Annotated in this window: 55 protein-coding genes and 1 riboswitch (1 of these 56 running past the window's edge); of the genes, 48 read left to right on the top strand and 7 right to left on the bottom strand. The window is 74.6% G+C overall.

Annotation, left to right across the window (positions count from 1 at the left end):
• The 29 genes from hrpB to ASF50_RS09425 form a co-directional block, all read left to right on the top strand.
• A protein-coding gene (gene hrpB / locus ASF50_RS09565) for an ATP-dependent helicase HrpB (RefSeq protein WP_414855737.1) crosses the window boundary here: on the top strand, nt 1-2,572 show its 3' portion. Its footprint begins 260 nt before the window's first position; 2,572 of the gene's 2,832 nt are visible here — the last part of the coding sequence; the start codon falls outside the window, past its left edge; it ends in the stop codon at nt 2,570-2,572.
• 131 nt (nt 2,573-2,703) lie between these two features.
• A complete protein-coding gene (gene carA / locus ASF50_RS09560; protein WP_056904350.1) occupies nt 2,704-3,888 on the top strand; it encodes a glutamine-hydrolyzing carbamoyl-phosphate synthase small subunit in 1,185 nt (394 codons plus the stop codon).
• A gap of 1 nt (nt 3,889) precedes the next feature.
• Nucleotides 3,890-7,231: a carbamoyl-phosphate synthase large subunit gene (carB, locus tag ASF50_RS09555; protein WP_056862790.1), complete on the top strand. Its 3,342-nt coding sequence runs from the start codon at nt 3,890-3,892 to the stop codon at nt 7,229-7,231.
• Between the two features lie 7 nt (nt 7,232-7,238).
• On the top strand, nt 7,239-8,312 hold the full coding sequence (locus tag ASF50_RS09550; protein WP_156718228.1) for a quinone-dependent dihydroorotate dehydrogenase: 1,074 nt from the start codon (nt 7,239-7,241) through the stop codon (nt 8,310-8,312).
• A complete protein-coding gene (locus ASF50_RS09545) occupies nt 8,309-9,241 on the top strand; it encodes a dihydroorotate dehydrogenase electron transfer subunit (protein ID WP_156718227.1) in 933 nt (310 codons plus the stop codon). The genes ASF50_RS09550 and ASF50_RS09545 overlap by 4 nt, the downstream gene beginning before the upstream one ends.
• Nucleotides 9,238-10,140 carry a tRNA-dihydrouridine synthase gene (locus ASF50_RS09540; protein WP_156718226.1) on the top strand — a complete coding sequence of 301 codons (903 nt, stop codon included), beginning with the start codon at nt 9,238-9,240 and terminating at the stop codon, nt 10,138-10,140. The genes ASF50_RS09545 and ASF50_RS09540 overlap by 4 nt, the downstream gene beginning before the upstream one ends.
• Nucleotides 10,137-11,009: an orotidine-5'-phosphate decarboxylase gene (gene pyrF, locus ASF50_RS09535; RefSeq protein WP_056904347.1), complete on the top strand. Its 873-nt coding sequence runs from the start codon at nt 10,137-10,139 to the stop codon at nt 11,007-11,009. The genes ASF50_RS09540 and pyrF overlap by 4 nt, the downstream gene beginning before the upstream one ends.
• Nucleotides 11,010-11,055: 46 nt before the next feature.
• Nucleotides 11,056-11,553, top strand: coding sequence for a hypothetical protein (locus ASF50_RS09530; RefSeq protein ID WP_056862794.1), 498 nt, complete (start codon nt 11,056-11,058; stop codon nt 11,551-11,553).
• Between the two features lie 132 nt (nt 11,554-11,685).
• A complete protein-coding gene (gene mihF, locus ASF50_RS09525) occupies nt 11,686-12,012 on the top strand; it encodes an integration host factor, actinobacterial type (RefSeq protein WP_056862998.1) in 327 nt (108 codons plus the stop codon).
• A gap of 80 nt (nt 12,013-12,092) precedes the next feature.
• On the top strand, nt 12,093-12,662 hold the full coding sequence (gmk, locus tag ASF50_RS09520) for a guanylate kinase (protein WP_056862999.1): 570 nt from the start codon (nt 12,093-12,095) through the stop codon (nt 12,660-12,662).
• Between the two features lie 28 nt (nt 12,663-12,690).
• Nucleotides 12,691-13,026, top strand: coding sequence for a DNA-directed RNA polymerase subunit omega (gene rpoZ, locus ASF50_RS09515; protein WP_056862795.1), 336 nt, complete (start codon nt 12,691-12,693; stop codon nt 13,024-13,026).
• 7 nt (nt 13,027-13,033) lie between these two features.
• A complete protein-coding gene (gene coaBC, locus ASF50_RS09510) occupies nt 13,034-14,350 on the top strand; it encodes a bifunctional phosphopantothenoylcysteine decarboxylase/phosphopantothenate--cysteine ligase CoaBC (protein WP_056904346.1) in 1,317 nt (438 codons plus the stop codon).
• 123 nt (nt 14,351-14,473) lie between these two features.
• A complete protein-coding gene (metK, locus tag ASF50_RS09505; RefSeq protein ID WP_056904345.1) occupies nt 14,474-15,670 on the top strand; it encodes a methionine adenosyltransferase in 1,197 nt (398 codons plus the stop codon).
• A 190-nt stretch (nt 15,671-15,860) separates the two neighbouring features.
• Nucleotides 15,861-17,960 carry a primosomal protein N' gene (locus ASF50_RS09500; RefSeq protein ID WP_056904344.1) on the top strand — a complete coding sequence of 700 codons (2,100 nt, stop codon included), beginning with the start codon at nt 15,861-15,863 and terminating at the stop codon, nt 17,958-17,960.
• Nucleotides 17,961-18,121: 161 nt separating this feature from the next.
• On the top strand, nt 18,122-18,667 hold the full coding sequence (gene def / locus ASF50_RS09495; RefSeq protein WP_056862799.1) for a peptide deformylase: 546 nt from the start codon (nt 18,122-18,124) through the stop codon (nt 18,665-18,667).
• Between the two features lie 172 nt (nt 18,668-18,839).
• Nucleotides 18,840-19,814, top strand: coding sequence for a methionyl-tRNA formyltransferase (fmt, locus tag ASF50_RS09490; RefSeq protein WP_056862801.1), 975 nt, complete (start codon nt 18,840-18,842; stop codon nt 19,812-19,814).
• An 80-nt stretch (nt 19,815-19,894) separates the two neighbouring features.
• Nucleotides 19,895-21,244 carry an RsmB/NOP family class I SAM-dependent RNA methyltransferase gene (locus ASF50_RS09485; RefSeq protein WP_200920173.1) on the top strand — a complete coding sequence of 450 codons (1,350 nt, stop codon included), beginning with the start codon at nt 19,895-19,897 and terminating at the stop codon, nt 21,242-21,244.
• A gap of 73 nt (nt 21,245-21,317) precedes the next feature.
• Nucleotides 21,318-22,286, top strand: coding sequence for a non-homologous end-joining DNA ligase (gene ligD, locus ASF50_RS09480; RefSeq protein ID WP_056904342.1), 969 nt, complete (start codon nt 21,318-21,320; stop codon nt 22,284-22,286).
• Nucleotides 22,287-22,452: 166 nt separating this feature from the next.
• Entirely contained in the window at nt 22,453-24,120 is a 1,668-nt protein-coding gene (locus tag ASF50_RS09475) for a RecQ family ATP-dependent DNA helicase (protein WP_056904341.1), read from the top strand.
• 72 nt (nt 24,121-24,192) lie between these two features.
• Nucleotides 24,193-24,888, top strand: coding sequence for a ribulose-phosphate 3-epimerase (gene rpe / locus ASF50_RS09470; RefSeq protein WP_056862805.1), 696 nt, complete (start codon nt 24,193-24,195; stop codon nt 24,886-24,888).
• 3 nt (nt 24,889-24,891) lie between these two features.
• Nucleotides 24,892-25,386 carry a maleylpyruvate isomerase N-terminal domain-containing protein gene (locus ASF50_RS09465; RefSeq protein ID WP_056904340.1) on the top strand — a complete coding sequence of 165 codons (495 nt, stop codon included), beginning with the start codon at nt 24,892-24,894 and terminating at the stop codon, nt 25,384-25,386.
• 225 nt (nt 25,387-25,611) lie between these two features.
• Nucleotides 25,612-25,741: riboswitch (FMN riboswitch) on the top strand.
• Between the two features lie 173 nt (nt 25,742-25,914).
• On the top strand, nt 25,915-26,997 hold the full coding sequence (gene ribD / locus ASF50_RS09460) for a bifunctional diaminohydroxyphosphoribosylaminopyrimidine deaminase/5-amino-6-(5-phosphoribosylamino)uracil reductase RibD (protein WP_056904925.1): 1,083 nt from the start codon (nt 25,915-25,917) through the stop codon (nt 26,995-26,997).
• Nucleotides 26,997-27,638, top strand: a complete 642-nt coding sequence (locus ASF50_RS09455; RefSeq protein ID WP_056862807.1) for a riboflavin synthase — start codon at nt 26,997-26,999, stop codon at nt 27,636-27,638. Before ribD ends, ASF50_RS09455 begins: the two co-directional genes overlap by 1 nt.
• Nucleotides 27,638-28,321 (top strand): nicotinamide mononucleotide transporter family protein, encoded by a 684-nt coding sequence (locus ASF50_RS09450; protein ID WP_056904339.1) that lies wholly within the window; start codon nt 27,638-27,640, stop codon nt 28,319-28,321. Before ASF50_RS09455 ends, ASF50_RS09450 begins: the two co-directional genes overlap by 1 nt.
• The gene (locus ASF50_RS09445; protein ID WP_228943066.1) at nt 28,318-29,697 is read left to right on the top strand and encodes a bifunctional 3,4-dihydroxy-2-butanone-4-phosphate synthase/GTP cyclohydrolase II; all 1,380 of its coding nucleotides are present in this window, start codon (nt 28,318-28,320) and stop codon (nt 29,695-29,697) included. Before ASF50_RS09450 ends, ASF50_RS09445 begins: the two co-directional genes overlap by 4 nt.
• Nucleotides 29,694-30,182: a 6,7-dimethyl-8-ribityllumazine synthase gene (gene ribH / locus ASF50_RS09440; RefSeq protein ID WP_056904338.1), complete on the top strand. Its 489-nt coding sequence runs from the start codon at nt 29,694-29,696 to the stop codon at nt 30,180-30,182. The genes ASF50_RS09445 and ribH overlap by 4 nt, the downstream gene beginning before the upstream one ends.
• Nucleotides 30,183-30,291: 109 nt before the next feature.
• The gene (locus ASF50_RS09435) at nt 30,292-30,555 is read left to right on the top strand and encodes a phosphoribosyl-ATP diphosphatase (protein ID WP_056862810.1); all 264 of its coding nucleotides are present in this window, start codon (nt 30,292-30,294) and stop codon (nt 30,553-30,555) included.
• A 23-nt stretch (nt 30,556-30,578) separates the two neighbouring features.
• Nucleotides 30,579-31,445 (top strand): ATP phosphoribosyltransferase, encoded by an 867-nt coding sequence (hisG, locus tag ASF50_RS09430; protein ID WP_193666496.1) that lies wholly within the window; start codon nt 30,579-30,581, stop codon nt 31,443-31,445.
• Nucleotides 31,429-31,902 carry a PH domain-containing protein gene (locus ASF50_RS09425; protein ID WP_056904337.1) on the top strand — a complete coding sequence of 158 codons (474 nt, stop codon included), beginning with the start codon at nt 31,429-31,431 and terminating at the stop codon, nt 31,900-31,902. Before hisG ends, ASF50_RS09425 begins: the two co-directional genes overlap by 17 nt.
• A 102-nt stretch (nt 31,903-32,004) precedes the next feature.
• Here the strand turns inward: ASF50_RS09425 and ASF50_RS09420 are convergent, their stop codons facing one another.
• The 7 genes from ASF50_RS09420 to ASF50_RS09390 all read right to left on the bottom strand — a co-directional run bounded on the left by ASF50_RS09420 (nt 32,005) and on the right by ASF50_RS09390 (nt 38,021).
• On the bottom strand, nt 32,005-32,931 hold the full coding sequence (locus ASF50_RS09420; protein WP_056904924.1) for an aldose 1-epimerase family protein: 927 nt from the start codon (nt 32,929-32,931) through the stop codon (nt 32,005-32,007).
• A 10-nt stretch (nt 32,932-32,941) separates the two neighbouring features.
• Entirely contained in the window at nt 32,942-33,514 is a 573-nt protein-coding gene (locus ASF50_RS09415) for a uridine kinase (RefSeq protein ID WP_235557626.1), read from the bottom strand.
• A 20-nt stretch (nt 33,515-33,534) separates the two neighbouring features.
• Complete coding sequence (locus tag ASF50_RS09410) at nt 33,535-34,041, bottom strand: hypothetical protein (RefSeq protein WP_056904336.1); 507 nt, start codon at nt 34,039-34,041, stop codon at nt 33,535-33,537.
• A 92-nt stretch (nt 34,042-34,133) separates the two neighbouring features.
• Nucleotides 34,134-35,312 carry an LLM class flavin-dependent oxidoreductase gene (locus tag ASF50_RS09405; RefSeq protein ID WP_056904335.1) on the bottom strand — a complete coding sequence of 393 codons (1,179 nt, stop codon included), beginning with the start codon at nt 35,310-35,312 and terminating at the stop codon, nt 34,134-34,136.
• Nucleotides 35,312-36,379 carry an ABC transporter substrate-binding protein gene (locus ASF50_RS09400; RefSeq protein ID WP_082503076.1) on the bottom strand — a complete coding sequence of 356 codons (1,068 nt, stop codon included), beginning with the start codon at nt 36,377-36,379 and terminating at the stop codon, nt 35,312-35,314. Before ASF50_RS09400 ends, ASF50_RS09405 begins: the two co-directional genes overlap by 1 nt.
• Entirely contained in the window at nt 36,376-37,212 is an 837-nt protein-coding gene (locus ASF50_RS09395) for an ABC transporter ATP-binding protein (RefSeq protein WP_082503075.1), read from the bottom strand. Before ASF50_RS09395 ends, ASF50_RS09400 begins: the two co-directional genes overlap by 4 nt.
• Nucleotides 37,200-38,021 (bottom strand): ABC transporter permease, encoded by an 822-nt coding sequence (locus ASF50_RS09390; RefSeq protein ID WP_056862814.1) that lies wholly within the window; start codon nt 38,019-38,021, stop codon nt 37,200-37,202. Before ASF50_RS09390 ends, ASF50_RS09395 begins: the two co-directional genes overlap by 13 nt.
• 141 nt (nt 38,022-38,162) lie before the next feature.
• Here ASF50_RS09390 and ASF50_RS09385 point away from each other — a divergent pair, with 141 nt between their 5' ends.
• From ASF50_RS09385 to ASF50_RS09295, 19 genes are all read left to right on the top strand, one after another.
• Nucleotides 38,163-38,696 carry an SseB family protein gene (locus tag ASF50_RS09385; protein ID WP_235557625.1) on the top strand — a complete coding sequence of 178 codons (534 nt, stop codon included), beginning with the start codon at nt 38,163-38,165 and terminating at the stop codon, nt 38,694-38,696.
• Nucleotides 38,697-39,066: 370 nt separating this feature from the next.
• Nucleotides 39,067-39,795: a translation initiation factor IF-3 gene (infC, locus tag ASF50_RS09380; protein WP_082499984.1), complete on the top strand. Its 729-nt coding sequence runs from the start codon at nt 39,067-39,069 to the stop codon at nt 39,793-39,795.
• 54 nt (nt 39,796-39,849) lie between these two features.
• Entirely contained in the window at nt 39,850-40,044 is a 195-nt protein-coding gene (gene rpmI / locus ASF50_RS09375; RefSeq protein WP_056862815.1) for a 50S ribosomal protein L35, read from the top strand.
• A gap of 96 nt (nt 40,045-40,140) precedes the next feature.
• Nucleotides 40,141-40,533: a 50S ribosomal protein L20 gene (gene rplT / locus ASF50_RS09370; RefSeq protein ID WP_056862816.1), complete on the top strand. Its 393-nt coding sequence runs from the start codon at nt 40,141-40,143 to the stop codon at nt 40,531-40,533.
• Nucleotides 40,530-41,333: a TrmH family RNA methyltransferase gene (locus ASF50_RS09365; RefSeq protein ID WP_056904920.1), complete on the top strand. Its 804-nt coding sequence runs from the start codon at nt 40,530-40,532 to the stop codon at nt 41,331-41,333. The genes rplT and ASF50_RS09365 overlap by 4 nt, the downstream gene beginning before the upstream one ends.
• 53 nt (nt 41,334-41,386) lie before the next feature.
• Nucleotides 41,387-42,433: an ATP-binding protein gene (locus ASF50_RS09360; protein ID WP_056862817.1), complete on the top strand. Its 1,047-nt coding sequence runs from the start codon at nt 41,387-41,389 to the stop codon at nt 42,431-42,433.
• Nucleotides 42,434-42,592: 159 nt separating this feature from the next.
• Nucleotides 42,593-43,723 (top strand): phenylalanine--tRNA ligase subunit alpha, encoded by a 1,131-nt coding sequence (pheS, locus tag ASF50_RS09355; protein ID WP_056904334.1) that lies wholly within the window; start codon nt 42,593-42,595, stop codon nt 43,721-43,723.
• Nucleotides 43,723-46,218, top strand: coding sequence for a phenylalanine--tRNA ligase subunit beta (gene pheT, locus ASF50_RS09350; RefSeq protein ID WP_056904333.1), 2,496 nt, complete (start codon nt 43,723-43,725; stop codon nt 46,216-46,218). Before pheS ends, pheT begins: the two co-directional genes overlap by 1 nt.
• Nucleotides 46,219-46,802: 584 nt before the next feature.
• Nucleotides 46,803-47,840, top strand: coding sequence for an N-acetyl-gamma-glutamyl-phosphate reductase (gene argC, locus ASF50_RS09345; protein ID WP_156697730.1), 1,038 nt, complete (start codon nt 46,803-46,805; stop codon nt 47,838-47,840).
• A complete protein-coding gene (locus ASF50_RS09340; protein ID WP_056904332.1) occupies nt 47,837-48,448 on the top strand; it encodes an ACT domain-containing protein in 612 nt (203 codons plus the stop codon). The genes argC and ASF50_RS09340 overlap by 4 nt, the downstream gene beginning before the upstream one ends.
• A complete protein-coding gene (gene argJ / locus ASF50_RS09335; RefSeq protein WP_056904331.1) occupies nt 48,445-49,596 on the top strand; it encodes a bifunctional glutamate N-acetyltransferase/amino-acid acetyltransferase ArgJ in 1,152 nt (383 codons plus the stop codon). The genes ASF50_RS09340 and argJ overlap by 4 nt, the downstream gene beginning before the upstream one ends.
• Nucleotides 49,593-50,534 (top strand): acetylglutamate kinase, encoded by a 942-nt coding sequence (gene argB / locus ASF50_RS09330; RefSeq protein ID WP_056862822.1) that lies wholly within the window; start codon nt 49,593-49,595, stop codon nt 50,532-50,534. The genes argJ and argB overlap by 4 nt, the downstream gene beginning before the upstream one ends.
• The gene (locus ASF50_RS09325) at nt 50,531-51,706 is read left to right on the top strand and encodes an acetylornithine transaminase (RefSeq protein ID WP_056904330.1); all 1,176 of its coding nucleotides are present in this window, start codon (nt 50,531-50,533) and stop codon (nt 51,704-51,706) included. Before argB ends, ASF50_RS09325 begins: the two co-directional genes overlap by 4 nt.
• 44 nt (nt 51,707-51,750) lie before the next feature.
• Nucleotides 51,751-52,701: an ornithine carbamoyltransferase gene (gene argF, locus ASF50_RS09320; RefSeq protein WP_056904919.1), complete on the top strand. Its 951-nt coding sequence runs from the start codon at nt 51,751-51,753 to the stop codon at nt 52,699-52,701.
• A gap of 5 nt (nt 52,702-52,706) precedes the next feature.
• Entirely contained in the window at nt 52,707-53,234 is a 528-nt protein-coding gene (locus ASF50_RS09315) for an arginine repressor (RefSeq protein ID WP_056862824.1), read from the top strand.
• 100 nt (nt 53,235-53,334) lie between these two features.
• Nucleotides 53,335-54,768: an argininosuccinate synthase gene (gene argG / locus ASF50_RS09310; protein WP_056862825.1), complete on the top strand. Its 1,434-nt coding sequence runs from the start codon at nt 53,335-53,337 to the stop codon at nt 54,766-54,768.
• Nucleotides 54,768-55,238 (top strand): NUDIX hydrolase, encoded by a 471-nt coding sequence (locus ASF50_RS09305; protein ID WP_056862826.1) that lies wholly within the window; start codon nt 54,768-54,770, stop codon nt 55,236-55,238. Before argG ends, ASF50_RS09305 begins: the two co-directional genes overlap by 1 nt.
• Entirely contained in the window at nt 55,235-56,662 is a 1,428-nt protein-coding gene (gene argH / locus ASF50_RS09300; protein WP_056904329.1) for an argininosuccinate lyase, read from the top strand. The genes ASF50_RS09305 and argH overlap by 4 nt, the downstream gene beginning before the upstream one ends.
• Before the next feature lie 10 nt (nt 56,663-56,672).
• Nucleotides 56,673-57,278: a DNA-3-methyladenine glycosylase gene (locus ASF50_RS09295; protein ID WP_056904918.1), complete on the top strand. Its 606-nt coding sequence runs from the start codon at nt 56,673-56,675 to the stop codon at nt 57,276-57,278.
• Nucleotides 57,279-57,671 lie beyond the last annotated feature (393 nt).

Below are 57,671 nucleotides of genomic sequence, written 5' to 3'. Positions count from 1 at the left end.
CGTGGGGGAGACGGTCGGCTACACGGTGCGGGGCGAGCGACGCGCCGGACCCTCCACGCGGGTCGAGGTGGTCACCACCGGGGTGCTGCTGCGGCGGCTCCAGCGCGACCCCGACCTGCCCGGGGTCGGTGCGGTGGTGCTCGACGAGGTGCACGAGCGCCACCTCGACGGTGACCTGACGCTCGCCCTGCTCGTCGACGTCCGGCAGAACCTGCGCGAGGACCTGCTGCTCGTGGCGATGTCCGCGACCGTCGAGGCGACCCGCACGGCCGCGCTCCTCGGCCCCGAGGCCCACCACCCCGAGGCCCACCACCCCGAGGCCGACCACCGCGAGGCCGACCACCGCGAGGTCCACCACCGCGAGGTCCACCACCGCGAGGCCCACCACCCCGAGGCCCGCCACCCCACGGACGAGTCCGACGGCACGGGCGCTGTGCCGTCGCACCAGGGTCCCGGCGACGACAGCGACGACAGCGACGACAGCGACGACAGCGACAGCAGCGAGAGCAGCGCCGACGACGGCGGCGACGCCAGCGACGAGGGCGCCCCGCGCGGCGCAGGTGCGGGGTCGCCCGGCGCCGTCAGCACCGCCGTGCCGGTGGTGGACGTGCCCGGCGCGCTCCACCCGGTGCAGCGCCGCTGGTGCCCGCCACCGCCCGCCGTGCGCCGCGCCGACGACCGCGGGGTGACCCCGGCCTTCCTCGACCACGTGGCCGCGACGACCCGCCTCGCGCTCGCCGAGCACCCGGGCGACGTGCTGGTCTTCGTGCCGGGCGTCGCGGAGGTCGACGGCGTCGTGCGCCGGCTCGCGGCCGCGGCTGCCGCGGCCGGGGTCGACGTCCGTCCGCTGCACGGTCGCCTGCCGGCCGTCGAGCAGGACCGGGCGCTGAGCCCGGGGGAGCGCCGCCGCGTCGTGGTGTCGACCGCGGTCGCGGAGTCGTCGCTCACGGTGCCGGGGGTGCGCGTGGTGGTCGACGCCGGGCTGTCGCGCGAGCCGCGCACCGACCACGCGCGCGGTCTGGCCGGCCTGGTCACGGTGCGGGTGAGCCGCGCCGGCGCCGAGCAGCGGGCCGGACGCGCCGGCCGCGAGGCCGCCGGGGCGGTGCTGCGCTGCTGGTCGGAGGCCGAGAACGCCCACCTCGAGGCCCACCCGCAGCCGGAGATCCTCACCGCCGACCTCACGGCCCTCGCCCTGGAGCTCGCCGTGTGGGGCGTCCCCGACGGCGCCGGCCTCGCCCTCCTCGATCCGCCCCCGCCCGGTCCGCTCGCGCTGGCCCGCGCCACCCTCGCCGGCCTCGGCGCCGTCGACGACGCCGGAGCCGTCACCGCTCGTGGGCGCGCGATCGCCGGGGTGCCCGCCGACCCCCGGCTCGCGCGGGCCCTGCTCGACGGCGCCGCGGTGGTGGGGGCCCGCCGGGCCGCCGAGGTGGTGGCCCTCCTGGCCGACGACGTCCGGGCCCCCGGCGGCGACCTGGTCGCAGCGCTGCGTGCCGTACGCCGGGGCGGCCCGGCCTCGGCCGCGTGGCGCACCACAGCCGAGCGGCTGCGGGCCTCCCTGCCCGCCGACCACGGTGGCGGCGCCGCGGCCCCGTCGCTGACCGACGACCTCGCCGTGGGCGCGGTCGTCGCCCTGGCCCAGCCCGACCGGATCGCCCGCAAGCGGGCCGGCTCGGAGGCCTACGTCATGGTCGGCGGCACCGGGGCGGTGCTGGGCCGGGGCGAGTCGGCCCTGCGCGGGCTGGAGTGGCTCGCGGTGGCGGGCGTCGACCGCCGCCCGGGCCAGCGCGACGCCACCGTCCGCTCCGCGGCCCCGCTCGACGAGGACCTGGCGCTCGAGGCGGCCGCGCCGGTGTGGCGCGAGGAGGACGACGTGCGTTGGGAGCAGGGTCGGGTGCGGGCCCGCCGGGTGACCCGGCTCGGGGCCGTCGAGCTGGCCAGCAGCACCCTGGCCCGGCCGCCCGCCGAGCTCGTCGCGGCCGCGGTGCGCGACGGGCTGCGCCGCGACGGTCTCGCGGCCCTGCCCTGGTCGGAGGCAGCGCACGCCCTGCGCCGACGACTGGCCTTCCTGCGCACCGCGGTGGGGGAGCCGTGGCCCGACGTCTCCGACGCCGCGCTGCTGGAGTCCGCGGAGTCCTGGCTGGGCCCGGAGCTGGCCCGCGTGCGCACGGCACGCGACCTGGCCCGCGTCGACGTCCTGGGCGCGCTGCGCCGGCTGCTGCCGTGGCCGCAGGCCGGGCGTCTCGACGAGATGGCGCCCGAGCGGCTCACGGTGCCCAGCGGGTCGGCGGTGCGCCTGGACTACGAGGGGGACCAGCCGGTGCTCGCCGTGCGCGTGCAGGAGGCCTTCGGGTGGGCCGAGACCCCACGGGTGGCCGACGGGCGGGTGCCCGTGCTGGTGCACCTGCTCTCCCCGGCCCGTCGCCCGGTCGCGGTCACCGCCGACCTCGCGTCCTTCTGGGCCACCGGCTATCCCGCCGTGCGCGCCGAGCTGCGCGGGCGCTACCCGAAGCACGCCTGGCCCGACGACCCCTGGAGCGCGCCCGCCACCCGCGGCACGGGTCGGCGCCGCTGACCCGGCCCGGAGCCGGGGGACGCGCCACGGCCCGGACACCGGCCCGGGTCACGGGCCGTCCGCTGCTAGGCTCGGCGCCGCTCGAACATCCTTTAACGATCCGTCCCGTGAGGCGGAGAAGGAGGTACGGCGTGCCCACGCATGCCCCCGCGGTGCTCGTCCTCGAGGACGGCCGCACGTTCCACGGCGAGGCCTTCGGAGCCGAGGGCGAGACCTTCGGCGAGGCCGTCTTCAACACCGGCATGACCGGCTACCAGGAGACGCTCACCGACCCGTCCTACCACCGCCAGGTCGTCGTGATGACCGCCCCTCACGTGGGCAACACCGGCGTCAACGACGAGGACCCCGAGTCCCGCCGCATCTGGGTCGCGGGCTACGTCGTGCGCGACCCCGCCCGCGTGCCGAGCAGCTGGCGCAGCCGCCGCACCCTCGACGAGGAGCTGGCCGCCCAGGGCGTCGTCGGCATCTCCGGCGTCGACACCCGCGCCCTGACCCGCCACCTGCGTGAGCGGGGGGCGATGCGCGTGGGCATCTCCACCACCGAGAGCGACCCCGCCGCCCTCCTCGAGCGCGTGCGCGCCTCGGGCGAGATGGCCGGCAGCGAGCTGGCCGGCGAGGTCTCGACGACCGAGGCCTACGTCGTGCCCGCGGTCGGCGAGCGCCGGCTGAGGGTCGCCGCCCTCGACCTCGGCATCAAGACGATGACCCCCCACCGCATGGCCGAGCGCGGCATCGAGGTGCACGTGCTGCCGGCGACCTCGACCCTCGAGGACGTGCTCGCGGTGAGCCCCGACGGGCTCTTCTACTCCAACGGCCCCGGCGACCCGGCGGCCACCACCCGCCAGGTCGAGCTGCTGCAGGCCGCGCTCGACGCGGGCGTGCCGTACTTCGGGATCTGCTTCGGCAACCAGCTCTTCGGGCGGGCCCTGGGCCTGGGCACCTTCAAGCTGGTCTACGGCCACCGCGGCATCAACCAGCCCGTGATGGACCGCACCACCGGCAAGGTCGAGGTCACCGCCCACAACCACGGCTTCGCCGTGGCCTGGCCCGAGGGCGTGGGCCACGACGAGGCGTTCGCGACCCGCTGGGGCCCGGCCTCGGTGAGCCACGTGTGCCTCAACGACGACGTCGTCGAGGGCCTCGAGCTGCGCTCGCCCGACGGCGACCTGCTCGGCTTCTCGGTGCAGTACCACCCCGAGGCCGCGGCCGGCCCGCACGACGCGGCTTACCTCTTCGACCGCTTCGTCGACCTCATGCAGTCCCGGGGCCGGCCCGCCGCCGGGTCCGCCACCGCCGCGAGCACGGGAGGCAACTGACATGCCCAAGCGCGAGGACATCACGAGCGTCCTGGTCATCGGCTCCGGGCCGATCATCATCGGCCAGGCCTGCGAGTTCGACTACTCCGGCACCCAGGCCTGCCGGGTGCTCAAGGACGAGGGCATCCGCGTCGTCCTCGTCAACTCCAACCCGGCGACGATCATGACCGACCCGGAGTTCGCCGACGCCACCTACGTCGAGCCGATCACCCCGGAGTTCGTCGAGAAGGTCATCGCCAAGGAGCGTCCCGACGCCCTGCTGGCGACCCTCGGGGGCCAGACCGCGCTCAACGCCGCGATGGCGCTCGACGCTGCCGGGGTGCTGGAGAAGTACGACGTCGAGCTCATCGGCGCCTCCATCGAGGCCATCGACCGCGGCGAGAACCGCCAGGTGTTCAAGAGGATCGTCGAGGACCTCGGCGGCGAGGTGGCGGGCTCGATGATCTGCCACACGATGGACGACTGCTTCGCCGCGGTCGAGCGCTTCGGCTACCCCATCGTCGTGCGGCCCTCCTTCACCATGGGCGGCACCGGCTCGGGCATCGCCTTCGACGAGTCCGACCTGCGTCGCATCGCCGGCTCCGGCCTCGCCGCCAGCCCGACCACCGAGGTGCTCCTCGAGGAGTCGATCCTCGGCTGGAAGGAGTACGAGCTCGAGGTCATGCGCGACACCGCCGACAACGTGGTCATCATCTGCTCCATCGAGAACCTCGACCCGATGGGCGTGCACACCGGTGACTCCATCACGGTCGCGCCGGCGATGACGCTCACCGACCGCGAGTACCAGCACATGCGCGACATGGCCATCGGCATCATCCGCGAGGTCGGCGTCGACACCGGCGGCTGCAACATCCAGTACGCCGTCAACCCGCGCGACGGACGGCTCGTCGTCATCGAGATGAACCCCCGCGTCTCGCGCTCCAGCGCCCTGGCCTCCAAGGCCACCGGCTACCCGATCGCCAAGATCGCCGCGAAGGTGGCCATCGGCTACACCCTCGACGAGATCCCCAACGACATCACTACCCGCCCCGACGGCACCAGCACCCCGGCCTCCTTCGAGCCCACCCTCGACTACGTCGTCACCAAGGTGCCGCGCTTCGCCTTCGAGAAGTTCCCCGGCGCCGACCCGGCCCTGACCACCCACATGAAGTCGGTGGGCGAGGCGATGGCGATCGGACGCAGCTTCACCGAGTCGCTGCAGAAGGCGCTGCGCTCCCTGGAGTCCACCGACGCCGTCTTCGACTGGCACCAGGAGCACGTCGAGCTCGACAAGGCCGCGCTGCTCGAGGTCATCGCGACACCCCACGACGGTCGTCTGCGCAAGGTCATGGACGCCATCCGCGCCGGCGCGACGCCCGAGGAGATCTTCGAGGCCACCGGCATCGACCCGTGGTTCGTCGACCAGCTCGCCCTCATCAACGAGGTCGCCGTCGAGGTCACCGCGGCCGAGGAGCTCACCCCGGCCCTGCTGCGCCGGGCCAAGCGGCACGGCTTCTCCGACGCCCAGATCGGCAAGATCCGCGGCATGAGCGCCGACGTCGTGCGCGGCGTGCGTCACGCGCTCGGCATCCGCCCGGTCTACAAGACCGTCGACACCTGCGCCGCGGAGTTCGCGGCGGCCACGCCGTACCACTACTCCTCCTACGACGAGGAGACCGAGGTGCTGCCGCGCGAGCGCGAGGCCGTGGTCATCCTCGGCTCCGGGCCCAACCGCATCGGCCAGGGCATCGAGTTCGACTACTCCTGCGTGCACGCCTCGCTGGCGCTCTCCGAGGCCGGCTACGACACCGTCATGGTCAACTGCAACCCCGAGACGGTCTCCACCGACTACGACACCTCCGACCGGCTCTACTTCGAGCCGCTCACGCTCGAGGACGTGCTCGAGGTCGTCCACGCCGAGATGGCCGCGGGTCCCGTCGCCGGCGTCATCTGCCAGCTCGGCGGCCAGACCCCGCTCGGCCTGGCCCAGGGCCTGGCCGCCGCGGGCGTGCCGATCGTCGGCACCTCGCCCGACGCCATCGACCTGGCCGAGGAGCGCGGCGCCTTCGGGCGGGTGCTCGCCGAGGCCGGTCTGGTGGCCCCCAAGCACGGCACCGCCACCTCCTTCCCCGAGGCCCAGCGCATCGCCGCCGAGATCGGCTACCCCGTCCTCGTGCGGCCCTCCTACGTGCTCGGCGGGCGCGGCATGGAGATCGTCTACGGCGACGAGTCGCTCCAGGCCTACCTGGAGAAGTACGTCGCCGCCGGCCTCATCAGCCGCGCCGCGCCCGTGCTGGTCGACCGCTTCCTCGACGACGCCGTCGAGATCGACGTCGACGCGCTCTACGACGGCACCGAGCTCTACCTCGGCGGCGTCATGGAGCACATCGAGGAGGCCGGCATCCACTCCGGCGACTCCTCCTGCGCGCTGCCCCCGATCACCCTCGGCGAGCACGAGGTGGCCCGCATCCGCGAGGCCACCGAGGCCATCGCCGCGGGCGTGGGCGTGCGCGGCCTGCTCAACATCCAGTTCGCGCTGGGCTCCGACATCCTCTACGTCCTCGAGGCCAACCCGCGCGCCTCGCGCACCGTGCCCTTCGTGTCGAAGGCGACCTCGACCCCGCTGGCCAAGGCCGCCGCGCGCATCATGCTCGGCGAGAGCGTGGCCTCGCTGCGCGCCGCCGGCGTGCTGCGCTCCGAGGGCGACGGCGGCAGCCTGCCGCCCGACCAGCCCATCGCGGTCAAGGAGGCGGTCATGCCCTTCAACCGCTTCCGCACCGCCGACGGCTCCCAGGTCGACACCGTGCTCGGCCCGGAGATGAAGTCCACCGGCGAGGTGATGGGCCTCGACCGCGACTTCGGCACGGCCTTCTCCAAGTCGCAGGCCGCGGCCTTCGGCCCGCTGCCCACCGAGGGCAAGGTCTTCGTCTCGATGGCCAACCGCGACAAGCGCTCCATGATCTTCCCGGTCAAGGTGCTCGCCGACCTCGGCTTCGAGATCCTCGCCACCCAGGGCACCGCCGAGGTGCTGCGCCGCAACGGCGTGGCCTGCACCGTCGTGCGCAAGCACTTCGAGGGCCCGGGCCCGCAGGGGGAGAAGACCACCGTCCAGCTCATCCACGACGGTGAGATCCAGCTCATCGTCAACACCCCCTACGGCGCCGGCGGGGGCGGTCAGGCCCGCCTCGACGGCTACGAGATCCGCACCGCCGCCGTCATGGCCAACGTCCCGTGCATCACCACGGTCCAGGGCCTCGGCGCGGCCGTGCAGGGCATCGAGGCGATGCGCCGCGGCGACATCGGGGTGCGCAGCCTGCAGGAGTGGGCCCAGGTCACCCAGCACGAGTCGCAGCGGGGCCGGTGAGGCCCCCGTGGTGAAGCCCTACGCGCTGCTCTTTGACCACGTCGCGACGCGCATCGACCCCGAGCGGGCCCACCACCTCGGCTTCGCCGGCATCCGTGCCGGGGCGCCGCTGCTCTCCCGGCTCCCGTCGCCCGGTGCCCCGGTGCGGGCGATGGGCCTGGAGTTCCCCAACGCCCTCGGCCTCGCGGCCGGCTTCGACAAGAACGCCGTGGGCGTCGACGCCCTCGCGGGCCTCGGCTTCGGCCACGTCGAGGTCGGCACCGTCACCGGGCTGGCCCAGCCCGGCAACCCGGCGCCGCGGCTGTTCCGGCTCACCGCCGACCGCGCCGTGCTCAACCGCATGGGCTTCAACAACGAGGGCGCGCAGGCCGTGGCGGAGCGCCTGGCCCGGCGCGCCGTACGCCGGCCGCGGGGGAGCGGACCGGTCCTCGGCGTCAACATCGGCAAGTCCAAGGTCGTGCCCGACGACGACCAGCGCGCGGTGGAGGCCGACTACGAGCGCAGCGCCTCGCTGCTGGCGCCCCACGCCGACTACCTCGTGGTCAACGTGAGCTCGCCCAACACCCCCGGGCTGCGCTCGCTGCAGGCCGTGGAGCGGCTCGAGCCGCTGCTGGCCCACGTACGCCGCGTCGCCGACCGTGCCACGCCCGGGCGCCGGGTGCCGCTGCTGGTCAAGATCGCCCCCGACCTCGCCGACGACGACGTGCTGGCCGTGGCCGACCTGGCGGTGGCCGGTCGGCGCGACGAGGTGCTCGACGGGGTGATCGCCACCAACACCACGATCTCCCGCGAGGGCCTGCGCACCCCCGCCGCGGAGGTCGCCGCGCTCGGCGCCGGCGGCGTCTCCGGCGCTCCGCTCGCCGCGCGCGCCGAGGCGGTGCTGCGGTTGCTGCGCGGTCGGGTCGGGGACGACCTGACGCTGGTCGGGGTCGGCGGCATCGACGGCCCGGAGGCCGCCGCGGCCCGCCTGGCCGCCGGGGCCGACCTCGTGCAGGCCTACACCGCGTTCGTCTACGAGGGTCCGGCGTGGCCCCGTCGGGTGGCCGGCGCTCTCGCCGGCTCCGGGGACGCCCCCGCGTGAGCCCCGCTGCCCCCGTCCCGCCGGCGACGCAGCCCGGTCGCCAGAGCCCGCCGCAGGGACCGGTGCACACCACGGCCGAGGTGCTCGCGACCAAGCGGGTCGGCGCCTACCAGCACCTCACGCTGCTCGCGCCCGGCGTCGCCGAGCGCTTCCGACCCGGCACCTTCCTCGCCGCCTCCGTCGGCACCCTCGGCGACCACCTGCTGGGCCGCCGTGCGCTGTGGATCCACCAGGTGCGCCCGGTGGGCGGGCACGGGCTGGCGCTCCAGGTCGTCGTGGAGCCGGTGAGGCGCGGCACCGGCTGGCTGGCGGGGCTGCAGCCCGGCGCGCGCCTCCCGGTGACCGGCCCGCTGGGCCGGCCCTTCGCCCTGCCCAAGGAGCCGGTGGCCACCGTGCTGGTCGGCGAGGGCTACGCCGCGGCACCGCTCTTCCCGCTCGCCGAGCGCCTGCGCGAGCGGGGCTGCGCGGTCAGCCTCGTGGTCGGCGCGGCCGACGAGCCGCGGCTGCTCTCCGCGCTGGAGGCGCGACGCTCGGCGCGCTCGGTGGTCGTGGTCACGGGCGACGGCTCGGTGGGCGTGCGCGGGCGCGTCGGCGACGTCGTGCCCGAGACGCTGCGCCGGGCGGGTGCCGAGGTCGTCTACGCCGCGGGCCCGGCGGCCACGCTGCACGCCGTGGCGCTGGCCGCGGAGGAGCACGGCGCCTGGAGCCAGGTCGCCCTCGAGCAGCCGCTGACCTGCGCCACCGGCCTGTGCCACGGCTGCCCCGTGCCGGTGGTCGGCGAGGACGGCGTCGCCCGCACCGCCCGCGCCTGCGTCGACGGACCCGTGCTGCGCGGCGACCGCGTGCGCTGGGACGACCTCGACCTCGACCTCGACCGGCGCCACGGTCCCGACCGCCACCTGCCCGGACCCGCCGGCGGTGCGTGGTGAGCACCTCGCTGGGCGGCATCACCCTCGCCGGCCCCGTCATGGTCGCCGCGGGCTGCGGCGGCACCGGGCGCGAGCTGGCGGGCTACTCCGGGCCGGCCGGGCTCTCGGCCTACGGCGCCTTCGTCACCCGCACCCTCACCCGCGACCCCCGCCCCGGCGGGCCCGCGCCGCGGCTGCTGGAGTCGCCGGCCGGACTGCTGCACGCCACCGGCCTGCCCAACCCCGGCCTCGACCTCTTCCTGGCCACCGAACTGCCCTGGCTGGTGCAGCAGGGGGCGCGCGTCGTGGTGTCGGTGGCCGGCCGCTCCCTGGGGGAGTACGCCGAGATGGCGCGCCGCCTGGCCAGCGCACCCGGCGTCGCCGCCATCGAGGTCAACCTCTCGGCGCCCGACGCCGTCGTGGCCGGGGTGCTCGACGCGCGCGAGCCCTTCCACGCCGGCGGGGCGATCGCCGCGGTGCTGCGCGAGCTGCCCCGTGGGCTGCCGGTGATGGCCAAGCTGCGCCCCGACCTGCAGCGCGTGGTCGAGACCGCCCGCGTGGCCCGCGACTCCGGCGCCGCGGCGGTCGTGGTCGGCAACGCGCTGCCCGCGGCCATGCCCGACGGCCGGCCCGCGGGCCTCAGCGGGCCCGCGATCGGCCCTTTCGCCCTGCGCTGCGTCACCGAGGTCCGCGCGGCCCTGCCCGGTCTGCAGATCGTCGGCGCCGGAGGCATCGCCACCGCGGCCGACGCCCGCGCCCACCTGCGCGCCGGCGCCACGGCGGTGCAGGTCGGCTCGGCCCTGCTGCACGACCCCACCGCGGCCGCGCGCATCGTCCGGGAGCTGGCCGACGACCCGGCCGTCGCTCCGACCTCCGGCCCGACCTCCGACCCGACCGCCGCACCGGGAGACCGCCCGTGACCGACCGCCCGACCGACCGCCCGACCGACCGCCCGACCCCCGCGCCGTTCGGCGCCCGCCTGCAGGCCGCGACGGCGGCCCGCGGCCGGCTCTGCGTCGGCATCGACCCCCACGCGGCGCTGCTGCGCGCGTGGGGGCTCGACGACGACGTGGCCGGCCTGGAGCGCTTCGCACTGTCGGCGACCGAGGCGCTGGCGCCGTACTGCTCGGTGCTCAAGCCGCAGTCGGCGTTCTTCGAGCGCTTCGGGTCGCGTGGCGTCGCGGTGCTGGAGCGCGTGGTCGCCACCGCCCGCGAGGCGGGTGCCCTGGTGCTGATGGACGCCAAGCGAGGCGACATCGGCTCCACCTCGCAGGCCTACGCCGAGGCCTACCTCGACCCGTCCTCGCCGCTGGCCAGCGACGCCGTGACGGTGAGCCCCTACCTCGGCTTCGGCTCGCTGACCCCCTTCGTGGAGACCGCCCGTGCCCACGGCGCCGGGCTCCTGGTGCTCGCGCTGACCTCCAACCCCGAGGGCCCCGAGGTGCAGCACGCCACGGCGCCCGACGGCCGCAGCGTGGCCGGCGTCGTGCTCGACCACCTCCGTGCGCTCAACGCCGGCGTCGACGACGACGGACTGGGCTCCTTCGGCGCCGTCGTCGGCGCCACCGTCGACCCGACCACCGAGGACCTCGACGTGCGTGGCCCCCTGCTCGCCCCAGGCTTCGGCGCCCAGGGCGGCACGGTCGCCGACCTGCGTCGGGTCTTCGGCCCCGCGGCGCGCCTGGTGCTGCCCAGCTCCTCGCGCGAGGTCCTCGCCGCCGGCCCGGACTCCGTGGCGCTGCGCGACGCCGTCGCGCGCACCCACGACGCGCTCGCCGCGCTCGGCTGAGCGCGTGGCCGCGCCGTCGGTGGGGCTCCGGGCTAGGTTCGGCGCCGTGAGCCACTCCACCGTCGCGCGCCCCGTCGTACGCCGCCGTCGCCCGGCACGGCTCCCGCGGCGCGCACCGCGCGCCCCGCTCGTGCTGGCGCTGGCCGGGGCGCTCCTGGCGGCGGGCTGCGCCGAGCCGGACTACTGCGAGACGGTGGGGGAGAGCCAGGAGGCGATCACCGAGGCCGTCGCCGACGGCGGGCCCGGCGCCCTCATCGGCGTCCTGCCCGAGCTCGAGGCGCTCCAGGCCAGTGCCCCCGACGACGTGGCCGACGAGTGGCAGCAGGTGGTGGGCAGGCTCGAGGCGCTGCGCGACGCGCTGGAGACCGCCGACGTCGCCCCCGAGGACTACGACCCCGACGAGCCCCCCGACGGACTCTCCGACGACGACCGCGCCCGGATCACCGCGGCCGCCGACGACCTGGCCTCACCGGCCACCGTGCAGGCCCTGGCCAGCGTGGAGCAGCAGGTGCGCGACGTGTGCCAGACCCCGCTCTACCTGTGAGCGGGTCGACGGGAGCCCGTGGGCACAGCGTGCGGCCCGGGGTCAGCCGCCCCTCGTTGCCGCCGTCTGAGAGTTCTGACTAGATTGACCCTGGCCCCCTCCACCGTCGCGTCGATCAAGGACCTCTCACCCGTGGCTCTCCCTCCCCTCACGCCCGAGCAACGTCAGGCCGCTCTCGACAAGGCCGCCGCGTCGCGCCGTGAGCGGGCCGAGGTGAAGAACCGGCTGAAGAACTCCGGGGCCTCCATCGTCGACGTGCTGCGCGAGGGCAGCACCAACGAGGTGATCGGCAAGATGCGGGTCGTCGACCTGCTCCAGTCGCTGCCGGGGCTGGGCAAGGTGCGCGCCCGCCAGGTCATGGAGCGGCTCGGCATCGCCGAGAGCCGCCGGGTGCGCGGGCTGGGCATCAAGCAGGTCGCCGCGCTCGAGCGCGAGTTCGGCCCCCGAGACGCCACGTGAGCGCCGCCACGCCCCCCGATCCCTCCACCTCCAACCCCGCCGGCACCCCCTCCGGCACCCCCGCCGGCCCGCCCACGCGGCTGCTCGTGCTCGCCGGCCCCACCGCCGTCGGCAAGGGCACCGTGGCCGCCGCGGTGCGCGAGATGCACCCTGACGTGTGGATCTCAGTCTCGGCCACCACCCGGGCGCCCCGCCCGGGCGAGGTCGACGGGGTCCACTACCGCTTCGTCTCCGACGAGGCCTTCGACCGCATGGTCGCCGAGGACGAGCTGCTGGAGTGGGCCGTGGTCCACAAGCGGGCCCGCTACGGCACCCCGCGCGGACCGGTCGAGGAGGCGCTGGCCGCCGGTCGGCCGGCCATGCTCGAGATCGACCTCCAGGGCGCGCGCCAGGTGCGCCGCACCATGCCGCAGGCCCTCTTCGTCTTCCTCAAGCCCCCCTCGTGGGAGGAGCTGGTGCGCCGGCTCGTCGGTCGGGGCACCGAGACCGCCGAGGAGCGGGAGCGGCGCCTGGAGACCGCGCAGGAGGAGCTGGCCGCCGAGCCCGAGTTCGACGTCACCGTGGTCAACCATGAAGTTCACGCTGCGGCCGACGACTTGGTAACCTTGATGATGCTCCAGCAGGAGCCGTCACGGCCCGACCGGCCCTGACCCGTTCCAACCCCAGCGAGGCTTCCGCGTGTCTGCTCCCAACATCGCCGCCGAGGGCGTCACCAACCCCTCGATCGACGACCTGCTCACCAAGACCGACAGCAAGTACAAGCTGGTCCTCTACAGCGCCAAGCGCGCCCGCCAGATCAACGCCTACTACTCCCAGCTCGGCGAGGGCCTGCTGGAGTACGTCGGCCCCCTCGTGGAGACCCACGTGCAGGAGAAGCCGCTGTCGATCGCGCTGCGCGAGATCAACGACGACCTGCTGACCTGCGAGGACGTCGACCCGGCCGAGCTCGCCGCCGAGGAGGCCGCTGCCAAGGCCGCCGCCCTCGACGCGTCCTTCGCGCCCGGCGACGAGTGATCCTCCCCTGAGCACCAGCACCACCGACGAGGCCGCCCCCCACGACGGGGAGCGGCCTCGCGTCGTCCTCGGCGTCGCCGGCGGCATCGCGGCCTACAAGGCCTGCGAGCTGCTGCGCCGGCTCACCGAGTCGGGCCACGACGTCACCGTGGTCCCCACCGCCGCGGCGCTGGAGTTCGTCGGCGCCCCCACGTGGTCGGCGCTGTCGGGCAAGCCGGTGGCCAGCGACGTGTGGACCTCGGTCCACGAGGTGCCCCACGTGCGCATCGGCAAGTCCGCCGACCTCGTCGTGGTCGCCCCCGCCACCGCCGACCTGCTGGCGCGCGCCGCCCACGGCCTGGCCGACGACCTGCTCACCAACACGCTGCTCACCGCGCGCTGCCCGGTGGTGCTCGCCCCCGCGATGCACACCGAGATGTGGGAGCACCCCGCCACCGTGGCCAACGTCGCGACGCTGCGCTCGCGCGGCGTGCTGGTGCTGGAGCCGGCGGAGGGTCGCCTCACCGGCGCCGACACCGGCAAGGGCCGGCTGCCCGACCCCGGCGAGATCTTCGAGACCTGCGTGCAGGTGCTCGCCCGCTCCGGCGGCGACGGCGCGCCGGCCCAGGACCTCGCCGGTCGCCGCGTGGTCGTCTCCGCCGGCGGCACCCGCGAGCCGCTCGACCCCGTGCGCTTCCTCGGCAACCGTTCCTCGGGCCTCCAGGGCTGGGCCCTGGCCCGCGCCGCCGTGGCGCGGGGGGCCTCGGTGACGCTGGTGGCCGCCAACGCCACGCTGCCCGACCCCGCGGGAGCCCGCGTCGTGCGCGTGGAGACGACGGCCCAGCTCCGCGAGGCGGTCCTGGCCGCAGCGGAGGGCGCCGACGCGCTCGTCATGGCCGCCGCCCCGGCCGACTTCCGGCCCACCGAGGTCAGCACGGCGAAGATCAAGAAGGCCGACGACGGCGCGGCCCCGCCGATCGCGCTGGTGCAGAACCCCGACATCCTGCGCGAGGTGGCCGCCCGACCCGTCGGTCCGACCCGGCCCGGCGTCGTGGTCGGCTTCGCCGCCGAGACCGGCGACGCCCACGCCGGCGTGCTCGACCTGGCGCGAGCCAAGCTGACCCGCAAGGGCTGCGACCTGCTCGTCGTCAACGACGTCAGCGGGGGAGCGGTCTTCGGCAGCCCCGACAACGACGCGGTGGTCCTGGCCGCCGACGGCGCCGCCGTGGAGGTGGGCCACGGCTCCAAGGCCCACCTGGCCCACGCCGTCTGGGACCAGGTGACGCTCCGGCTCGGCCCGGTCCCACCCGACCGGCCGCCGGGCCCCGGCCAGCCCCCCGGGTGAGCCGCACCCGACCGGTCCCGGCGTACAACTGAGACCGGCGTCCCGCACTGTGGGACGGTCGTTATCGTTGCGCGCACCACCAGCACTGCCCGCAGCACCCTTCCTACGAGAGCGAGAAGCACTGTGCCCGGACGTCTGTTCACCTCGGAGTCCGTGACCGAGGGTCACCCGGACAAGATCGCCGACCAGATCAGCGACTCGATCCTCGACGCGATGCTCGAGCAGGACCCCCACTCGCGGGTCGCGGTCGAGACGCTCCTGACGACCGGCCTGGTCGTCGTGGCCGGCGAGGTCAGCACCACCGGCTACGTCGACATCAAGAAGGTCGTGCGCGACCGGATCCTCCACATCGGCTACGACCACTCCGACAAGGGCTTCGACGGCGAGACCTGCGGCGTGATGGTCGCCATCGGCGGACAGTCCGGCGACATCGCCCAGGGCGTCGACACCGGCTACGAGTCGCGCCTGGAGGAGTCCGTCGACGCGATGGACAAGCAGGGCGCGGGCGACCAGGGCCTGATGTTCGGCTACGCCTGCGACGACACCCCCGAGCTGATGCCCCTGCCGATCAAGATCGCGCAGACGCTCTCCGAGCGGCTCTCGGAGGTCCGCAAGGACGGCACCATGGACTACCTGCGCCCCGACGGCAAGACCCAGGTCACCATCGAGTACGACGCCGACAACCGACCGGTGCGCATCGACACCGTCGTGCTCTCCACCCAGCACGCCGACGACGTCGACCTCGCCACCGTGCTCCAGCCCGACGTCAAGAAGCACGTCATCGACCCGGTGCTCTCGGCCTTCGACATCTCCTCCGAGGGCTACCGCCTCCTGGTCAACCCCACCGGCCGCTTCGTCGTCGGTGGCCCCATGGGCGACGCCGGCCTGACCGGTCGCAAGATCATCGTCGACACCTACGGCGGCATGGCCCGCCACGGTGGCGGCGCCTTCTCGGGCAAGGACCCCTCGAAGGTCGACCGCTCCGCGGCCTACGCGATGCGCTGGGTGGCCAAGAACGTCGTGGCCGCGGGCCTGGCCCGCCGCTGCGAGGCCCAGGTCGCCTACGCGATCGGCAAGGCCCAGCCCGTCGGCGTCTTCATCGAGACCTTCGGCACCGGCACCGTGCCCGACGAGCAGATCCAGCAGGCCGTGCTGAGCGTCTTCGACCTGCGCCCGGCCGCGATCATCGCCGACCTCGACCTGCTGCGCCCGATCTACGCCAGGACCGCGGCCTACGGCCACTTCGGCCGCGAGCTGCCGGAGTTCACCTGGGAGCGCACCGACCGCGCCGAGGCCCTCAAGGCCGCCGTCGGCGCCTGAGCCCGCACCCCGCACGACTCCTGCACCACCCGCACCACCACCCGCACCCGCCGGCCCCTCGAGGCCGGCGGGTGCGCTGCGTCCGTGGCTGTGTCCGTGGCCGCGTCCGTGGCTTCGTCCGTGGCCGTGTCTGTGGACGGGCGGTCGAGGGCCGACGGGCCGGTCGGCGGACGCTGGTAGACATCTGCCCGTGCCCCCTGCCGACCCCCGCCGCGACGAGCAGCCCGAGCTGCTGCCAGGGCTGGTGCGCGCCACGCTGAAGGAGTCGCAGGCCAAGGCGCGCGCCACCCGCGAGCGCAAGCGCCGCGAGGTGGAGATCGCCGAGGTCGACCCCGTCGCCCGGGTGCTCGTCGACGTGCCGCTGGCCCACCTCGACCGTCCCTTCGACTACGCCGTGCCGGCCGCGATGGCCGACGACGCCCGCCCCGGGGTCCGGGTCAAGGTGCGCTTCGCCGGGCACGACGTCGACGGCTTCCTCGTCGAGCGCGCCGCCTCCTCCGACCACCCCGGCGTCCTCCAGCCGCTGCGCCGCGTCGTCAGCCCGGAGCCGGTGCTGCTGCCCGGCGTCGCGGCGCTGACCGCGGCCGTGGCCGAGCGCTACGCCGGCGCCCGTGCCGACGTGCTGCGCCTCGCCGTGCCCCCGCGCCACGCCGGTGCGGAGAAGGAGGCCCTCGGGGAGCAGCCCTACGGTGACCTGGCCCCGCTGCCCCCGGCCGCGGTGTCGGCCCTCGGCGCGCACGGCCGTGAGGCGTGGGCCCAGCACCCCCACGGCGCGGCCTTCCTCACCCACCTCGCCGAGGGCGGAGCCCCCCGCGCGGTCTGGGGCCCGCCACCCGGCGCCGACTGGCCGCACCTGCTGGCCCTGGCGGCGCTCGGCGCGCCCGGGGGAGCGGTGCTCTGCCTGCCCGACGGCAAGGACGTCGCGCGGGTGGCCGAGGCCCTCGAGCGGGCCGCCGCCGCTGCCGGGCTGCCCCCGCAGCACGCCGTGCTGACCGCCGACACCGGTCCGGCGCAGCGCTACCGCGCCTTCCTCCAGCTCTCCCGGGGCTCGCGCCGGATCGCCGTCGGCACCCGCGCCGCCGCGTTCGCGCCCGTGGCGAGCCCCGGCCTGGTGGCGATCTGGGACGACGGCGACGACAACCACGCCGAGCAGCGGGCCCCCTACCCCCACGCCCGCGAGGTGCTGCTGCTGCGCGCGGCCGAGCAGGGCTCGGCCGCGCTGGTCGGCGGCTTCACGCGCACCGTGGAGGGCGACCACCTGGTCCGCACGGGGTGGGCGCGCGAGCTCGTCGCCGACCGCGGCACGCTGCGCCGGGCGGTCACGGTGACCGTGGCCGGTGCCAGTGAGCACGACCTGCGCCGCGACCCCCACGCCCGCACCGCGCGGCTGCCGACCCAGGTGCGCGACCTGGTGCGTGACGCGCTCGGCTCGGGGCCGGTGCTCGTCTCGGTGCCGCGGGGTGGCTACGCCGCCTCGCTGGCCTGCGAGCGCTGCCGCACGCCCGCGCGGTGCGCGGTGTGCTCCGGCCCCCTCCACCTGCGTGGCGCGGCCGACCCCCCGGCCTGCCGGTGGTGCGCGACGCCCGCGCCGGGGTGGGCGTGCCCCGAGTGCGGCCACCGGGGGCTGCGTGCGCCGGTGGTCGGCGACGCCCGCACCGCCGAGGAGCTGGGGCGCTCCTTCCCCGGCACCCGCGTCCGCACCTCGTCGGCCGGCGGGGAGGTGCTCGCCCGGGTCGAGGCGCGCCCGGCGATCGTGGTGGCCACCCCCGGGGCCGAGCCCGTCGCCGAGGGCGGCTACGCCGCGGTGGTCCTGCTCGACACCTGGCTGCCCCTGGCCCGCACCGACCTGCGCACCACCGAGGAGGCGCTGCGCCGCTGGGCCAACGCCGTGGGCCTGGTGACGCCGGGCGGTCGGGCCCTGGCCGTCGGCGACCCGGCCCACCCCGCGCTGCAGGCCCTCGTCCGGTGGGACCCCGCCGGCTTCGCCGAGCGCGAGGCCGAGGAGCGTCGCAGCGCCCACCTGCCGCCCGCCTCGCGCCTGGCCACGATCTCCGGGCCGGCCGGGGCGGTCGACGACGCCCTGGTGCTCCTCGCCGCCCCCGAGGGCGCGGAGGTGCTGGGGCCGGTGCCGGAGGGCGAGGGTCCCGACCACCCCGAGCGGGTCGTGGTGAGGGTCCCGCGGCACCGCGGCCCGGAGCTCTCGCGCGCCCTCGGCGACCTCCAGCGCCTGCGGTCCTCGCGCAAGCTCGACCCGGTCCGCATCCAGGTCGACCCGCCCAGCCTCGGCTAGGGGGCCCGACCCGGCGGGCCTAGACTGGGACGTCGACGGTGGAGGTGGGGCCGGTCGTGATCGGCCACCGATCCACCGCCGATCCGCCGCCGATCCACCATCGATCCACCATCGATCCACCGCCGACCGACCGCACATCCGTCGCCCCGCCAAGGAGTCCCGTGGCCGTCCAGCCCATCCGCCTCTTCGGTGACCCCGTGCTGCGCAAGCCAGCGCTCGAGGTCGTCGACTTCGACCGCGAGCTGCACAAGCTCGTGGCCGACCTCACCGACACCATGGTGGAGGCGCCGGGGGCCGGGCTCGCGGCGCCCCAGATCGGCGTCGGGCTGCGCGTCTTCACCTGGCACGTCGACGGCGAGCTCGGTCACCTCGTCAACCCGCGCCTCGAGCTGTCGGAGGAGGAGCAGCACGGTCTCGAGGGCTGCCTGTCGATCCCCGACCTGTCCTTCGAGTGCACCCGCGCGCTCTCGGTGGTGGCGCGCGGCTTCGACATGCACGGTGAGCCGGTCACCGTCCACGGCAGCGACCTGCTGGCCCGCGCCATCCAGCACGAGACCGACCACCTCGACGGGGTGCTCTTCGTCGACCGTCTCGACCAGGCCGCCCGCAAGGCCGCGATGCGCGAGATCCGCGAGGCGGAGTGGTTCGGCCTGGAGCGCCCCACCGTCAAGGTCAGCCCCCACGCCACCCGGGGCTTCGGCATCTAGCCGGGCCGACGGGCCCCGGCGCGCCCCGTCCTCCGACCCCGCCACGATCCACCCCCACGAGCCACACCACGAGCCACACCACGAGCCACACCACGAGCCACACCACGAGCCACACCACGAGCCACACCGGCGGTGAGCGCCCGTCGCGCACCGTCACCACCTGAGGAGAGCAGTGAGAGTCGTCTTCGCCGGGACCCCCGAGGTCGCCGTCCCGTCCCTGGAGGCCGTCGCGGCCTCCGGCCACGAGCTCGTCGGCGTCGTCACCCGGCCCGACGCGCCCTCCGGACGAGGTCGCAGACTCACCGCCAGCCCCGTCGCCCAGCGCGCCGTCGAGCTCGGGGTGCCGGTGCTCAAGCCCGAGCACCCGCGCGACCCCGACTTCCAGGAGGCCCTGCGGGCGCTGCGCCCCGACTGCTGCCCCGTCGTGGCCTACGGCGCCCTGCTGCCCCAGTCGGCCCTCGACATCCCGCCCCACGGCTGGGTCAACCTGCACTTCTCCTGCCTCCCGGCCTGGCGAGGGGCGGCCCCCGTGCAGCACGCGGTGTGGGCCGGCGACGAGGTCACCGGCGCCACGACCTTCCGCATCGTGAAGGCCATGGACGCCGGCCCCACCTTCGGCGTGATGACCGAGCGGATCCGCCCCACCGACACCGCCGGCGACCTGCTCGGCCGCCTCGCCGAGGGCGGAGCCGGGCTGCTCGTGGCGACCCTCGACGGGATCGAGGACGGCTCGCTCGTCGCCCGCGAGCAGCCCGAGGACGGCGTCAGCCTGGCCCCGAAGATCCTCGTCGAGGACGCCGAGGTCGACTGGCGCGAGCCGGCCCCCGCGGTGGACCGCCGGATCCGGGCCTGCACCCCCGGGCCGGGTGCGTGGTCGACCTTCGAGGGCGAGCGGATCAAGATCGGGCCCGTCGAGATCACCGACGGCGCGCTGCCGCCGGGTGAGATCGTGGTCGGCAAGAACCACGTCGTCGTCGGCACCGGCACCCACGCGGTCAGCCTCGGCGAGGTCAAGGCCTTCGGCAAGAAGCAGATGCGCGCCGCCGACTGGGCCCGCGGGGTGCGGCTCGAGAGCGGCGCCAGGCTCGGCGCGCCCGCACAGGTCCCCGACGCCAGCGCCGAGCCCGGCGCCGAGCCGACCGCGTGAGCGGGCCGGCCGACCGGCGCGCGGCGGGCGGCGCGGCCCCGGGGCGGCGTCCGCCCGCGCGGCGGCCGGCCGGGGGGCAGGTGCGGGCCGACCCGGCACGCCTGGCGGCGCTCGAGGTGCTCAAGGCCGTGCGCGTCGACGACGCCTACGCCAACCTGGTGCTGCCCGGCGTCCTGCGCGAGGCCGGCCTCAGCGGCCGCGACGCCGCCTTCACCACCGAGCTGGTCTCGGGCACGATCCGCCGCCAGGGCACCTACGACGCCGTCATCGCCGCCTGCGCCGACCGGCCGTTGCGCAAGATCGAGGCCAAGGTGCTCGACGCCCTGCGACTGGGGGTGCACCAGCTGCTGTCGATGCGGGTGCCCGACCACGCCGCGATCAGCTCCACGGTCGACCTGGTGCGCGGCAAGGTCAGCCACGGCGCGGGCAACTTCAGCAACGCCGTGCTGCGCAAGGTCGCCCAGCGCGACCTCGAGGCGTGGGTCGCCGAGCTCGCACCCCGTGCCGCGAGCGACGACAAGCAGGCCTCCATCGCGTGGAGCCACCCCACCTGGGTCGTGGCCGCACTGCGCCGCGCCCTGGGCGAGGCCGCGGGCGAGCTGCCGGACCTGCTCGCGGCCGACAACGTGGCCCCGCGGGTCACGCTGGTCGCGCGCCCGGGTCGCTCGACCCGCGACGAGCTGCCCGGCACGCCGACCCGGCTCTCGCCGTACGGCGTCGTGCTGGGGGGCGGCGACCCGGGCGAGGTGGTGGCGGTCGCCGAGGGGCGCGCCGGGGTGCAGGACGAGGGCTCGCAGCTGGTCGCGGAGGCCCTCGCGCAGGCACCCCTCGAGGGCCCCGACGAGCGCTGGCTCGACCTGTGCGCCGGTCCTGGCGGCAAGGCGGCCCTGCTGGCCGCCCTGGCGTCCCGGCGTGGCGCCGCGCTGGTGGCGGGGGAGCGGCAGCCCCACCGCGCCCGGCTCGTGGCGCGCGCCCTGGGCGGTGCCGACGGCGTGCTCGGCGTGGTGACGGCCGACGGCACGGCACCGCCGTGGCGCCACGGCTCCTTCGACCGGGTGCTGGTCGACGCACCCTGCACCGGTCTCGGGGCGCTGCGCCGGCGTCCCGAGGCGCGCTGGCGCCGTCGCCCCGACGACCTGCTGACCCTGGTGCTGCTCCAGCGTGCGCTGGTGACCTCGGCGCTCGACCTGGTGCGGCCCGGAGGCGTGGTGCTCTACGCGACCTGCTCGCCGATCCTCGCCGAGACCGCCGAGGTGGTCTCCTCGGTCCTGGCCCAGCGTCCGGGGGTGGTGCTGGAGGACCTCGCCGCGCAGCTCCCGCAGGTCGCCGACGCGGCCGGGCCCCTGCCCGGCACGCTGCAGCTGTGGCCCCACCGCCACGAGACCGACGCGATGTTCATGGCCCTGCTGCGCGCCCCCGGCACGCCGTAGCGCGCCCCGCCGACGAGGGGCCGTGGCGGCCCGCCGCCCCTCGTCACCGCCCTGTGGCGCCTAAGGTCGAGCCATGGCGACGAAGGCACCCGCGGTCGAGGTCGAGGTGGAGGGCCGGGTGGTGCGGGTCAGCAACCCCGACCGCGTGTACTTCCCCGAGTCGGGCGCGACCAAGCTCGACCTGGTCGAGTACTACCTCGCGGTGGGGCCCGGGATCGTGCACGCCCTCGAGGACCGACCCTGCATGCTCCACCGCTTCCCGAAGGGCCTGACCGGCCCCAAGGTGCACCAGAAGCGGCTGCCGGCGGGGGCGCCGGACTGGGTCGAGACCGTCCGGCTGCACTTCCCCCGGTGGGACCGCACGGCCGACGAGCTGTGCGTGACCGAGCTGGCCGCGGTGGTGTGGGCGGTGCAGATGTCGACCGTGGAGTTCCACCCGTGGAACAGCCGCCGCGAGGACACCGAGAAGCCCGACGAGTGGCGCATCGACCTCGATCCCGGCCCCGAGTGCGACTACGACACGGTGCGCCGGGTCGCCCACGTCGCCCACGAGGTGCTCGACGACCTCGGGGCGACGGGCTTCCCCAAGACCAGCGGCAGCAAGGGCCTGCACGTCTACGTGAGGATCGCGCCGGACCAAGGCTTCAAGGACGTACGCCGCGCCGCGCTCGCGTTCGCGCGCGAGGTGGAGCGGCGCAGCCCGCAGGACGTCACGACCACCTGGTGGCGCAAGGACCGCGACCCCCGCGCGGTCTTCCCCGACTACAACCAGAACGCCCGCGACCACACGATCGCTGCGGCCTACTCGGTGCGCGGACTGCCCGACGCCCGCGTCTCGACCCCGATCCGCTGGGACGAGGTCGACGACGCCGACCCGCGCGACTTCACCATCGCCACGGTCCCGGCCCGCTTCGCCGAGCTCGGCGACCTGCACGCGGGGCTCGACGACGGCGAGCACACCTTCGACCTCGCGCCGCTGCTCGAGTGGGCCGCCCGTGACGAGCGCGACGGGGCGTCCCCGCCGGCCGACCCGGAGGACTGAGCCCCCCCAGGGCCAGGGCCAGGGCCAGGGCCAGGGCGCGGGTCAGGGGGCCAGGGGTCCGGGGGCCAGGGGTCCGTGGTGGGGTGGGCCGAAGGGGTGAGACCGCGCGGCCCCTCCACCCCTGCGGGCGGTCCGCGGGAGACCGGCGCCGGGCGAGGGTGAGCAGGTGACCTCCTCCGCCACCGAGCACCGAGTCCGCCGCGCCGCCCACGACGTCTTCGGCCACGCCGACCTGCTGCCGGGCCAGCTCGAGGCGACCACCGCGCTGCTCGAGGGCCACGACGTGCTGCTGATCTCGCCCACGGGCGCGGGCAAGTCGCTGACCTACCAGCTGGCCGGCACGATCCTGGAGCGGCTGACCCTCGTGGTCTCGCCCCTGCTGGCCCTCCAGCAGGACCAGGTCGACCACCTCGACGCGCTGCGCGGCGACGTGCGGGCGGCCCGGCTGAGCTCGGCCGAGAGCGCCACGCGGCGCGAGGAGGTGCTCGCCGCGGCCGAGGCCGGCGAGCTCGACTTCCTCTTCCTCGCCCCCGAGCAGCTGGCGCTCGACGACGTACGCCGCCGCCTCGCGGTGGCCCGCCCGGGTCTGGTGGCCGTCGACGAGGCGCACTGCGTCTCGGCGTGGGGGCACGACTTCCGGCCCGACTACCACCGCCTCGGCGCCCTGCTCGACGAGCTGGGCGACCGCGAGGCCAGCCCCTCGGGGCGCCCGCGGGTGGTGGCGATGACGGCCACCGCCGCGCCGCCGGTGCGCGAGGAGATCGCCGAGCGGCTCGAGCTGCGCGACCCGCGCCTGGTCGTCACCGACTTCGCCCGTGACAACCTCGTGCTCGACGTGGTGCGCGTCGCGGGGGAGGACGAGCAGGAGCGCGCGGTGCTCGACGCGGCCCTCGCCGGCCCCGCCGACGCCGCGGGCATCGTCTACTGCCGCACCCGCCCGGCCACGGCGCGCTACGTCGAGCTGCTGCGCGCCGACGAGCGCCTCGGCGACCGCACGGTCGAGGCCTACCACGCGGGCCTCGCCCACCGCCGGCGCCGCGAGACCCAGGAGGCCTTCCTGGGCGGCGCGGTCGACATCGTCGTGGCGACCTCGGCCTTCGGCATGGGCATCGACAAGCCCGACGTGCGCTTCGTGGTGCACGCCCACGCGCCGGAGTCGCCCGACACCTACTACCAGGAGGCGGGACGGGCCGGTCGTGACGGCGCCGACGCCACCGCGACCCTGGTGCACCGCGAGGAGGACCTGGCGCTGGGCCGGTTCTTCTCGGCCACCGTGCCGTCGCGGGGCGACCTGAGGAGGGCGCGGGCCGCGCTCGACGCCCTCGACACGGCCCGCGCCGAGGGTGACGCCGACGTCGCCGACCTCGACCCCGTCGAGCTCGTCGGCGAGCGGGTGGGCTGCGGTCGCCGCAAGGCCGGCCGTCTGGTCAACCTGCTGCGCGACGCCGAGGAGTCCGGGCGGGGCACCGGGGTCGACGCCGCCCACGAGCTGGCCACCCGCCGTCGCGACCTCGAGCGCTCGCGGGTCGAGCTGGTGCGCCACTACGCCGAGACCGACCGCTGCCGCTCGCAGGTGCTGGTGGAGTACCTCGGCGAGCAGCTCGCGGGTCCCTGCGGGCGCTGCGACACCTGTCGCGCCGGGGTCGTCCCCGACGCGGTCGACCCCGACGAGGTGGGCTACCGCCTGCAGGAGCAGGTGCACCACCCCGAGTTCGGCGACGGTGTGGTCACCGAGCTGGAGGCCGACCGGGTCACCGTGCTCTTCGACAGCGTCGGCTACCGCACGCTGGCCCTCGACGTCGTGCGCGACCACGACCTGCTGGCCGCGGGCTGAGCCGGTCCGGCGACCCTCGCGAGCCCGCCCCCGGGAGGCCCCGACCCCGGCCCTCGCCTAGGCTCACCCCCCGTGGGCATCCAGATCACGCCGAGCATCCTCAACGCCGACTTCTCCCGCCTGGGCGAGGAGGTGGGCCGCATCGGCAGCGCCGACTGGGTGCACGTCGACGTCATGGACAACCACTTCGTGCCCAACCTGACCTTCGGCCCGACGATGGTCGAGGCCCTCGCGCGCTCCACCGACCTGCCCCTCGACGCGCATCTGATGATCGAGGACCCCGACTCCCACGCCCCGGCGTACGTCGAGGCCGGCTGCGCCTCGGTGACCTTCCACGTCGAGGCGGCCCGCGCGCCGGTGCGGCTGGCCCGCGAGATCCGCGCCGCCGGCGGTCGCGCCAGCATGGGCCTGCGCCCGGCCACCCCGATCGAGCCCTACGCCGACCTGCTGCCCGAGCTCGACATGGTGCTGCTGATGACCGTGGAGCCCGGCTTCGGCGGCCAGACGTTCCTCGACCTGGTGCTGCCCAAGATCCGCCGCACCCGCGCCCTGCTGGAGCGCCACGGCGTCGAGACCTGGCTCCAGGTCGACGGCGGCGTCTCGCTGGAGACCATCGAGCGCTGCGCCGAGGCCGGTGCCGACGTCTTCGTGGCGGGCTCCGCGGTCTACTCCGCCGACGACCCCGACGAGATGGTGGGCCGCCTGCGCGCGGCCGCCGAGACCGCCACGGGCGCCGCGGCCACGGGCACCGACGTCCCGGGGGCCTGAGCCGTGCCGACCCTCCAGGCCACCTACCTGCGCGCCGCCCACACCTTCCGCGCCGTGCTCGACCGCGTCGGTGCGGCCGACCTGGTCAGGCCCGTGCCCTCCTGCCCGGGGTGGACGGTGTCCGACGTCGTGACCCACGTGCTCGAGCACCACGAGCACGTGCTGGGCGCGCGTCTGGCCGGCGACGTCACCGGCGACCTGATGGCCACCTACGCCGCCGCCATCCCCGACGACCCCGCCCTGGCCGCCACCGCGCCCTACGACACCCTCGAGCTGACCCTCCACGCCTGGGACGTCGCCCGCGCCCTGGAGGCCGACCTGCGCCTGGGCGAGGACCAGCTGACCTTCCTCGAGGTGCTCGCGCGCGAGGCCGACGACACGCTCTACGCCGAGGAGGGCTTCGCACGCCTCGAGGGCGACGCCGCCGACCCCGCCGGCCTGGACCGCCAGGGCCTGGCGCTGCTGCCCTTCGGCCGCCGCGAGGACGCCACCGCCTGAGCGGCGCCGCCCCCGGCGGCCTGTGCCGCCGCCCGCGCCCGCCCCTGCCGCGTGGCCCTGCCGGCGTCGTGCGAAGGGTGGAGTCGCATCCACGGTCCGCATGACGTCCGTGGCTGCAGGCCCCCACCGCCGACCCCGGGCCGCCGCACCGAGCCCGCTGTGCGGGTGCTCACACCCGCTGACGACACGGGTGTGGTTAAACTGCACCTGACGAGTCAACATTGCTCGCGTGCTCTGGGGTCGGTGAAAATCCGAGCCGGCGGTGAAAGTCCGCGACCCGGTCACCTCCAGTGACCGGTTGACCAGGTGGAACTCCTGGACCGACGGTCAAAGTCCGGATGGGAAGTGCACGCAGGTGACCCGCCGACGCACGCGTCGCGTGCCGTCGTCGACCACCGCAGTCAGCCCCGGAGTCCGAGCGCGGACCAGAGAGGGGCGGCGGTGAGCAGCGAGCACGGCACCGGGCACAGCACCCGGCACGGCACCGGTGGGACTGACGCCGACGGCGCCGGGCACGAGGCGGCGGCCATGCGTCGCGCCCTGGCCCTGGCCGCCACCCCGGGCGTGCCGCTCTCGCCGAACCCGCGGGTCGGCTGCGTCCTGCTCGCCGCCGACGGCGCCACCGTGGCCGAGGGCTTCCACCGCGGGGCCGGCACGCCCCACGCCGAGGCCGACGCGCTGGCCCGCGCGGGAGCGGCCGCCCGCGGCACCACCGCCGTGGTCACCCTGGAGCCCTGCAACCACACCGGCCGCACCGGACCGTGCGCGCAGGCGCTGGTGGAGGCCGGCGTACGCCGGGTCGTCTACGCCCAGTCCGATCCCAACCCGGTGGCCCGGGGCGGTGCCGAGACGCTGCGGGCGGCCGGCCTCGTGGTCGAGGCCGGCCTGCTCGAGGAGGACGCACGCGCGCTCAACCGGGTGTGGACCTTCGCGGTCGAGCACGGCCGCCCGTTCGTGACCTGGAAGCTGGCGGCGACCCTCGACGGGCGCAGCGCGGCCGCCGACGGCACCAGCCGGTGGATCTCGGGGCGCGCCAGCCGCCGCGACGTGCACCGGCTGCGCGCCCTCGCCGACACGGTGCTCGTGGGCACCGGCACGGTGGCCGCCGACGACCCCGCGCTCACCGTGCGCGACGAGCAGGACCGCCCGCTGCAGCAGCAGCCGCTGCGCGCCGTCATGGGGGAGAGCGACCTCGAGCCGGGTCGCCGGGTCCTCGACGGCTCCGCCGAGACCGTGCACCTGCGCACCCGCGACCCCCGGGCCGCGCTGGCTCAGCTCGCCGGGCTCGAGCGCCGCCACGTCTTCCTCGAGGGCGGCCCGCGCCTGGCCGCGGCGTTCGTGCGCGCCGGGCTCGTCGACGAGATCGTCGCCTACGTCGCCCCCGTGCTCCTGGGGGCGGGCGCCAGCGCCGTGGGCGACCTCGGAATCAGCACCGTCGCCGCAGCGTTGCGACCGGTGCTCACCGACGTCACCCTCATCGAGGGCGTGGAGGGCGAGCAGCCCGACGTACGCCTCACCCTGGTGCCCGCCCCGCGCGGGTCCGACCACGCCGAGCACCCCGTCGACCAGCCGGCAGCCACGCCGGCCCCCATCCCAGGAGGGACCCGCTGATGTTCACCGGAATCGTCGAGGAGCTCGGCACCGTGGCCGCCGTCGAGGAGCAGGGCGACGCGATCCGTCTCACCGTCGAGGCCTCGGTCGTGCTCGAGGACGCCGGTCTCGGCGACTCGATCTCGGTCAACGGCTGCTGCCTGACCGTCGCGGAGCGCACGGCCACGACCTGGACCGCCGACGTCATGCAGGAGACCCTCGACAAGACCGGCCTGCGAGGCGTCGCGCCGGGCGACCGGGTCAACCTCGAGCGTGCGGTCACCGCCGACAAGCGGCTGGGCGGGCACATCGTGCAGGGCCACGTCGACGGCGTCGGCGAGGTGCTGCGTCGCACCCCGAGCGAGCACTGGGAGGTCGTCGAGGTCTCCCTGCCGCAGGGGCCCGGCGGCGACCTGGGCCGCTACCTGGTCGACAAGGGCTCCATCACCGTCGACGGCGTCAGCCTCACCGTGGTCGAGGCCGGCGAGCGCAGCTTCACCGTCAGCCTGATCCCCGAGACCCTGGCCCGCACCACGCTGGGCTCGCGCCGCGTCGGCGACCGGGTCAACCTCGAGGCCGACGTGCTGGCCAAGCACGTCGAGAAGCTGCTCGTGGGCGGTCACCTCGACGCGCTGGTGCGCCGCCTCGGGGAGGGCGCCTGATGCTCGACGCCGTGGTGCAGTGGCTGCTGCACGGCTCGATCCCGGTCGGCGGGGGAGCGCTCAGCGTGCGCGAGGTCGTGGGCAACGGCTTCGGCCTGGCCAGCGCCCTGCTGGGCATGCGCCGCCTCACCTGGGCCTGGCCGGTCGGCCTGGTCGGCAACGCGCTGCTCTTCACCGTCTTCGTGAGCGGCGAGATCAGCGGCACCGTCGCCGAGCCGCTGTGGGGCCAGGCCGGGCGTCAGGTCTTCTTCGCCCTGGCCGGCGTCTACGGCTGGTGGCGCTGGAGCCACGCCCGCTCCGGCAGCGACGGCGGGGCGATCGCGCCGCGCTGGGCCACCGGGGCCGAGCGGCTCCAGCTGCTCGCCCTCGCGGCGGTCGGCTACGCCGTGGCCCACGAGGTGCTGGTGCGGATCGGCTCCTACAGCCCCGCCACCGAGGCCTGGATCCTCGCCGGCTCGCTGCTGGCGACCTACGGCATGGCGCGCGGCTGGGTGGAGTTCTGGCTGGTGTGGATCGCCGTCGACGCCGTCGGCGTCACCACCCTCGTCCAGGCCGGCTACTACCCGACCGCCGGCATGTACCTGTTCTACGGCGGCTTCTGCGTCGCCGGCCTCGTCACCTGGTGGCGCGCCACCCGCACGGTCGTCGAGGAGACGACCGCCCTCGAAGGAGCACACGCATGACCCAGACCCCCGCACCCCACGACGAGCCGGTCGAGCAGGCCGAGCCCCTGGTCGACGCCTACACCGCGCAGCACGCCGAGCAGCACGGCGGCGTGCGCCTCGACAGCGTCGAGCGCGCCATCGCCGACATCGCGGCGGGCCGGGCCGTCGTGGTCGTCGACGACGAGGGCCGGGAGAACGAGGGCGACATCATCTTCGCCGCCGCCAAGGCGACCCCCGAGCTGATGGCCTTCACCATCCGCCACTCCAGCGGCGTGATCTGCGTGCCGATGCCCGCCGACATGCTCGACCGGCTCGAGATCCCGCTGATGACGCCGCACAACAAGGACAAGCTGCGCACGGCCTACACGATCTCCGTCGACGCCCGCGACGGCGTGTCCACCGGCATCTCGGCCGCCGACCGGGCCCACACCGCCCGGGTGCTCGCCGACTCCGCCACCGAGCCCTGGGAGCTGACCCGCCCCGGTCACGTCTTCCCCCTGCGCTACCGCGAGGGCGGTGTGCTCGTGCGCCGCGGCCACACCGAGGCCGCCGTCGACCTGGCCCGCCTCGCCGGGCTGACCCCCGCCGGGGTGCTGGTGGAGGTCGTCAACGACGACGGCACCATGAAGCGCGCCCCCGAGCTGCGCGCCTTCGCCGACGAGCACGACCTCGCCATGATCTCCATCGAGGACCTCGTGCGGCACCGCCGCCGGGTGGAGAACCTCGTCGAGCGGGTCACCGAGACCCGCCTGCCCACCCGCGCCGGCGACTTCACCGCCGTGGGCTACCGCATCACCGTCGACGGCTCCGAGCACATCGCGCTCGTGCACGGCGACCTCTCCGGCGAGGAGCCGGTGCTGACCCGCGTGCACTCCGAGTGCCTCACCGGCGACGTCTTCGGCAGCCACCGCTGCGACTGCGGTCCGCAGCTCGACGAGGCCCTCGAGCGCGTCGTCGCCGAGGGGCGCGGCGTGGTGATCTACCTGCGCGGCCACGAGGGTCGCGGCATCGGCCTGCTGGCCAAGCTCCAGGCCTACGCCCTGCAGGACGGCGGGCGCGACACGGTCGACGCCAACCTCGACCTCGGCCTGCCCGCCGACGCCCGCCACTACGGCACCGCCACCCAGGTCCTGCGCGACCTGGGCGTGGCCAGCGTGCGGCTGATGACCAACAACCCCGACAAGGTCAGCAACCTCGAGGACTTCGGCATCACCGTCGCCGAGCGCGTGCCGCTCACCCCGCACCCCAACGACCACAACCTGGCCTACCTGCTCACCAAGCGTGACCGGATGGGCCACGTCCTGCCCGACCTCCACGGCGGGGTCGACCACCCCGCAGCCGGCACCAGCACGGTGGCCGGCACCGACCTCGAGACGAACGGAGCCACCCGATGAGCGGCCACGGAGCACCCACCCCCGAGGCCGTCGACGCCTCCGACCTGCGCGTCGCCGTCGTCGCGGCGAGCTGGCACACCGAGGTCATGGACGGCCTGCTCGCCGGGGCCCACCGCGCCCTGGAGGAGTACTCCGTGGGCAACCCGCTGGTCGTGCGGGTGCCCGGCACCTTCGAGCTCCCCGTCGTGGCCGCGACCCTGGCCGCCCAGGGCTACGACGCCGTGGTCGCGCTCGGCGTCGTCGTGCGCGGCGGCACCCCCCACTTCGACTACGTGTGCAACGCCGCCACCGACGGTCTCACCCGCGTCGCGCTCGACCACCAGGTCGCGGTCGGCTTCGGCGTGCTCACCTGCGACGACGACCAGCAGGCGCTCGACCGCGCCGGCCTGGAGGGCTCGAAGGAGGACAAGGGCCACGAGGCCACCTCGGCCGCGCTCCAGACCGCGCACGTGCTCAAGCGGCTGCGCCGCGGCCGGCTGGCCTGATCCCGCCCGGGCCGCAGCCGCCCCGGACGGCGTGGCCCAGGCCACGGCGGGTGCCGCCGCGCGGTCCCGTCGTACGCCGCCGCGAGGGCACCGCCTAGGCTGCTCTGCTGTGAAGACGTTCGACGAGCTGTGGGCCGAGCTGCAGGACAAGGCCCGGACCCGCCCCGCAGGATCCGGCACCGTGGCCCAGCTCGACGCTGGCGTGCACGCCATCGGCAAGAAGCTGGTCGAGGAGGCCGCGGAGTCGTGGATGGCGGCCGAGCACGAGGGCAAGGAGCGCACGGCCGAGGAGATCAGCCAGCTGCTCTACCACGCCCAGTGCCTCATGCTGGCCAGCGGCCTCGAGCTCGACGACGTCTACGCCCACCTGTGACCGCACCCGCGAAGGCCGACCCGATGACCTCTCCCGCCACCCCGCTGCTGCGTGTCGCGGTGCCCAACAAGGGCTCGCTGTCGCAGTCGGCCTCGGAGATCCTGCGCGAGGCCGGCTACCGCCAGCGCGACGACTCCAAGCAGCTCACCCTCATCGACGCCGACAACGGCGTGGAGTTCTTCTACCTCCGCCCGCGCGACATCGCGCTCTACGTCGGCGAGGGCACCCTCGACGTCGGGGTCACCGGGCGCGACCTGCTCCAGGACTCCGGGGCGCAGGCCGACGAGGCCATGCGCCTGGGCTTCGGCCGCAGCCGCTTCCGCTTCGCCGGCCCCCGCGGTGCGTTCACCGACCTGGCCCAGCTCCAGGGCGCCCGCATCGCCACGTCGTACGTCGGGGTCGTGCGGTCCTTCCTGGCCGAGCGCGGCATCGAGGCCACGGTGATCCGCCTCGACGGGGCCGTGGAGACCAGCATCCAGCTCGGTGTGGCCGACGCGATCGCCGACGTCGTCGAGACCGGCAGCACGCTGCGCCAGGCGGGTCTCGAGGTGTTCGGCGAGACGATCCTGGAGTCCGAGGCGGTGGTCATCACCCGCTCCGGCGCGGCCGCTCCCGACGGCTTCGAGGTCTTCCGCCGTCGCGTGGAGGGCGTGCTGGTGGCCCGCTCCTACGTGATGATGGACTACGACATCCCCAGCGAGGCGGTCGCCGCCGCGGTCGCCCTGACCCCCGGCATCGAGAGCCCCACCGTGGCCCCGCTGCACCGCGAGGGCTGGTCGGCCGTGCGGGTGATGGTGCCGCGCAGCGGTGCCCAGCGCCTCATGGACGAGCTCTGGCAGGTCGGCGCCCGCGGCATCCTCACCACCGACATCCATGCCTGCCGCCTCTGAGGGTCCGGCGCGACGCGACCTCGCGCCCACCCTGCCCCACACCTGGCGCCCGCTGGGCCCGCGCATCGTCGGCGCGGTGCTCGGCGTCGGCCTGCTCGCGATGTTCGCCGCCGCGTGGTTCAGCTTCGACGACGAGACCCAGGCGAAGTTCACGGCCTTCCAGATCGGCACGCTCTTCGTGCTGGTGGGGCTGGGCTACGCCTGCATGTTCGCCCTCGTGCGCTCCCGCGTCGTGGGCGAGCGCGACCGGCTGATCGTGGTCAACGGCTACCGCCGTCGCGAGTACAGCTGGCCGCAGATCGTCTCGGTCAACCTCCCGCCGGGTGCCCCGTGGGTCACCCTCGACCTCGCCGACGGCACGACCGCCGCGGTGATGGGCATCCAGGGCTCCGACGGCGCTCGCGCCCAGGCCCACGCCCGCCAGCTCCGCGCCCTCGCCGCCGAGCTGCCCCGCTGAGCTGCCCCCGACCGGGGCGTCCTACTGACCGTTGCGACCACTACCTGACCGTCACGACGGTCGGGTAGTGGTCGCAACGGTCGGTAAGTGGTGCGCGGCGGCTCAGTCCAGCGCGCGGATGCCCCAGGTGGCGGAGAAGGAGTCGTCGGGCTCACCGGCGGCGCCGAGGGTGACGACACCGGTGCCGGAGGAGAAGGCGTCGGCGGGAGCCGTCATCGGCTCGACGGCCAGCGAGCGCCGCGCGGTGGCGGCGACCTCGTCGGCGCTGTAGACCTGCAGCGCGGTGTGGTGGCGGTCGACCCACAGCGCCACGCCCTCGCCGGAGCGCGGGTCGCGCAGCACGGCGGTGGCGGTGCCGTCGTCGTCGCGCACGAGGTCGGTGAAGCCGTCGTCGAGCGGCAGGTCGCGCAGCGGCCGCGCCACCCGGAAGTCGTACGTCGTGCCCTCGACCTCCTCGGTGCCGACCGGCAGCAGCCGCTCGGGGTCGACCAGGATCCGGGTCGCCGCCGGCAGCGTGAGCTCGAGGGGGTCGACGGGGCCGGCGCCGACGCGGAGGTAGGGGTGGGCCCCGCTGGCCCACGGGGCGGGCGTGGTCGAGGTGTTGCTGGCGGTCTGGGTCACGGTGAGCCCGTCGGCGGAGAGGTCGTAGACCACGTGCAGGTCCAGCGTCCACGGGTAGCCGCTCTGCGCCATGAGGCGGTAGGACAGCGACACCGAGTGCCCGGTGTGCTCCTCGGGGGTCCAGGCCACCCAGCGCACGAGCCCGTGGGAGGCGTTGGCGCGGCCGGGCTCGCTCAGCGCGAGCTGGTGCTCGCGCCCGCCCCAGCGGTAGCGGCCGTCGCGCAGCCGGTTGGGCCAGGGCATGAGCAGCTGGCCCCGCCCCCCGGAGGTCATCTCCTCCTCGGCGAAACCGTCGACGAGGGCCCGCCCCGCGTGCTCGAGCGTGCGGAGCGCGGCCCCGCTCTCGGTGACGACGGCGCGGTAGCCGCCGCCGGCGATCTCGAACTGGTCACCGCTGGGAGCACGCATGGGCTCCACCCTAGGGCGCCTCGCCCGGCTGCTCCGGGGGCGTCCGGCCGGTGCCGTCGACGACGAGGTCGGCCCGCTGCCGCGTGCGGTCGGCGGCGTGGTGGAGGTCCTCGGCCGTGCGCCACGCACGCCACCGGTCGGCGAGGTCGGCGCCGTCGCGCTCGAGGCCGCGGGCCAGCCGCAGGGCCGACGGGGCCTCGACCCAGACCAGCAGGGTCTGGTGGCGCGCCCACGCTACGAGGCCCGAGCCCACGCCCTCGAGCACCAGCAGCGGAGCCGGGGGCACGGTGACGGTCCCGGCCGGGGCCGCCCGGTGCCAGTCGTAGCGGCGGTAGCGGCCGGGGGCCCCGTGCGACAGGGGGCCCAGCAGCGGTGCCAGCGCCTCGCCGACGCGGGGCAGTCCCTCCCAGCCGTCGTAGAGGTCGTCCATGTGCACGACACGGGTGTCGAGCCCGGCGGAGGTCGCCAGGTCGGCCAGGGCCGCGGCCAGGGTGGTCTTGCCCGACCCGGCCGGCCCGTCGAGGCACACCAGCCGCGAGCCGCCCAGCCGCGGCGCCCGCTCCCGGGCCAGGTCGAGCACCACCCGGGCGCTCCGGGCGGGGGTCAGGAGATGCCGCGCTTGCGCAGCAGGGCCTCGATGTCGGCGAGGTCGTCGTCGATGGCGGGCTCGCCCTTGCCGGACCCGCTCGCCGTGGCGGCCCTCCGGTCGGCCCGGCTCGCCCGGGTCGGTGCGGCAGAGCCGTCGGCGCCCGCGAGGGCCGCACCGCGGGCCGGGCCCACGGCGCCCTCTCGCTGCACGCCGCGCACCCCGATGCCGCGGGCGGTGAGCGACCCGGCGAGCAGCACGAGGCCGACCCCGACGCCGGCCAGCACGATCCCGGTCCACACGACCGGGCTGAGCACGAGGCCGGCCGCCCAGTCGGAGACGGCGGTGCCGATGCGGGTGGCCATCTGCAGGGTGTCGGTGAGGTAGGCCGCCAGGGGCAGCAGGGTCAGCCCGCCGACCCGCAGGGCGGGAGCCGGGCCGCGTCGCCGCCAGACCAGCCAGGTGCCCACCGCGCCCAGCGCGGTGAGGGTGAGGGTCAGTGCGGCCCAGGCGGCGTCGTCCACCCCTCCAGCCTGACACACGCGAGCGACCCCGGGCCTCGCGCGAGGCCCGGGGTCGGGTGGTGCCGCGTGCGTGGTGCGGCGCGCCCGGGGTGTCAGCGCCCCGCGGCGACCGCCTCGCGCGCGCCCGTTGCGGCGGCCGCCCCGGTAACGCCCAGGGCGGCCAGCCGAGGCATGACCCCCTCGGCGAACCAGTAGGCCTCCTCCACGTGCGGGTAGCCGGACAGGATGAACTCCTCGACGCCCACCGCGTGGTAGTCGGCGATGCGGGCGGCCACCTCGTCGTGGCTGCCCACCAGGGCGGTGCCGGCACCTCCGCGCACCAGGCCGACGCCGGTCCACAGGTTCGGCGACACCTCCAGCTCACGCGCGGAGTCGAAGCTCGTCCGCCCGTCGCGCAGGGCGAGCATCCGCTGCTGCCCGGTCGACTCGCTGGCCCGCAGGGCCTCCTGGGCCCCGGCGACGGTGGCGGGGTCGAGGCCGTCGAGCAGCGTCTGGGCGTGGGCCCAGGCCGCCTCGCTCGTGTCGCGCGACAGGGTGTGCACGCGCAGCCCGAAGCGCAGCGTGCGTCCCTCGGCCCGGGCGAGCTCGCGCATCCAGGCGATCTTCTCCGCCACCAGCTCCGGCGGCTCCCCCCAGGTGAGGTAGACGTCGGCGTGCTTGGCCGCGACCGGGCCGGCCGGCCCGGAGGAGCCGCCGAAGTAGACGTCGGGCACCGGGTCGATGCCACCGCTGACCATCGCCCCCTCCACGCGGAAGTGGTCCCCGTCGAAGTCGAAGGGCGCCTGCGACCAGGTGCCACGCACCACGGCGAGGAACTCCTCGGTGCGGGCGTAGCGCACCTCCTTGGCCGCGGTGTCACCGAACCGGGCCTGCTCGCGCGGCTCACCGCCGGTCACGACGTTGAGCATCAGCCGGCCCCCGGAGATGCGCTGGTAGGTCGCGGCCATCTGGGCGGCCAGCACCGGGTTGACCACACCGGGTCGGAAGGCCACGAGGAACTTCAGCCGGGTGGTCTCGCGGACGAGTGCCGCCGTGGTCAGCCACGCGTCCTCGCAGAACGTGCCGGTCGGGGTCAGCACCCCCTCGAAGCCGAGCTGCTCCGCCGTACGCGCGACCTGGGCGAGGTAGTCGATGCTCGGGGCCCGGAAGCCGTGGGTGACGGTCTCGTCGAGACCCGCACGCACGGAGGTCGGCACACCCTGCCCTGCGCCCACGAGTCCGCGGTTGTCGCCGGAGGTCGGCAGGAACCAGTGGAGCCTCGCGCCCGGCATCAGCGGGCCGCTCCGGCGGTCGGGCTCTGCTGGGTGGCGGTGACGTCGTTGAAGGCGTCGGAGAAGTAGTCGGCCACGTCCACCGACTCCGGCAGCAGCCCGTTCTCGGTGAAGGCGTCGGCCATCTCCTGCTCCGAGGCGATGACCTCCTCGTCGATCGGCACGATGGTGACCGGGCGCTGCTTGGCCGCGGCCAGCGTGACCTCGGGGGTCAGGCCGGTCTGCTCGGCCCACACGTCGGCCCACTCCTGCTGGTGCTCGCCCGACCACAGCTGCGCCTCGGTGACCCGGGCGAGGTAGTCCTCGAGCGCGGCCGCCGTCGCGGTGTCGTCGATGGCCTCGTCGGAGGCGACCTGGAAGTTGTAGCCGTTGACCAGCTCCTCGCCGTCGACGAGCACCCGGGCACCCTCGTCGATCACGGCCTGGGAGGTGAAGGGGTCCCACACCGCCCACGCGTCGAGGCTCCCGGAGGTGAAGGCGGCCAGCGCGTCGGCGGGCTGGAGGTTCTTGACCTCGATCTCGTCGTAGCCCACGCCGGCCTCGCCGAGCTGGGCCAGCAGGTTGTAGTTGGCCGAGCTGCCGACGGCGACGCCGACGTCCTTGCCGGCCAGGTCGGCCACCGACCGGATGGGGGAGTCCTTCGGCACGAGGATCGCGTCGCCCTTGCCGGAGAACGTGACGGCCTGGACCATCTTGAACTGCCCCTGGGCCGCGGCCGCGAAGAGCGGCGGGGTGTTGCCGACGAGCCCGACGTGCACGGCCCCGGCGTTGATCGACTCGAGCATCGGCGGGCCGGAGGTGAACTCCTTCCACTCGATGTCGTACGGCGTGTCGGCCAGGTCGGCGGCCTCGAGCAGCGCGCGCACGCTGCTGGAGCGCTGGTCACCGACGATCAGGGTCACCTTGCTGAGGTCGACCGACCCGTCGTCGGCGACGGCGTCCTCGTTGCCGGTGCCGCCACCGCAGCCGGTGAGCAGCAGCCCGGCGGCGACGGCACCGGCGAGCAGGCCACGGCGACGCAGTCGGCGTCCGACGTGGCGCGGGGAGGTGGGGGAGACGTGGTTCATGCGGCACCTTGCTTCTGGGTCTGACGGTTCGGGTTGGGGGGAGTGGGCTTGACCCCGAGCGCCTGGAGCACCGCGGAGCGGGTGCGGGCGATCTCGGGCTGGGAGTGGTCGCGGTCCGAGCGCGGCAGGGTGATCCGCCAGGCGTCGGCGACCTTGCCCCCGTCGAGCACGATGAGCCGGTCGGCCAGGGCCAGGGCCTCGTCGACGTCGTGGGTCACGATGAGGATGGCCATGGAGTGGCGTCGCCACAGGTCGATGACGAGCTGGTGCATCTCGATGCGGGTCAGCGCGTCGAGGGCGCTGAACGGCTCGTCGAGCAGCAGCAGCGAGGGGTTGCTGACCAGCGCCCGGGCCAGCGAGACCCGTTGGGCCTGCCCGCCGGAGAGCTGCAGCGGCCAGGCGTCGCTCTTGCCGCTGAGGCCGACCTCGGTGATCCGCTCGTCGGCCAGGCGGTGCCGCTCGGCGCGCTCGGGGGCGTTGAGCAGCGCGAGGGCGACGTTCTCGCGCACGTCGCGCCACGGCAGCAGCCGCGGCTCCTGGAAGGCCACCGAGGTTCGTCCGCTGACCTGCACCTCCTCGACGGGAGCCGGGTCGAGCCCCGCGAGGCTGCGCAGCAGCGTCGACTTGCCGCAGCCGCTGCGCCCCAGGAGGGCCACGAACTCGCCGGGGGCGATGTCGAGGTCGACGTCCTTGAGCACGTGGGTCTGGCCGAAGGAGCGGTGGTGGGAGCGGACCCGGGCGACCAGGGAGGCGTCGAGGGCCGGAGCCCCCCGTCGGGCCGAGCGGCTCCCGGCGGAGTCGCGGGCGGCGGAGCGGGACTTCAGGAACGCCATGACAGGGCCCTTCTCTCGAGGTGGCGGACGACGACGTCGGTGAGCAGACCGAGCAGGCTGTAGACCACGAGACCCACGACGATCACGTCGATGCGCAGGAACTCGCGGGCGTTGTTGATCATGAAGCCGAGCCCCGAGGTGGCGCTGAGGGTCTCGGCGACGATGAGGGTGAGCCAGGCGATGCCGAGGCTCTGGCGCAGCCCGACGAGGGTCTGCGGCATCGCGCCGGGCACGACGACGTGGCGGATCCGCTGGGCCCGCGTGAGGTGCAGCGCCTTGGCGACCTCCATCGTCTTGCGGTCGATGCTGCGGATGCCGCCGAGGGTGTTGAGGTAGAGCGGGAACATCACGCCCATCGCGATCAGCGCGATCTTCGGGGTCTCGCCCAGGCCCATCCAGATGATGAACAGCGGCACGAGCCCGAGGTGGGGGAGGGTGCGCAGCATCTGCATCGGCGGGTCGACGGCGTCGTCTCCCACCCGGCTGAGCCCGGCGAGCACGGCGAGCACGACGCCGATCACGGCGCCGATCAGGAAGCCCAGCACCACGCGCTGCACCGAGGTCAGCACGGCCGGCCCGAGCGTGCCGTCGCGCACCAGCTCCACCGCCTGCACGGCGATCTGCGCGGGCGAGGCCATCGTGCGGGGGTCGAGGAGCCCCGTGCTGCTGGCGAGCTGCCACAGCGTGAGGATCACGAGGGGGGAGACCCACCGGCGGAAGTGCCGCAGGCGGGGACGTCGCAGGGGTCGTGGGGGTGGGGTCGTGGGGGTGGGCGCGGCCGGGCCGGCGAGCACGGGGGTCACGGTCATGGCTCCACCCTCTGCAAACCAATACCTGTAAGTCAACTCAGACACTCGACTTACGGTGCGGATCACACACCGCGCGCTCGGCCGCCCCTCCGGTCTCACCCCCGGCTCGCCGTGCAGCGCCGTGTCGGGGAGGATGAACGGGTGAGCGACCAGCCGCCCGGCCTGCCCCGCCAGCTGCAGGGGCCGGCCTTCCCCGACGACGACGGGCGTGCCGCCCCCGACGTGGTGGCGGCCCTGGCGGCGTACTCCTCCGACCGGGGTGCCTACGTCGACGCCCTCGCGGCCCTGTCGACCTCGCGCCTGCTGGTGCCGGTGGTGGCCGTGCTCGGCGAGGTCGAGGTCGACGACGCCGGCCTGGCCCACGACAAGACCAGCGACATGGCTGCGGTGCTGATGACCGGCCGCGACGGGCGGCGCGCCCTGCTGGCCTTCACCTCGCTGGAGACCATGGCGGCCTGGGACCCGCAGGCCCGGCCGGTGCCGGTGCCGGCGTCGGGTGCGGCGCTGTCGGCGGTGCAGGAGGAGGCCGCCGCCCTCGTGGTCGACCTGGCCGGCCCGGTGGTGGTGGCGATCGAGGGTCAGGACCTCGAGGCGCTGGCGGCCGGGTGGACGCTGGCGCGCGTCGGCGAGCGCTCGGGATGGGTGCGCCCCGACGCCGACCCTCCTGCCGACTGACCCGGCCGACTGACCCGGCCGACTGGCCGGCCGAACGCTCCGGCCCGGCCGACGGCTCCGCTGATTGGCGCGGCGTCGGAATGCTCGGCTAGGGTTCGGTGTTGACCGATCAGTTCCGCCGTGCACGTTGCGACGGGGCGATCTCCAAGCGGGGACCAGCAGCACACGTCTCCCACCCGCACCGACCGCCGCCACGGAGCAGTCCGAGGCACAGGTCGTCGGGTCACCGGTCTACCGAGGATCCACCACGCGTCGTGCCAGCACGGCGCGGGCCCTCGGCAGACGATGCGTCACCCGGCCGGGGAGACGTGTCGCGACTGGCTTCCGCTTGGGTCACCAGCGGGAGCCTTTGTTCATTTCCACGCCGTGCGTGGACGGCGCGAGGCCTCCGGACAGATCCCAACCAGGAGGACACATCAGCACCGAGCTTCGAATCAACGACCGGATCCGGGTTTCCGAGGTCCGCCTCGTTGGCCCCAGTGGCGAGACCGTCGGCATCGTTCCCACCGCCGACGCGCTGCGCCTTGCCCAGGAAGCCGACCTCGACCTCGTCGAGATCGCCCCGATGGCCCGTCCGCCGGTCTGCAAGCTCATGGACTACGGCAAGTTCAAGTACGAGAACGCCCAGAAGGCGCGCGAGGCCCGTCGCAACCAGACGAACGTGATCATCAAGGAGATGAAGCTTCGTCCGAAGATCGACGCCCACGACTACGAGACCAAGAAGGGTCACGTCGTGCGGTTCCTCCGCGCCGGGGACAAGGTCAAGATCACGATCATGTTCCGCGGTCGTGAGCAGCACCGTCCCGAGCTGGGCTTCCGTCTGCTGCAGCGTCTGGCCGAGGACGTCACCGAGCTGGGCTTCGTGGAGTCCTCGCCCAAGCAGGACGGCCGCAACATGATCATGGTCCTGGGCCCGCACAAGAAGAAGGCCGAGGCCAAGGTCGACATGCAGGCCCAGAAGGACACCAAGGCCGCCGAGCGTGCCGCGCTCGAGGCCGGTGAGCGCGCCGAGCGCGACGCCGCCCACGCCGCCGGGCCCGTGGCCAAGAAGAAGGAGCGTGGCCGCTCCGAGAACCTCGATCCCGAGATCGAGGCCTGAGACTCCCGCCGGGGCACCACCGTGCCCGTGGCTGACGACGAGAGAGAGATACAGATGCCGAAGAACAAGAGCCACTCCGGTGCCGGCAAGCGCTTCCGCGTGACCGGCTCGGGCAAGATCCTCCGCGAGAAGGCCGGCAAGCGCCACAACCTGGAGAAGAAGGCCTCCAAGGTCACGCGTCGCCTCACCGGCACCGTGGAGGTCGCCAAGGCCGACGTCCCGCGCGCCAAGAAGATGCTGGGTCTCTGACCCTCGTCCACCCCTGCTGGCCGCGCCCGTCGCGACCGCCCACGCCGACCCGGTCGGCACCACCTCAGATCTTCCACCGCAACAAGGAGTAACAACGTGGCACGCGTCAAGCGGGCAGTGAACGCCCAGAAGAAGCGCCGGACGACCCTCGAGCGCGCTAGCGGCTACCGCGGCCAGCGCTCGCGCCTGTACCGCAAGGCCAAGGAGCAGGTCACCCACTCCCTGGTCTACAGCTACAACGACCGCCGCAAGAACAAGGGCAACTTCCGCAAGCTGTGGATCCAGCGCATCAACGCCGCCGCGCGTGCGCAGGGCATGACCTACAACCGCTTCATCCAGGGCCTCAACCTGGCCGGCGTCGAGGTCGACCGCAAGATCCTCGCCGAGCTCGCCGTCAACGACGTCGCTGCGTTCAACGCGCTGGTGGAGACGGCCAAGGCCGCTCTGCCCGCCGACGTCAACGCGCCCAAGGCGGAGGCCTCGGCCTGACCACCGTCCCCCTGACGACCGGCAACGGTCGCGTCAAGGAAGCGCGCAAGCTCAGCCGCCGCTCGGCCCGATCCGAGCGGCGGCTGTTCCTTGCCGACGGTCCGAAGGCCGTCGAGTCGGCCCTCGCGGTGCCCGGCTGCGTGGTCGAGGTCTTCGCCACGCCCGCCGCCGCCGAGCGCCACGTCGCGCTCGCCACGGCGGCCGAGCGGGCCGACGCGGCCTGGACCCTCGTCGACGAGCGCGCCCTGGCCTCGCTCAGCGACGCCGTCAGCCCGGCGGGGGTCGTGGCGGTGTGCCGGTTCCTCGACCGGCCGCTGGAGCACCTGCTCGACCCGGCGCCCCGCCTGGTGGCCGTCTGCGCCGACGTGCGCGACCCCGGCAACGCCGGCACCGTCGTCCGCACCGCCGACGCCGCCGGAGCCGGAGCCGTGGTGCTGGCCGGCAGCTCGGTCGACGCCTACAACCCCAAGACGGTGCGCGCCAGCGTCGGCAGCCTGTTCCAGGTGCCGGTCGCCGTGGCGGCCGACCCGGCCGACGCCGTACGCCGGGCGCAGTCCGCGGGGCTGCAGGTCCTCGCCGCCGACGGCGCCGGTGAGGTCGACCTCTTCGAGGCCGACGACCTGCTGGCGGCCCCCACCGCGTGGCTGTTCGGCAACGAGGCGTGGGGACTGCCCGAGGAGCTGGCGGCACTGGCCGACCACCGGGTCCGCATCCCGATCCTCGGGCGGGCCGAGAGCCTCAACCTCTCCACCGCCGCGGCGCTCTGCCTCTACGCCTCCGCCCGCGCCCACCGCGTCTGACCCGTCCCTCGCGCAGCCGGTGGGGTGGCTCGCCGGGGCCTAGGGTGGGCCGCGTGGACGCCCAGCAGCTCGCCGACTCCCTGCCCGACGGCGTCGTCGTCGCCGATGCCGAGGGCCGCGTCACGCTCGTCTCCCGCGTGGCCGTGCAGATGCTCGGCCGCAGCGCCCTCGACGGGGTGGGGCGTGGCCTGGCCGAGGTGCTGGCCCTCCAGGACCAGGACGGCGCGGCGTGGTTCGACCACAACTGCCCCTACCGGGGGCTGGTGACGCGCACGGCCGTCCCGGAGCAGTCGTGGCTGCTGCCCGACGGCACCGAGGTGCTCGTGGCCGCGCGCATCCACCGCCCGGCGCTCGACCGCCCCGTGAGCAGCGTGGTGGTCACCCTCCGCTCCGGTCGCGGCCGGGCCCGGCTCGACCGGGAGCGCTCCGACCTGGTCGCCACGGTGGCCCACGAGCTGCGCTCCCCGCTCACCGGGGTCAAGGGCTTCGTCCAGGCCATGCTCAACCGCTGGGACAAGCTGAGCGACGACCAGAAGAAGCTGATGCTCACCACCGTCAGCGCCGACTCCGACCGGCTGAGCCGCCTCATCGCCGAGCTGCTCGACGTCGCCCGCATCGACACCGGGCGACTCCAGCTCTACCCCCGCCCCAGCGACGCCGCCGTGCTGACCGGTCGCATCGTGGAGTCGGTGCAGGCCGGCACCTCGCGCCCGGTGGCGCTGCACGTCGCCGCCGACCTGCCGGAGATCTCCGCCGACCCCGACAAGTTCACCCAGGTCGTCACCAACCTGGTCGAGAACGGCGTGCGCCACGGCGAGGGCACGGTGTCGGTGACCCTGGACCCGCTCGGCCCCGACCACGACCACGCCGGGGTCCGGCTCGTCGTGCAGGACGAGGGCGAGGGCATCCCGCTCGACCTGCGGCGCCGCGTCTTCACCAAGTTCTGGAAGGGCGGGGCGCGTGGCGGCACGGGCCTGGGCATGTACATCGTCGGGGGCCTGACCCGTGCCCACGGCGGCACCGTCAGCATCGGCGACGCCCCCGGCGGCGGCGCCAGCATCGTGCTCACCTGGCCCAGCGAGGACCGCCGACCGGAGTGACCCCGGTCGGGTCGGCCCCGGCGCGGCGGGCGTCCACGGGCCGGGCGCACGGCACGGCGTCGTCCAGGGCCGGCAACCGGTTCGCGGGCGGGGGCCGCGGCTTCCTAGACTGACCACGCCGCGCGCCGGAGTGCGCGGCCACCCGCTGGAAAGGCAGTCATGTCCGGTCCCAACACCGACTTCGACCCCGTGGAGGTCACCCCCTTGAAGTCCGAGGAGGTCGAGGCGGCGCGCGACGCCGCCGTGGCGGCCATCGAGGCCGCGACCGACCTGGAGCAGCTCAAGGCGGCCCGGCTCGAGCACGCGGGCGACCGCTCCGCCCTGGCGCTGGCCAACCGCGAGATCGGCGCGCTGCCCCCGCAGGCCCGCAAGGAGGCCGGCAAGCGCATCGGCCAGGCGCGCGGTGCCGTCAACCAGGCCCTTGCGCGCCGCCAGCAGGTGCTCGAGGCCGAGCACGAGGAGCGGATGCTCGTCGAGGAGACCGTCGACGTCACGCTGCCCACCGACCGGCTCCCGGTCGGCGCGCGTCACCCCGTGACCACCGGCTCGGAGCTGATCGCCGACATCTTCGTCGCGATGGGCTGGGAGATCGCGGAGGGGCCGGTGCTCGAGGCCGAGTGGCTGAACTTCGACGCCCTCAACCTCGGCCCCGACCACCCGGCGCGCACGATGCAGGACACCTTCTGGGCCGACCCGGCCGACCACGGCGTCGTCCTGCGCACGCACACCTCGCCGGTGCAGGCGCGCTCGATGCTCACGCGCACCCCGCCCATCTACATCGCCTGCCCCGGTCGCGTCTTCCGCACCGACGAGTACGACGCGACGCACAGCCCGGTCTTCCACCAGGTCGAGGGCCTGGCCATCGACGAGGGCATCACCATGGCCCACCTCAAGGGCACCCTCGACCACCTGGTCTCCTCGCTGTTCGGCGCCGGGATCTCCACGCGCTTCCGCCCGTCGTACTTCCCCTTCACCGAGCCGTCGGCCGAGATGGACATGGTCTGCTTCGTCTGCCGCGGCACGGGGCTCGCCACGGGCGACGACGGCGCGGCCGACGCCGCCGCGTCCTGCCGCACGTGCCGCGGCGAGGGCTGGATCGAGCTCGGCGGCTGCGGGGTGGTCAACCCCCGGGTGCTCACCGCGTGCGGCATCGACGCGGAGCGCTACACCGGCTTCGCGTTCGGCTTCGGCATCGACCGGATGCTGATGTTCCGCCACGGCATCGAGGACCTGCGCGCGCTCTTCGAGGGCGACGTCCGCTTCACCACCGCGTTCGGGAGTGAGATCTGATGAAGGCCCCTGTCTCGTGGATCCGCGAGCTCGTCGACCTGCCCGCCGACGTCTCCACCGACGACCTCACCGCACGCCTGACCGCCCTGGGCCTCAAGCTCGAGGCCGTGGAGCGCGCCGGTGCCGGCATCACCGGTCCGCTCGTCGTGGGCCGCGTGCTCACCATGGAGCCGGAACCGCAGAAGAACGGCAAGACCATCAACTGGTGCACCGTCGACGTGGGTGACGCCAACGGCACCGGCGAGCCGCAGGGCATTGTCTGCGGAGCCCACAACTTCGCCCCCGGCGACCTCGTCGTCACCGTCCTGCCCGGCGGCGTGCTGCCCGGTGACTTCCGGATCTCGTCGCGCAAGACCTACGGCCACGTCTCGGCCGGCATGATCTGCTCCTCCTCCGAGCTCGGGCTGGGCGAGGAGCACGACGGCATCATCGTGCTGCCCGCCGACGCCGGCGAGCCGGGCGACGACGTCTTCGACCTGCTCGGCCTGCGCGAGGAGGTCATCGAGTTCGAGATCAACCCCGACCGTGCCTACGCCCTCTCGCTGCGCGGCATCGCCCGTGAGGCGGCCCTGGCCTACGACCTGCCCTACGTCGACCCCGCCGAGCGCGACGTGCCGCCCGCCGACGACCACGGCCACCCGGTGGTGGTCGACGACGCCGCGGGATGCCCGCTCTTCGTGGCGCGCACGGTCACCGGCTTCGACGCCACGGCCCCCACGCCGGACTGGATGGTCCGCCGCCTCCAGCAGGCCGGCATGCGCTCGATCTCCCTCGGCGTCGACGTGACCAACTACGTCATGCTCGAGCTGGGCCAGCCCCTGCACGCCTACGACGGCGACACCCTCGACGGGGCGATCCGCGTGCGTCGCGCCGAGCCGGGGGAGCGCATCACCACCCTCGACGACACCGACCGCGAGCTCTCGCCCGAGGACCTGCTCATCGCCGACGCGACCGGCCCGATCGGCATCGCCGGCGTCATGGGCGGCGCCCGCACCGAGATGTCGGCCTCGACGACCCACGTGGTGGTGGAGTCGGCCCACTTCGACGCCACCTCGGTCTTCCGCTCCGGCAAGCGCCACCGCATCAGCTCCGAGGCCGGCAAGCGCAACGAGCGCGGCGTCGACCCGCGGCTGCCCGAGGTGGCCGCCGACCGCGCCGTCGAGCTGCTCACCGCCCTGGGCGGGGGCCGGGCCGACACGGGGGTGACCGTGGTCGGCCAGGCGCCCGCTCCGGCCGTGGTCCACGCCCGTGCCGACCTCCCCGCGCGGGTGACCGGCATGCCCATCGACGCCGAGACCACGATCGCTCACCTGCGCGCCGTGGGCTGCGCGGTCGAGGTCGACGGCGAGGCCCTCACCGTCACGGCGCCGACCTGGCGCCCCGACGTCACCGACCCCTTCGACCTGGTCGAGGAGGTCGCCCGCATCGTCGGCTACGACGAGGTGCCCTCGGTGCTGCCCACCGAGGCCGCGGGGCGCGGTCTGACCCGTGAGCAGCGACTGCGCCGTCGGGTGGGCCGGGTGCTCGCGGGCGCCGGGTGCGTGGAGGCGATCAGCTTCCCGTTCGTCGGCGAGGCGACCTTCGACGCGCTGGGGCTGCCGGCCGAGGACCCGCTACGCCGCACGGTGCGCCTGGCCAACCCGATCAGCTCCGAGGAGCCGGCGTACACCACGACGCTGCTGCCGGGTCTGCTGCGCGCCGCCGCCCGCAACCTGGGGCGCGGGGCCGCCGGCGTCGCCCTCTTCGAGACCGGCACCGTGGCCTTCCCGGTCGACGGTGGTCCCGCCCCGATCTACGGCGTCGAGCAGCGCCCCTCCGACGCCGAGCTCCAGGCCCTGCTCGACGCCATCCCGCGCCAGCCGCAGCACCTGTCGGTGGTGCTGGCCGGTGAGCGTGAGCGCGCCGGCTGGTGGGGCGAGGGCCGCGACGCCGGCTGGGCCGACGCGCTCGCCGTGCTGCGCCGCGTCGCGACCGAGCTCGGCATCGGGCTGGAGGTCGCCGCGGCCGCCCGGATGCCCTGGCACCCGGGCCGCTGCGCCGAGGTCGCCGTCGGCCAGGGTGACGACCGGGTCGTGGTCGGCCACGCCGGGGAGCTGCACCCGAGGGTCTGCAAGGCCTTCGACCTCCCGGCGCGCTCCGCCGCGGTCGAGGTCGAGCTCGACGCCCTCCTGCGTCACGCGGTCGACGTCGTGCCGGGCCCGGTGGTCTCGGGCTTCCCCCTCGCCAAGGAGGACGTCGCCCTGGTGGTGGCGGAGGCCGTGACGGCCGCCGACGTCGAGGCCGCCCTGGTGGCGGGGGCCGGCGAGCTGCTGGAGTCGATCCGGCTCTTCGACGTCTACCGCTCCGAGCAGCTCGGCAAGGGGCGCAAGTCGCTGGCCTTCGCCCTGCGCCTGCGTGCCCCCGACCGCACGCTGACCGACGACGAGATCGTGGCGGCCCGACAGTCCGCCGTCGACGCGGCCGTCGAGCGCACCGGCGCCGTCCAGCGCGCCTGAGGTCCCCGCGGCTCCGCACCCTGCGTGCGGAGCCGCGGTCGCCCGCCCCGGGCCTCCCCACCGCACCACCCCACCCGTGCGCAGCTGGCGCGATGGCGCACGGTCGCTGGTGGTGGCCGCGGGGTCTGCGTGGCTGGTGCAGGTGGGGCGCTGGGTCGAGTGCGCGCGTGGCGCGATTGCGTGCGGTCGCTGGTGGTGGCCGCGGGGTTTGCGTGGCTGGTGCAGGTGGGGCGCTGGGTCGAGTGCGTGCGTGGCGCGATTGCGTGCGGTCGCTGGTGGTGGCCGCGGGGTTTGCGTGGCTGGTGCAGGTGGGGCGCTGGGTCGAGTGCGCGCGTGGCGCGATTGCGCGCGGTCGCGTGCCGGCCCTCCTGCGGCTGCTGCCGCCGACGCGCTCGCCGTCCCGTCAGCGGCTTCGCCGGCTCCCCGCGCCGCGTCCGACCCGGGCCTGCGGGTGGAGGGCCGCCGCGGGTGTGACGCTCCCGGCGTCCCGGAGGCCCACGCCGAGCCACGCCGAGCCACGCCGAGCCCCGCCGAGCCACGCCGACGACCGACTTGCACATGCTCATGCATTGACTTGTATAGTCATGCACATGACGAGGAGACGTGTCGCTGTCGCCGGTGCCAGCGGTTATGCCGGGGGAGAGGTCTTGCGCCTGCTGCTGGGCCACCCCGAGGTGGAGATCGGCGCCCTGACCGGTGCCTCCAACGCGGGTCAGCCCCTGGGCGCGCTGCAGCCGCACCTCGTGCCGCTGGCCGACCGGGTGCTGGAGGAGACGACGCTCGAGGTGCTCTCGGGTCACGACGTGGTCTTCCTCGCCCTGCCTCACGGCCAGTCCGGCGAGCTCGCCGCCCAGCTCGGTGACGACACGATCGTCATCGACTGCGGCGCCGACTTCCGCCTCGAGGACCCCGCGGCCTGGGCGCAGTTCTACGGCGGCGACCACGCCGGCACGTGGCCCTACGGCCTGCCCGAGCTCCCCGGCCAGCGCGAGCGTCTCGAGGGCCGCACTCGCTTCGCCGTGCCGGGCTGCTACCCCACCGTGTCCTCGCTGACCCTCGCCCCGGCCATCGCCGCAGGGCTGGTGCACCCCGAGGTCGTCGTGGTCGCGGCCTCCGGCACGAGCGGCGCCGGCAAGGCGGCCAAGACCAACCTCCTGGGCAGCGAGGTGATGGGCAACGCCAGCGCCTACGGCGTCGGCGGCACCCACCGCCACACCCCGGAGATCACCCAGAACCTCTCGCGCCTCGTCGAGGGCACGGTCAGCGTCAGCTTCACCCCGCTGCTGGTGCCGATGCCACGGGGCATCCTGGCCACGTGCTCGGCCCCGCTGGTCGACCCGGTCAGCGCGGAGGAGGCCTACGACGTCTATGCCGAGGCCTACGCCGACGAGCCGTTCGTGCACCTCCTGCCCGCGGGCCTGTGGCCCCAGACCAAGTCGGTCACAGGCTCCAACGCCGTGCACGTGCAGGTCACCGTCGACGAGGCCGCGGGCCGCCTGGTGGCGGTCGGCGCCGTCGACAACCTCGCCAAGGGCACCGGCGGTGCGGCCGTGCAGTGCATGAACATCGCGCTCGGCATCGACGAGACCACCGGTCTCACCGCGGTCGGGATCGCGCCGTGAGCGGCGACGAGCCGGCGGAGACCGGCACCCACGAGGGCGGCCCCGCCGTGTCGGGCGGCACGGTGTCGTACGTGCTGCAGCAGTTCCCCGAGAAGCTCGCGCTGGTGAAGCTCCCGGTCGGCGCCGAGGTGCCGAGCTGGGCGGAGTCGTCGTCGCTGTTCTCGGTCACGGCGACCGCCACCGAGACCACGCTGATCTGCGCGGGCCGCAACGTGCCCACCAAGCAGGTCGCCCACAAGGGCCTGGTCGCCTTCTCGGTGCAGGGCCCGATCCCGACCGAGGCGACCGGGGTGCTGGCGGCGCTGCTGGTGCCACTGGCCGAGGAGCAGATCAGCGTCTTCTCGATCTCCACCTTCGAGACCGACTGGGTGCTGGTGCCCTCCGGCGCCACCGAGCGCGCGGCCGAGGCCTGGCGCCGTCACGGCCACACGGTACGACCCGCGGTGCCCGTCGGCGCCTCACGCGCTCCGCGCGAGCGCGAGCCGCGTGCCGGCAACGGCACCGACAAGCCCCCGCGCACGACCGGTCGCTCCCGCAAGGATGCGCAGTCCGACCAGCAGCCGGACCGGCGTTCCGGATCCAGCAGCAGCGAGAAGAGGAAGAGATGAGCGTCACCACCCCCTCCGGCTTCGTCGCCGCCGGCGTCGAGGCGGGCCTGAAGGCCTCCGGCGGCAAGGACGTCGCCCTGGTGGTCAACCAGGGTCCCGCGCACGACTCCGCCACGGTCTTCACCGCCAACCGCTGCAAGGCCAACCCGGTGCTGTGGAGCCAGGAGGTCGTCAAGGACGGCACCGTGCGCGCGGTCGTCCTCAACTCCGGTGGCGCCAACTGCTACACCGGCCCCGAGGGCTTCCAGACGACCCACGCGGTCGCCGAGCGGGTCGCCGACCACCTCGGCATCGGGGCGCTCGACGTGGTGGTGTGCTCGACCGGTCTGATCGGCCTGACCAACGACCGCGACCAGGTCCTCGCCGGGGTCGACGCCGCCCACGCGGCCCTCTCACCCGACGGCGGCGACCAGGCCGCCCACGCCATCATGACCACCGACTCGGTGAGCAAGCAGGTCGTCGTCGAGGGCGCCGGCTGGTCGGTCGGCGGCATGGCCAAGGGCGCGGGCATGCTGGCGCCGCAGCTGGCCACGATGCTGGTCGTCCTCACCACCGACGCCGTCGTCCCGGCCGCGGATCTCGACCGGGCCCTGCGCGCCGCGACCCGGGTCTCCTTCGACCGGCTCGACTCCGACGGCTGCATGTCCACCAACGACACCGTGACGGTGATGGCCAGCGGCGCCAGCGGCATCACGCCCTCGGTCGACGACTTCACCGACGCCCTGACCCAGGCGTGCACCGACCTGGCGATGCAGCTGCTCAAGGACGCCGAGGGCGCCGACCACGAGATCGCGATCACGACCCTCAACGCCGCTTCCGAGGACGACGCCGTCGAGGTCGGGCGCAGCGTGGCCCGCAGCAACCTGTTCAAGGCCGCGATCTTCGGCAACGACCCCAACTGGGGTCGCGTGCTCGCCAGCATCGGCACCACGGCGGCGGCCTTCGACCCCGCCGACCTCGACGTCGCCATGAACGGTGTGTGGGTCTGCAAGCGGTCCACCCCGCACGCCGACCCCGAGACCGTCGACCTCACCGGCCGGGAGGTCAGCGTGACCATCGACCTCAAGGCGGGCTCCGAGCGGGCCACCGTCTGGACCAACGACCTCACCCACGCCTACGTCCACGAGAACAGCGCCTACTCATCATGAACGATTCCAGCACCGGAGAATTCACCGTCGGCAAGCCCGACCAGGCCAAGGCCCGCACGCTCGCGGCCGCCCTGCCGTGGCTGAAGCAGTACCACGGCAAGATCGTGGTCGTGAAGTACGGCGGCAACGCCATGACCGACGACTCCCTCAAGCGGGCCTTCGCCGAGGACATCGCCTTCCTGCGCTTCGCCGGCTTCCGACCCGTCGTCGTGCACGGCGGCGGGCCGCAGATCTCCAGCATGCTCGACCGCCTCGGCATCGAGTCGGAGTTCCGCGGCGGCCTGCGCGTGACCACGCCGGAGGCGATGGACGTCGTGCGCATGGTGCTCGTGGGCCAGGTCCAGCGCGAGCTGGTGGGACTCATCAACGAGCACGGCCCGCTGGCCGTGGGCTGCTCCGGCGAGGACGCCGGTCTGTTCACCGCCACCGCCACCGGCACGGTCGTCGACGGCGAGGAGGTCGACCTCGGTCTGGTCGGCGAGGTGACCCGGGTGCGCCCGGAGTCGGTGCTCGACCTCATCGAGGCCGGCCGCATCCCGGTGGTCTCCTCGGTCGCCCCCGACGAGGACGGCACCGTCCACAACGTCAACGCCGACTCTGCGGCCGCCGCCCTGGCCGTGGCGCTCAAGGCCGAGAAGCTGCTCGTGCTGACCGACGTCGAGGGCCTCTTCCTCGACTGGCCCGACTCCGAGGACGTCGTGGGCGAGATCAGCCCCGAGTCCCTCGCCGAGGTCATCCCCTCGCTGGCCAGCGGCATGGTCCCGAAGATGGGTGCGTGCCTGCTCGCGGTCGAGGGCGGGGTGCCGCGCGCCACCGTCGTCGACGGGCGCGAGCCGCACGCCGTGCTGCTGGAGCTGTTCACCAAGGAGGGCGTCGGCACGCAGGTGCTGCCCGGCGTCGAGACCAAGACCCGCAAGGCCCGGGAGACCCAGTCATGACCGAGCAGCAGGCGCTGCAGGAGCGCTACGCCGACTCCCTGATGAACACCTTCGGCCCGCCCAAGCTCGTGCTGACGCGCGGGGAGGGCGCGCACGTGTGGGACGCCGACGGCAAGGAGTACGTCGACCTGCTCGGCGGCATCGCCGTCAACGCGCTGGGCCACGCCCACCCCGCACTGGTCGAGGCGGTCACGACGCAGCTGTCGACGCTGGGCCACATCTCCAACTTCTTCACCAGCGCCCCCCAGGTCGAGCTGGCCGAGCGGCTGCTGTCGTTCGCGGGCGCCGAGGGCAAGGCCTTCTTCGCCAACTCCGGCGCGGAGGCCAACGAGGCCGCCTTCAAGCTGACCCGCCGCACCGGGCGCACCCACGTGGTGGTCGCCGAGGGCGGTTTCCACGGCCGCACCATGGGCGCGCTCGCCCTGACCTCCAAGGAGGCCTACCGCGCCCCCTTCGAGCCGCTGCCGGGCCACGTCGAGTTCGTGCCGTACGGCGACGAGGCCGCGCTGGCCGCCGCCGTCACCGACGACACCGCCGCGGTCCTGCTCGAGCCGATCCAGGGCGAGGCCGGTGTCGTGGTCGCGCCCGAGGGCTATCTCGCCGCGGCGCGGCGCGTCGCCGACGAGCACGGCGCGCTGCTGTGGTTCGACGAGGTCCAGTCGGGCATGGGCCGCACCGGTTCCTGGTACGCCCACCTGCCCTCCGGCGTGGTGCCCGACGTGATCACGCTGGCCAAGGGACTGGGCGGCGGCTTCCCCATCGGCGCGGTCCTCGGGCTGGGCCGCGCCGCCGACCTCTTCGACCCCGGCAACCACGGCACGACCTTCGGCGGCAACCCGGTGGCCTGTGCGGCCGCGCTGGCCGTCGTGCGCACCATCGAGTCCGAGGGCTTGCTGGCCCACGCCGTCGAGGCGGGCGACCGGCTGCGGGCGGGGCTGCTCGCCGACCGGCGGGTCACCGAGGTGCGTGGTGAGGGCCTGCTCATCGGGCTCGACCTGGTCTCGGAGCACTCCGCCGAGGTCACCGCGGCCGCGATGGCCCACGGCTTCATCGTCAACAACCCCACGCCGCGCCGGATCCGCCTCGCCCCGCCGCTCGTGCTGGGCACCGCCGACGTCGACGCCTTCCTCGCGGCGTGGCCGCGGATCCTCGACGACGCGGGCGTCTCGTGAGCGCGCCGGCCCCCACCGGGACGGTCCTGCCTGCCGCGGTGGAGCTGCGGCACTTCCTGCGCGACGACGACCTGTCGCCGGCCGAGCAGGCGCGCGTGCTCGACCTCGCCGCGCAGCTCAAGGCCTCGCCGCACCAGCAGCGCCCGCTGGCGGGCCCGCGGTCGGTGGCGATGATCTTCGACAAGCCGACCCTGCGCACCCAGACGTCGTTCTCGGCCGGCATCGCCGAGCTCGGCGGCTTCCCCATGGTGGTCGAGGGCCGCCTGGCCGGGATCGGCGTGCGCGAGTCGGTGGAGGACGTCGCGCGGGTCCTGGGCCGCCAGGTCGCGGCCGTCGTGTGGCGCACCTTCCACCAGTCCGACCTCGACACCATGGCCGCCCACGCCGGCGTCCCGGTGGTCAACGCGCTCACCGACGAGTTCCACCCGTGCCAGCTGGTGGCCGACCTGCTGACCGTGCGCGAGCACAAGGGCGACCTCGCGGGTCTGACCGCGGCCTTCGTGGGCGACGCGGCGTGCAACATGGGCAACTCCTGGCTCCTGGCCGGGGCCACCGCGGGCATGCACGTGCGCGTCAGCGCGCCGGAGGGCTACCTGCCCGACGAGGCGATGTTCGCCCGGGCCGCCGAGATCGCCGCCGGCACCGGCGGCTCGGTGGCGGCGGTCGCCGACCCGGTGGTCGCGGTCACCGGCGCCGACGTCGTGGTCACCGACACCTGGGTCTCCATGGGCAAGGAGGAGGAGGCCGAGGCACGGGCGGCGGTGTTCGCGCCGTGGTCGCTGACGACGACGCTGCTGGCGCACGCGCGGCCCGACGCCGTGGCGCTGCACTGCCTGCCGGCCTACCGCGGCAAGGAGATCGACGCCGAGGTGCTTGAGGGACCGCAGAGCGTGGTCTGGGACGAGGCGGAGAACCGGCGTCACGCCCAGAAGGCCGTCCTGGCCTTCCTGCTCGACCCCTCGCTCGCGCAGGACCCGACGGCGGGGGAGAGGTGAGCCTGATGACCGAGTCGGTCCTGCGGCCCGCGACCAAGAACGCGCGCCACCAGCTGATCGTCGAGCTGGTCTCCACCCAGGAGGTCCACTCGCAGGGCGAGCTCGCCGTGCTGCTGGCCGAGAGCGGTGTCCGGGTCACCCAGGCCACGCTCTCGCGCGACCTCGTCGAGCTCGACGCCGTCAAGGTGCGCGCCGCCTCGGGTGCGTTGGTCTACGCCGTGCCCGGTGAGGGCGGCGACCGTCGCCCGGCCCCGCCGGCCGACTCGGCCGCGGCGCGCGCGCGGCTGGCCCGGCTGTGCGCGGAGCTCCTCGTGAGCGCCGACGCGAGCGCCAACCTCGTGGTGCTGCGCACCCCGCCCGGCGCAGCGCAGTTCCTCGGCAGCGCCTTCGACAAGGCCGACTTCCCCGACATCCTCGGCACGATCGCCGGTGACGACACCGTCCTGGTCATCGGTCGCGACCCCGCGGGCGGCGACGACCTGGCCCGACGATTCCTGGCGCTGGCCGAGACCCACGTCCCGCCGGCGCCCTGACCCCCGTCGCACCTCCCCGCACGACCTGACGCCGCGGCGCCCCGCACGGAGCGTGCGCCGCCCCACCAGACTTCCGTCCCGATCCCCAAGGAGCCCCACCGTGAGCAAGGTCCTCACCACCCTGCCGAAGGGCGAGCGCGTCGGCATCGCGTTCTCCGGCGGCCTCGACACCTCCGTCGCCGTCGCGTGGATGCGCGACAAGGGTGCGGTGCCCTGCACCTACACCGCCGACATCGGGCAGTACGACGAGCCCGACATCTCCGGCGTGCCCGACCGTGCCCTGCAGTACGGCGCCGAGATCGCCCGCGCCGTCGACTGCCGCACCCAGCTGGTCGAGGAGGGCTTCGCCGCCATCGCCTGCGGTGCCTTCCACATCCGCTCCGGCGGTCGCACCTACTTCAACACCACCCCGCTCGGCCGCGCCGTCACCGGCACGATGCTGGTGCGCGCCATGCACGAGGACGGCGTCGACATCTGGGGCGACGGGTCGACCTTCAAGGGTAACGACATCGAGCGGTTCTACCGCTACGGGCTGCTGGCCAACCCCGCCCTGCGCATCTACAAGCCCTGGCTCGACGCCGACTTCGTGCACGAGCTGGGCGGGCGCGCCGAGATGAGCCAGTGGCTGACCGAGCACGGTCTGCCCTACCGCGACAGCGCCGAGAAGGCCTACTCCACCGACGCCAACATCTGGGGCGCCACCCACGAGGCCAAGGTGCTCGAGCACCTCGACGCCTCCCTCGAGCTGGTCGAGCCGATCATGGGCGTGAAGTTCTGGGACCCCGCGGTCGACATCGCCACCGAGGACGTCACGATCCGCTTCGACCAGGGCCGCCCCGTGGCGATCAACGGCCAGACCTTCGCCGACCCCGTGGCCCTGGTGCACGAGGCCAACACCGTGGGCGGGCGTCACGGGCTGGGCATGTCGGACCAGATCGAGAACCGCATCATCGAGGCCAAGTCGCGCGGCATCTACGAGGCCCCCGGCATGGCGCTGCTGTGGATCGCCTACGAGCGCCTGCTCAACGCGATCCACAACGAGGACACGGTCGCCAGCTACCACAACGAGGGCCGTCGCCTGGGCCGGCTGCTCTACGAGGGCCGCTGGCTGGACCCCCAGGCGCTGATGCTGAGGGAGTCGATCCAGCGCTGGATCGCCTCGCTGGTCACCGGCGAGGTCACGCTGCGCCTGCGGCGCGGCGAGGACTACACCGTCCTGCGCACCGACGGGCCGGCCTTCTCCTACCACCCCGACAAGCTGTCCATGGAGCGCACCGAGAACGCCGCGTTCGGGCCCACCGACCGCATCGGCCAGCTCACGATGCGCAACCTCGACATCGCCGACTCGCGCGCCAAGCTCGAGCTCTACGCCACCCAGCCGCTCGACCAGGGCCAGGTGCTGGTCGAGAACGGCACGCTCTTCGGCGAGCTCGAGCCGGGCGGCGCGAAGCGCATCGCCACGCGCCCGGCCGGCGAGGGCGACATCGACGACGAGGCGCTCGACCACGCGGCCATGGAGTTCGGCACCGACTGATGGAGCCGATCCTGCGCCGCAGCGCCCGGGTGGTGCCGGTCAGCGCGACGGGCGAGGTCCTGCTGCTGCTCGACCACGACCCCGAGCGTCCCGACGCCCCGCGCTGGGGCACCGTCGGCGGTGGCGTCGACGAGGGGGAGTCCCTCGTCGACGCCGCCCTGCGCGAGCTGCACGAGGAGACCGGGGTCCGGGCGGGGGCGGCCGACCTGGTGGGGCCCTTCCACCACCAGGTGCAGGACTTCTCCTGGCGCGGCACGACCTACCGCGGCGACGCGACCTTCTTCGCCCTCGCCCTCGACCGCGCGCAGGAGGTCGTCCTCGACCACCTCGAGGAGGCCGAGGTCGGCGTCGTCCTCGAGGCGCGCTGGTGGACCCCCGACGACCTGGCCGACGACGGCCGGCTCGTCTCGCCCGACCTGTGCGACATCATGACCGCGGCCGTCCGGGCCGTCCTGGGAGGAGACCAGTGAGCACCACGAACACCGGCAAGCTGTGGGGGGGCCGCTTCGCCGGCGGCCCGTCGCCGGAGCTGGAGGCGCTGTCGCGCTCCACCCACTTCGACTGGCGACTCACGCCCTACGACCTCGCCGGGTCGCGCGCCCACGCCAACGCGCTGCACCGCGCCGGCCTGCTCACCGAGGCCGACCACGCCGAGCTGCTGCGCGGCCTCGACGCACTGGGGGAGCGGTACGCCGCCGGCACCCTGCGGCCCGACGTCTCCGACGAGGACGTGCACGGCGCCCTCGAGCGGCTGCTGCTCGAGGAGGTCGGACCCGACGTCGGCGGGCGGCTGCGGGCGGGTCGCAGCCGCAACGACCAGATCGCGACGCTCTTCAAGGTCTTCCTGCGCGACCACTGCCGCGTCGTGGTCGGGCAGGTGCTCGGCCTCGTGGACGTGCTGGCCGCCCAGGCCTCCGACCACCTGGAGGGCACGCCCACCGTCATGCCCGGCCGCACCCACCTGCAGCACGCGCAGCCGGTGCTGCTGGCCCACCACCTGATGGCCCACGCCTGGCCCCTGCTGCGCGACGTCGACCGGTTCCTCGACTGGGACGCCCGCGTCGCGGCCGACTCGCCCTACGGCTCGGGCGCCCTCGCGGGCCAGAGCCTGGGGCTCGACCCGGTGGGGGTGGGCGCCGAGCTCGGGTTCACCGGCTCCAGCGCCAACTCCATCGACGGCACCGCCGCGCGAGACTTCGTGGCCGAGTTCGCGTTCGTGTGCGCCCAGGTGGGGATCGACGTCAGCCGCCTGGCCGAGGAGGTCATCCTCTGGTCGACCCGGGAGTTCGGCTTCGTCACGCTGCACGACTCCTGGTCGACGGGCTCGAGCATCATGCCGCAGAAGAAGAACCCCGACATCGCCGAGCTGGCCCGCGGCAAGGCCGGGCGGCTCGTCGGCAACCTCTCGGGTCTGCTCGCCACCCTGAAGGCTCTCCCCCTGGCCTACAACCGGGACCTCCAGGAGGACAAGGAGCCGGTCTTCGACTCCGTCGACACCCTCGAGGTGCTGCTCCCGGCCTTCACCGGCATGGTCGCGACCCTGGTCTTCGACCGCGAGCGGCTCGCGGAGCTCGCCCCCCAGGGGTTCTCGTTGGCCACCGACATCGCCGAGTGGCTGGTGCGGGAGAACGTGCCGTTCCGCGTCGCCCACGAGCTCGCGGGCGCGTGCGTGCGCCGGTGCGAGGAGCTGGGCCTGGAGCTGCACGAGCTCACCGACGAGCAGTTCGCGGCGATCTCGCCGGCCCTGACCCCGGGGGTCCGCGACGTGCTCAGCGCCGAGGGCTCCGTCGCCTCCCGCGACGGTCGCGGCGGCACCGCCCCCGTCCGAGTGCGCGAGCAGCTCGACGAGCTCGGTGCGGTCGTGGCCGCGCACCGCGCGCGGCTCGGCTCCTGAGCCGACACACGTGAGCGGCGCGCGTCCCGGGCCCGACGACCTGGCGGTGCTGCTCGCCGCCCCGGTGGAGCGGGTCGCGCCGCTGCTGCTCGGTGCCGTGGTCTCCCACGCCGGGGTGTCGATCCGCCTCACGGAGGTCGAGGCCTACGGCGGCGCCGACGACGCCGGCTCCCACGCCCATCGCGGTCCCACCCGCCGCAACGCCACGATGTTCGGCCCCGCCGGGCGGCTCTACGTCTACCTCTCCTACGGCCTGCACGTGTGCGCCAACGTCGTCACCGGTCCCGAGGGATCGCCCGGTGCCGTGCTGCTGCGTGCCGGCGAAGTCGTGGCGGGTGCCGACGAGGCCCGGTCCCGTCGGCGCACCGGCCTCGCCCGCGACCTCGCCCGGGGGCCGGGACGGCTCGGTCAGGCCCTCGGCCTGCGGCTCGACCACGACGGGACGGACCTCCTCGCCCCGAGCACCGTCACCCTGCATCCGGGGGAGCCTGTCACCGCCGTGGAGCGGGGGCCACGGGTGGGGCTCCGGGGCGACGCCGAGCGGCCGTGGCGCTTCTGGATCGCGGAGGATCCGACCGTCAGCGCCTACCGCAAGGCACCCCCGTTGGGGTGTTGACGCCCTGATTTGGCCTCCCCGCAACACGTGTGTAACGTTCTTCTTGTCGCAGTGAGCAGCTGCCACTCGGACCGCGAGGTCACCTCGAGTGGCTGACGCACGTGCGGCGGCCGGATCGTACGGCAGGGAGTCACTCCGACGGAGTTGACGCGCTGAGGTCGGACCGGTAAGTTTCTGCAGGTTGCCCCGCCGCTTCGACCGGAAGGTCGCAGGACGGTGTGCGTCTGATTCTTGAGAACTCAACAGTGTGTCATAGTCGACGAATTAGTTTGTTATGCCCCGTTGGCTGATCTCCTTTTTGGGGGTTGGTTGATGGTTTCTTTGGTAAGACAATGATTCTGACATCATGTCAGGGTTTTGTTCTTGTCAGGCATCTCTTTTTCCTCGCGTCCT

The organism is Nocardioides sp. Leaf307, from assembly GCF_001423135.1.
Classification (GTDB): Bacteria; Actinomycetota; Actinomycetes; order Propionibacteriales; family Nocardioidaceae; genus Nocardioides; species Nocardioides kribbensis.
This window is presented reverse-complemented; position numbering and strand designations above follow the sequence as displayed.

Bases quoted from the DNA above. Each gene is read 5' to 3' on its own strand.
- ASF50_RS09450 (WP_056904339.1), top strand. From the start codon at position 27,638: ATGCTCGACGCCGTGGTGCAGTGGCTGCTGCACGGCTCGATCCCGGTC.
- argJ (WP_056904331.1), top strand. From the start codon at position 48,445: ATGAGCGTCACCACCCCCTCCGGCTTCGTCGCCGCCGGCGTCGAGGCG.
- ASF50_RS09455 (WP_056862807.1), top strand. From the start codon at position 26,997: ATGTTCACCGGAATCGTCGAGGAGCTCGGCACCGTGGCCGCCGTCGAG.
- rpmI (WP_056862815.1), top strand. From the start codon at position 39,850: ATGCCGAAGAACAAGAGCCACTCCGGTGCCGGCAAGCGCTTCCGCGTG.
- hisG (WP_193666496.1), top strand. From the start codon at position 30,579: ATGACCTCTCCCGCCACCCCGCTGCTGCGTGTCGCGGTGCCCAACAAG.
- pheS (WP_056904334.1), top strand. From the start codon at position 42,593: ATGTCCGGTCCCAACACCGACTTCGACCCCGTGGAGGTCACCCCCTTG.
- carB (WP_056862790.1), top strand. From the start codon at position 3,890: ATGCCCAAGCGCGAGGACATCACGAGCGTCCTGGTCATCGGCTCCGGG.
- ASF50_RS09400 (WP_082503076.1), bottom strand. From the start codon at position 36,379: ATGAACCACGTCTCCCCCACCTCCCCGCGCCACGTCGGACGCCGACTG.
- ASF50_RS09390 (WP_056862814.1), bottom strand. From the start codon at position 38,021: ATGACCGTGACCCCCGTGCTCGCCGGCCCGGCCGCGCCCACCCCCACG.
- ASF50_RS09395 (WP_082503075.1), bottom strand. From the start codon at position 37,212: ATGGCGTTCCTGAAGTCCCGCTCCGCCGCCCGCGACTCCGCCGGGAGC.
- argB (WP_056862822.1), top strand. From the start codon at position 49,593: ATGAACGATTCCAGCACCGGAGAATTCACCGTCGGCAAGCCCGACCAG.
- ASF50_RS09305 (WP_056862826.1), top strand. From the start codon at position 54,768: ATGGAGCCGATCCTGCGCCGCAGCGCCCGGGTGGTGCCGGTCAGCGCG.
- ligD (WP_056904342.1), top strand. From the start codon at position 21,318: ATGGCGACGAAGGCACCCGCGGTCGAGGTCGAGGTGGAGGGCCGGGTG.
- ribD (WP_056904925.1), top strand. From the start codon at position 25,915: ATGCGTCGCGCCCTGGCCCTGGCCGCCACCCCGGGCGTGCCGCTCTCG.
- ASF50_RS09315 (WP_056862824.1), top strand. From the start codon at position 52,707: ATGACCGAGTCGGTCCTGCGGCCCGCGACCAAGAACGCGCGCCACCAG.
- pheT (WP_056904333.1), top strand. From the start codon at position 43,723: ATGAAGGCCCCTGTCTCGTGGATCCGCGAGCTCGTCGACCTGCCCGCC.
- ribH (WP_056904338.1), top strand. From the start codon at position 29,694: ATGAGCGGCCACGGAGCACCCACCCCCGAGGCCGTCGACGCCTCCGAC.
- ASF50_RS09325 (WP_056904330.1), top strand. From the start codon at position 50,531: ATGACCGAGCAGCAGGCGCTGCAGGAGCGCTACGCCGACTCCCTGATG.
- argC (WP_156697730.1), top strand. From the start codon at position 46,803: ATGCACATGACGAGGAGACGTGTCGCTGTCGCCGGTGCCAGCGGTTAT.
- ASF50_RS09445 (WP_228943066.1), top strand. From the start codon at position 28,318: ATGACCCAGACCCCCGCACCCCACGACGAGCCGGTCGAGCAGGCCGAG.
- ASF50_RS09420 (WP_056904924.1), bottom strand. From the start codon at position 32,931: ATGCGTGCTCCCAGCGGTGACCAGTTCGAGATCGCCGGCGGCGGCTAC.
- ASF50_RS09425 (WP_056904337.1), top strand. From the start codon at position 31,429: ATGCCTGCCGCCTCTGAGGGTCCGGCGCGACGCGACCTCGCGCCCACC.
- ASF50_RS09405 (WP_056904335.1), bottom strand. From the start codon at position 35,312: ATGCCGGGCGCGAGGCTCCACTGGTTCCTGCCGACCTCCGGCGACAAC.